General features: G+C 71.2%; 51 protein-coding genes and 1 pseudogene (2 of these 52 running past the window's edge). 22 read left to right on the top strand and 30 right to left on the bottom strand.

Annotated elements, in window-relative coordinates; genetic code table 11:
* Both ACZ4NT_RS28710 and ACZ4NT_RS28705 read left to right on the top strand, forming a co-directional pair.
* A protein-coding gene (locus ACZ4NT_RS28710) for a hypothetical protein (RefSeq protein WP_467728233.1) crosses the window boundary here: on the top strand, nucleotides 1-230 show its 3' portion. 73 nt of this gene lie to the left of the window's left edge; 230 of the gene's 303 nt are visible here — the last part of the coding sequence; the start codon falls outside the window, past its left edge; the stop codon is at nucleotides 228-230.
* A 101-nt stretch (nucleotides 231-331) separates the two neighbouring features.
* Nucleotides 332-499, top strand: coding sequence for a hypothetical protein (locus ACZ4NT_RS28705; RefSeq protein ID WP_183117227.1), 168 nt, complete (start codon nucleotides 332-334; stop codon nucleotides 497-499).
* Between the two features lie 176 nt (nucleotides 500-675).
* On the opposite strand, the gene ACZ4NT_RS28700 is transcribed toward ACZ4NT_RS28705, so the two are convergent.
* The 4 genes from ACZ4NT_RS28700 to ACZ4NT_RS28685 form a co-directional block, all read right to left on the bottom strand.
* A complete protein-coding gene (locus ACZ4NT_RS28700; RefSeq protein ID WP_467728212.1) occupies nucleotides 676-1614 on the bottom strand; it encodes an alpha/beta hydrolase family protein in 939 nt (312 codons plus the stop codon).
* A gap of 205 nt (nucleotides 1615-1819) precedes the next feature.
* On the bottom strand, nucleotides 1820-2521 hold the full coding sequence (locus tag ACZ4NT_RS28695) for an acetoacetate decarboxylase family protein (RefSeq protein ID WP_467728211.1): 702 nt from the start codon (nucleotides 2519-2521) through the stop codon (nucleotides 1820-1822).
* Nucleotides 2518-4230 carry an FAD-dependent oxidoreductase gene (locus ACZ4NT_RS28690; RefSeq protein ID WP_467728210.1) on the bottom strand — a complete coding sequence of 571 codons (1713 nt, stop codon included), beginning with the start codon at nucleotides 4228-4230 and terminating at the stop codon, nucleotides 2518-2520. Before ACZ4NT_RS28690 ends, ACZ4NT_RS28695 begins: the two co-directional genes overlap by 4 nt.
* The gene (locus ACZ4NT_RS28685; RefSeq protein ID WP_467728209.1) at nucleotides 4227-4880 is read right to left on the bottom strand and encodes a TetR/AcrR family transcriptional regulator; all 654 of its coding nucleotides are present in this window, start codon (nucleotides 4878-4880) and stop codon (nucleotides 4227-4229) included. The genes ACZ4NT_RS28690 and ACZ4NT_RS28685 overlap by 4 nt, the downstream gene beginning before the upstream one ends.
* 192 nt (nucleotides 4881-5072) lie before the next feature.
* Here ACZ4NT_RS28685 and ACZ4NT_RS28680 point away from each other — a divergent pair, with 192 nt between their 5' ends.
* Complete coding sequence (locus tag ACZ4NT_RS28680) at nucleotides 5073-6404, top strand: flavin-containing monooxygenase (protein WP_467728208.1); 1332 nt, start codon at nucleotides 5073-5075, stop codon at nucleotides 6402-6404.
* 299 nt (nucleotides 6405-6703) lie between these two features.
* On the opposite strand, the gene ACZ4NT_RS28675 is transcribed toward ACZ4NT_RS28680, so the two are convergent.
* From ACZ4NT_RS28675 to ACZ4NT_RS28650, 6 genes are all read right to left on the bottom strand, one after another.
* Nucleotides 6704-7567 (bottom strand): MurR/RpiR family transcriptional regulator, encoded by an 864-nt coding sequence (locus ACZ4NT_RS28675; protein WP_467728207.1) that lies wholly within the window; start codon nucleotides 7565-7567, stop codon nucleotides 6704-6706.
* Between the two features lie 112 nt (nucleotides 7568-7679).
* Entirely contained in the window at nucleotides 7680-8969 is a 1290-nt protein-coding gene (locus ACZ4NT_RS28670; protein WP_467728206.1) for a cyanophycinase, read from the bottom strand.
* A gap of 368 nt (nucleotides 8970-9337) precedes the next feature.
* Nucleotides 9338-10555, bottom strand: coding sequence for a M20 family metallopeptidase (locus tag ACZ4NT_RS28665; protein WP_121408932.1), 1218 nt, complete (start codon nucleotides 10553-10555; stop codon nucleotides 9338-9340).
* Nucleotides 10552-11316, bottom strand: a complete 765-nt coding sequence (locus tag ACZ4NT_RS28660; protein WP_467728205.1) for an amino acid ABC transporter ATP-binding protein — start codon at nucleotides 11314-11316, stop codon at nucleotides 10552-10554. The genes ACZ4NT_RS28665 and ACZ4NT_RS28660 overlap by 4 nt, the downstream gene beginning before the upstream one ends.
* Nucleotides 11313-12278, bottom strand: a complete 966-nt coding sequence (locus ACZ4NT_RS28655) for an amino acid ABC transporter permease (RefSeq protein ID WP_121408934.1) — start codon at nucleotides 12276-12278, stop codon at nucleotides 11313-11315. Before ACZ4NT_RS28655 ends, ACZ4NT_RS28660 begins: the two co-directional genes overlap by 4 nt.
* Nucleotides 12279-12280: 2 nt before the next feature.
* Complete coding sequence (locus tag ACZ4NT_RS28650) at nucleotides 12281-13228, bottom strand: ABC transporter substrate-binding protein (protein WP_467728204.1); 948 nt, start codon at nucleotides 13226-13228, stop codon at nucleotides 12281-12283.
* 350 nt (nucleotides 13229-13578) lie between these two features.
* Here ACZ4NT_RS28650 and ACZ4NT_RS28645 point away from each other — a divergent pair, with 350 nt between their 5' ends.
* The gene (locus tag ACZ4NT_RS28645) at nucleotides 13579-15009 is read left to right on the top strand and encodes a pre-peptidase C-terminal domain-containing protein (RefSeq protein ID WP_467728203.1); all 1431 of its coding nucleotides are present in this window, start codon (nucleotides 13579-13581) and stop codon (nucleotides 15007-15009) included.
* A gap of 203 nt (nucleotides 15010-15212) precedes the next feature.
* Entirely contained in the window at nucleotides 15213-16391 is a 1179-nt protein-coding gene (locus ACZ4NT_RS28640) for an alkane 1-monooxygenase (RefSeq protein ID WP_467728202.1), read from the top strand.
* Nucleotides 16392-16444: 53 nt separating this feature from the next.
* Here the strand turns inward: ACZ4NT_RS28640 and ACZ4NT_RS28635 are convergent, their stop codons facing one another.
* The 7 genes and pseudogenes from ACZ4NT_RS28635 to ACZ4NT_RS28605 all read right to left on the bottom strand — a co-directional run bounded on the left by ACZ4NT_RS28635 (nucleotide 16445) and on the right by ACZ4NT_RS28605 (nucleotide 25230).
* On the bottom strand, nucleotides 16445-17365 hold the full coding sequence (locus ACZ4NT_RS28635; RefSeq protein ID WP_121408937.1) for a hypothetical protein: 921 nt from the start codon (nucleotides 17363-17365) through the stop codon (nucleotides 16445-16447).
* Nucleotides 17366-18068: 703 nt separating this feature from the next.
* Nucleotides 18069-19064, bottom strand: coding sequence for a LacI family DNA-binding transcriptional regulator (locus ACZ4NT_RS28630; protein ID WP_467728201.1), 996 nt, complete (start codon nucleotides 19062-19064; stop codon nucleotides 18069-18071).
* 191 nt (nucleotides 19065-19255) lie between these two features.
* Nucleotides 19256-19924, bottom strand: a complete 669-nt coding sequence (locus ACZ4NT_RS28625) for a TetR/AcrR family transcriptional regulator (protein WP_467728200.1) — start codon at nucleotides 19922-19924, stop codon at nucleotides 19256-19258.
* Nucleotides 19925-19928: 4 nt separating this feature from the next.
* A pseudogene (locus ACZ4NT_RS28620) lies at nucleotides 19929-21994 on the bottom strand (beta-galactosidase).
* Nucleotides 21991-22890, bottom strand: a complete 900-nt coding sequence (locus ACZ4NT_RS28615; protein ID WP_467728199.1) for a carbohydrate ABC transporter permease — start codon at nucleotides 22888-22890, stop codon at nucleotides 21991-21993. Before ACZ4NT_RS28615 ends, ACZ4NT_RS28620 begins: the two are co-directional and overlap by 4 nt.
* Nucleotides 22887-23795, bottom strand: coding sequence for a carbohydrate ABC transporter permease (locus ACZ4NT_RS28610; protein ID WP_467728198.1), 909 nt, complete (start codon nucleotides 23793-23795; stop codon nucleotides 22887-22889). Before ACZ4NT_RS28610 ends, ACZ4NT_RS28615 begins: the two co-directional genes overlap by 4 nt.
* Before the next feature lie 73 nt (nucleotides 23796-23868).
* Nucleotides 23869-25230, bottom strand: coding sequence for an ABC transporter substrate-binding protein (locus ACZ4NT_RS28605; protein WP_467728197.1), 1362 nt, complete (start codon nucleotides 25228-25230; stop codon nucleotides 23869-23871).
* 557 nt (nucleotides 25231-25787) lie between these two features.
* Here ACZ4NT_RS28605 and ACZ4NT_RS28600 point away from each other — a divergent pair.
* On the top strand, nucleotides 25788-26993 hold the full coding sequence (locus tag ACZ4NT_RS28600) for a bifunctional class I SAM-dependent methyltransferase/NUDIX hydrolase (protein WP_467728196.1): 1206 nt from the start codon (nucleotides 25788-25790) through the stop codon (nucleotides 26991-26993).
* Nucleotides 26994-27201: 208 nt separating this feature from the next.
* Nucleotides 27202-27417: a hypothetical protein gene (locus ACZ4NT_RS28595; RefSeq protein WP_121408945.1), complete on the top strand. Its 216-nt coding sequence runs from the start codon at nucleotides 27202-27204 to the stop codon at nucleotides 27415-27417.
* Nucleotides 27418-27597: 180 nt separating this feature from the next.
* Here ACZ4NT_RS28595 and ACZ4NT_RS28590 read toward each other — a convergent pair whose 3' ends face one another.
* A complete protein-coding gene (locus ACZ4NT_RS28590) occupies nucleotides 27598-28185 on the bottom strand; it encodes a TetR/AcrR family transcriptional regulator (protein ID WP_121408946.1) in 588 nt (195 codons plus the stop codon).
* Nucleotides 28186-28503: 318 nt separating this feature from the next.
* Here ACZ4NT_RS28590 and ACZ4NT_RS28585 point away from each other — a divergent pair, with 318 nt between their 5' ends.
* The 4 genes from ACZ4NT_RS28585 to ACZ4NT_RS28570 are packed head-to-tail and all read left to right on the top strand — an operon-like array spanning nucleotide 28504 to nucleotide 33380.
* Complete coding sequence (locus ACZ4NT_RS28585) at nucleotides 28504-29121, top strand: (2Fe-2S)-binding protein (RefSeq protein ID WP_467728195.1); 618 nt, start codon at nucleotides 28504-28506, stop codon at nucleotides 29119-29121.
* Nucleotides 29118-30110, top strand: coding sequence for an FAD binding domain-containing protein (locus tag ACZ4NT_RS28580; protein ID WP_467728194.1), 993 nt, complete (start codon nucleotides 29118-29120; stop codon nucleotides 30108-30110). The genes ACZ4NT_RS28585 and ACZ4NT_RS28580 overlap by 4 nt, the downstream gene beginning before the upstream one ends.
* The gene (locus ACZ4NT_RS28575; protein WP_121408949.1) at nucleotides 30107-32245 is read left to right on the top strand and encodes a xanthine dehydrogenase family protein molybdopterin-binding subunit; all 2139 of its coding nucleotides are present in this window, start codon (nucleotides 30107-30109) and stop codon (nucleotides 32243-32245) included. Before ACZ4NT_RS28580 ends, ACZ4NT_RS28575 begins: the two co-directional genes overlap by 4 nt.
* On the top strand, nucleotides 32238-33380 hold the full coding sequence (locus tag ACZ4NT_RS28570) for an XdhC family protein (protein ID WP_467728193.1): 1143 nt from the start codon (nucleotides 32238-32240) through the stop codon (nucleotides 33378-33380). The genes ACZ4NT_RS28575 and ACZ4NT_RS28570 overlap by 8 nt, the downstream gene beginning before the upstream one ends.
* Nucleotides 33381-33502: 122 nt before the next feature.
* On the opposite strand, the gene ACZ4NT_RS28565 is transcribed toward ACZ4NT_RS28570, so the two are convergent.
* The 3 genes from ACZ4NT_RS28565 to ACZ4NT_RS28555 form a co-directional block, all read right to left on the bottom strand.
* On the bottom strand, nucleotides 33503-35074 hold the full coding sequence (locus ACZ4NT_RS28565) for a peptidoglycan recognition protein family protein (protein WP_467728192.1): 1572 nt from the start codon (nucleotides 35072-35074) through the stop codon (nucleotides 33503-33505).
* Between the two features lie 210 nt (nucleotides 35075-35284).
* Nucleotides 35285-36034, bottom strand: a complete 750-nt coding sequence (locus ACZ4NT_RS28560) for a M15 family metallopeptidase (protein WP_121408952.1) — start codon at nucleotides 36032-36034, stop codon at nucleotides 35285-35287.
* 50 nt (nucleotides 36035-36084) lie between these two features.
* Nucleotides 36085-36375: a hypothetical protein gene (locus tag ACZ4NT_RS28555; protein WP_467728191.1), complete on the bottom strand. Its 291-nt coding sequence runs from the start codon at nucleotides 36373-36375 to the stop codon at nucleotides 36085-36087.
* Nucleotides 36376-36450: 75 nt separating this feature from the next.
* Here ACZ4NT_RS28555 and ACZ4NT_RS28550 point away from each other — a divergent pair, with 75 nt between their 5' ends.
* Both ACZ4NT_RS28550 and ACZ4NT_RS28545 read left to right on the top strand, forming a co-directional pair.
* Entirely contained in the window at nucleotides 36451-37473 is a 1023-nt protein-coding gene (locus tag ACZ4NT_RS28550; RefSeq protein ID WP_467728190.1) for an ArsR family transcriptional regulator, read from the top strand.
* Between the two features lie 88 nt (nucleotides 37474-37561).
* Nucleotides 37562-37945, top strand: a complete 384-nt coding sequence (locus ACZ4NT_RS28545; protein ID WP_467728189.1) for a VOC family protein — start codon at nucleotides 37562-37564, stop codon at nucleotides 37943-37945.
* A 135-nt stretch (nucleotides 37946-38080) separates the two neighbouring features.
* Here ACZ4NT_RS28545 and ACZ4NT_RS28540 read toward each other — a convergent pair whose 3' ends face one another.
* From ACZ4NT_RS28540 to ACZ4NT_RS28525, 4 genes are all read right to left on the bottom strand, one after another.
* The gene (locus ACZ4NT_RS28540; protein ID WP_467728188.1) at nucleotides 38081-38263 is read right to left on the bottom strand and encodes a hypothetical protein; all 183 of its coding nucleotides are present in this window, start codon (nucleotides 38261-38263) and stop codon (nucleotides 38081-38083) included.
* 148 nt (nucleotides 38264-38411) lie between these two features.
* A complete protein-coding gene (locus ACZ4NT_RS28535) occupies nucleotides 38412-39146 on the bottom strand; it encodes a class I SAM-dependent methyltransferase (RefSeq protein WP_467728187.1) in 735 nt (244 codons plus the stop codon).
* Between the two features lie 18 nt (nucleotides 39147-39164).
* Nucleotides 39165-39884, bottom strand: a complete 720-nt coding sequence (locus tag ACZ4NT_RS28530; RefSeq protein WP_467728186.1) for an AraC family transcriptional regulator — start codon at nucleotides 39882-39884, stop codon at nucleotides 39165-39167.
* 253 nt (nucleotides 39885-40137) lie between these two features.
* Nucleotides 40138-40548 carry a RidA family protein gene (locus ACZ4NT_RS28525; RefSeq protein WP_467728185.1) on the bottom strand — a complete coding sequence of 137 codons (411 nt, stop codon included), beginning with the start codon at nucleotides 40546-40548 and terminating at the stop codon, nucleotides 40138-40140.
* Nucleotides 40549-40818: 270 nt separating this feature from the next.
* Between ACZ4NT_RS28525 and ACZ4NT_RS28520 the strand changes: the two genes are divergently transcribed.
* From ACZ4NT_RS28520 to ACZ4NT_RS28510, 3 genes are all read left to right on the top strand, one after another.
* Nucleotides 40819-41400 (top strand): DUF4383 domain-containing protein, encoded by a 582-nt coding sequence (locus ACZ4NT_RS28520; RefSeq protein ID WP_467728184.1) that lies wholly within the window; start codon nucleotides 40819-40821, stop codon nucleotides 41398-41400.
* A 114-nt stretch (nucleotides 41401-41514) separates the two neighbouring features.
* Nucleotides 41515-41922, top strand: a complete 408-nt coding sequence (locus ACZ4NT_RS28515; protein WP_467728183.1) for a WhiB family transcriptional regulator — start codon at nucleotides 41515-41517, stop codon at nucleotides 41920-41922.
* Nucleotides 41923-42202: 280 nt separating this feature from the next.
* Nucleotides 42203-43021 carry a YqjF family protein gene (locus tag ACZ4NT_RS28510; protein ID WP_121408958.1) on the top strand — a complete coding sequence of 273 codons (819 nt, stop codon included), beginning with the start codon at nucleotides 42203-42205 and terminating at the stop codon, nucleotides 43019-43021.
* A 62-nt stretch (nucleotides 43022-43083) separates the two neighbouring features.
* Here the strand turns inward: ACZ4NT_RS28510 and ACZ4NT_RS28505 are convergent, their stop codons facing one another.
* Nucleotides 43084-44043 carry a hypothetical protein gene (locus tag ACZ4NT_RS28505; RefSeq protein WP_147464446.1) on the bottom strand — a complete coding sequence of 320 codons (960 nt, stop codon included), beginning with the start codon at nucleotides 44041-44043 and terminating at the stop codon, nucleotides 43084-43086.
* 240 nt (nucleotides 44044-44283) lie between these two features.
* A complete protein-coding gene (locus tag ACZ4NT_RS28500; protein ID WP_121408960.1) occupies nucleotides 44284-44556 on the bottom strand; it encodes a DUF3253 domain-containing protein in 273 nt (90 codons plus the stop codon).
* 862 nt (nucleotides 44557-45418) lie between these two features.
* On the opposite strand from ACZ4NT_RS28500, the gene ACZ4NT_RS28495 reads away from it, so the two are divergent.
* The gene (locus tag ACZ4NT_RS28495; protein WP_467728182.1) at nucleotides 45419-47188 is read left to right on the top strand and encodes a cation:proton antiporter; all 1770 of its coding nucleotides are present in this window, start codon (nucleotides 45419-45421) and stop codon (nucleotides 47186-47188) included.
* Nucleotides 47189-47278: 90 nt separating this feature from the next.
* On the opposite strand, the gene ACZ4NT_RS28490 is transcribed toward ACZ4NT_RS28495, so the two are convergent.
* A complete protein-coding gene (locus ACZ4NT_RS28490) occupies nucleotides 47279-48061 on the bottom strand; it encodes an SCO4651 family lipoprotein (RefSeq protein WP_467728181.1) in 783 nt (260 codons plus the stop codon).
* Between the two features lie 266 nt (nucleotides 48062-48327).
* On the opposite strand from ACZ4NT_RS28490, the gene ACZ4NT_RS28485 reads away from it, so the two are divergent.
* From ACZ4NT_RS28485 to ACZ4NT_RS28475, 3 genes are all read left to right on the top strand, one after another.
* Entirely contained in the window at nucleotides 48328-48954 is a 627-nt protein-coding gene (locus ACZ4NT_RS28485) for an ATP-binding protein (RefSeq protein ID WP_467728180.1), read from the top strand.
* A gap of 282 nt (nucleotides 48955-49236) precedes the next feature.
* Entirely contained in the window at nucleotides 49237-49791 is a 555-nt protein-coding gene (locus ACZ4NT_RS28480) for a SigE family RNA polymerase sigma factor (RefSeq protein ID WP_467728179.1), read from the top strand.
* A complete protein-coding gene (locus ACZ4NT_RS28475; RefSeq protein ID WP_467728178.1) occupies nucleotides 49788-51140 on the top strand; it encodes an outer membrane protein assembly factor BamB family protein in 1353 nt (450 codons plus the stop codon). The genes ACZ4NT_RS28480 and ACZ4NT_RS28475 overlap by 4 nt, the downstream gene beginning before the upstream one ends.
* Nucleotides 51141-51269: 129 nt before the next feature.
* Here ACZ4NT_RS28475 and ACZ4NT_RS28470 read toward each other — a convergent pair whose 3' ends face one another.
* A complete protein-coding gene (locus ACZ4NT_RS28470; protein ID WP_121408965.1) occupies nucleotides 51270-53180 on the bottom strand; it encodes a PAS domain S-box protein in 1911 nt (636 codons plus the stop codon).
* 354 nt (nucleotides 53181-53534) lie between these two features.
* Here ACZ4NT_RS28470 and ACZ4NT_RS28465 point away from each other — a divergent pair, with 354 nt between their 5' ends.
* A complete protein-coding gene (locus ACZ4NT_RS28465) occupies nucleotides 53535-54281 on the top strand; it encodes a DUF4142 domain-containing protein (protein ID WP_183117230.1) in 747 nt (248 codons plus the stop codon).
* Between the two features lie 180 nt (nucleotides 54282-54461).
* On the opposite strand, the gene ACZ4NT_RS28460 is transcribed toward ACZ4NT_RS28465, so the two are convergent.
* Nucleotides 54462-54995, bottom strand: a complete 534-nt coding sequence (locus ACZ4NT_RS28460) for a cupin domain-containing protein (RefSeq protein ID WP_467728177.1) — start codon at nucleotides 54993-54995, stop codon at nucleotides 54462-54464.
* A 242-nt stretch (nucleotides 54996-55237) separates the two neighbouring features.
* On the opposite strand from ACZ4NT_RS28460, the gene ACZ4NT_RS28455 reads away from it, so the two are divergent.
* On the top strand, nucleotides 55238-55645 hold the 5' portion of the coding sequence (locus tag ACZ4NT_RS28455) for a hypothetical protein (RefSeq protein ID WP_467728176.1). It continues 1077 nt past the right edge of the window; 408 of the gene's 1485 nt are visible here — the first part of the coding sequence; the start codon lies at nucleotides 55238-55240; its stop codon lies beyond the right edge, outside the window.

The following is a 55645-nucleotide window of genomic DNA, read 5'->3' as shown; positions in this document are numbered from 1 at the left end:
AGATCGAGTTCCAGGGCCCCGCACGGACGCCGATCGCGGCTGCGTCCCTTGACGAGTGGCAGCAGGCCTGCACCGCGGGCCGGCTCGGCGAGTACGACTACAGGTTCGGGATCACATCTGAACTGCCCGTCTCGGAATGGGAAGGCCATGACCCGAAGCAGCTGACCGGCGAGGAGTTCGAGGAACTCTGGGAGACCGCCCGACGGCAGATCACGGCGCGGCTCCGCTGACCTCGCCGCCCCCGCAGGCCCCGGCGTTCGGGCGCGAGCTGATCAGGTGAGTTCAGGGCCCGCCGAACGCGCTTCGCCCCCACGTCGTCGTTCAATCGGGCATGCGAAACATCACGCGCGTCGCCGCGACCCTGGCAAGCTCCGTCGTCGTCCTCGGGACCCTGACCGCTCCCAGCGCCTCGGCAGCGCCTCTTCCCGGCAACGGACTCGGTCAGAGTCTTCCCATGCTCTACGCCATCCTCGCCTTCGTCCGACGGTCCTTCCTCTGACCCGCACGCGGCGCAGAAGGACGTGACCGCGCTGCTCGCCCCGGCGCGGCCACCAAGCCCGCAGCAGCACCCATGGCCCGCACGCCCTCCGCACGCACCGTCCCCCGGGTTCGTCGCCGGCGGTACGAGCGGCGTAGGCATCCCCGACAAGGGGTGCCTACGCCGGTCGGGTCGGGTCAGGGCTTGGCCGAGTAGGTGACGCCGGGCAGGTTCTGGGCCGCGGAACCCCAGACCTGGTCGTACAGGGAGCTGTCACCATCGAGGGTGTAGAGGAGGTAGGCCGTGGTGACCCCCTGGGTCAGCTTCTGCTGGGCGGCCCGGGTGATGGTTCCGCCGTCGCAGCCGAAGCCCGAGCTGTCCTCGAAGCCGCAGTGGAACCCACCGGTGATGACGCGGAGTTGAGCGGGTGCCCGCTTGGCGTCGTACATCTTCTGCTGGTTGTCGGCGACCCCCGCGATCGAGTCGGCGCTGCCGCCGACGAACTGCGCGGGAATGCCGAGCGCCGCGGTGGCCGCGATCGCGGAGGGACTGGTCTCGGCCGCCGCCAGCGTGGAGACGCTCTTGACGGCGCTGTTGCGACCGGCGGCCAGCAGCGAAGCGCCGCCGCCCATCGAGTGGCCGGTGAGACCGAGGTGCGCGGTGTCGACGGCGCCGGAGAACCGGGATCCGCTGGTGGCGTTCTGCGCGGTGAGCCAGCCGAGCGCGGCGTTCAGGTCGTCGGCGAACGCCGCGTGGCTGGGGAACAGGCCCCCTTGGGACTTGGGGACGACGGTGATGAATCCCCACGACGCATAGTGCTTGAGCAGGCTCTGGTACTGCGAGATGTTCTGGAAGAAGCCGTGCCCGAAGGCGAGTCCGGGGTGAACACCCGCCGCGACGGGGGCGTTCGCCCCGGCAGTCGTGCCCGGATACCAGACCCGGGCGCTGAACGAACGGCCGGAGGCCGACACGGTCAGGTCCGTGTAGGCGACGGCGAAGGAGCCGGGCGCCGACGGGTCGACAGCCGCCGGGACGGCGGGGGTGGCGGCGACCGCAGGGGAGGCGGGAGCGGCGGCGAACACGACTGCCGCGATCAGCAGCAGCGCTGGAAGGGGTCGTAGGAGTGCACGGAACACGGTTTCACCTTCTCGGTCCGGGTGGGATGAGGGGGGTGCCGAGCGGTTCTTTAGTTGCGTACATGACAATCAAGGGACTGACTGTTCCCGGTTGGAACATCTGTGGGCCGCACGGGCCGACGGCACGCCGCGGCTGCCGCCCCTCCTGAGCGAGCGGTGCGCCGGGCCCGGGGCAACGGTCTTCCGTGTGAGCGAACGGGGGGTCTCAGCCGCCGAAGCGAAGCCGGAAGTCGCGTAGCCCCAGACTCAGCAGCGGTGCGCGGCGGCCCAGCGCCGCCAGCGGGCCGGCCTCCGGGACGGTCCACCGGCCGCGGGCGAGAGCGAGAGCGGTCCTGGTGCGGACCCGGCTCGTCTTGACCTGCCCGTCCAGCGTCTGCGCGACTCGGTACGTCAAGGGCCAGCGGCCGGGGATGCGCCGGGTTTCCGTGAACCGGCACTGGGCCAGGGACCGGCCCCCGCTCTCGGCGGTGACCCGTATGCCGTCCGTCCGCTCGACGTCGAAGACGGCCATTTCCTTGGGTATGCCCCACAGGGCGCGGCCGCCGGCGCGTGAGGCCTCGCTGTCGACCCAGATGTCGGTGATGCAGACCCTCGGCCGTCCGCCGTCGCGGACCAGGACCGCCCGCAGCACCTCGTTGTAGCGCAGGACGCTGTCGTTCTCGTAGCAGACGCATGCGGCGCCGACGCATCCGCGGCCGCCCACCGTCAGGGGTACGGTGCCGTCGGCGACGGCGGGCAGTTCCGAGCGCGGCACCAGCCACAGCGAGAGGTACATCTGGCCGGCCAGGAGCCAGGGTTCTTCCGGGTAGCCGGGGCGCTCGTCCCCGGACGGCACCGCGGACGGTGGCTGCCGAGGTGTCGTGGCGGAGTGAGCGGTCGGTCCGGGGTGCTCGGAGGGGGAGGTCACCGCGAGCCCTTTCTGGTCGGAGGTGGCAGGCGCAGGGCCCCGGGAGCGTCGGCGGGCACGGCGGGCCGGCGGGGCGGAACGGGGTCGACGCTGCGGTACGGCAGGCCCGGCGCGGGTCGGTGGTCCTGTTCGCCATTGTTGGGCCACAGGGCGGTGGCGCGCTCGGCGAGCGCGGTGATGGTGAGCGAGGGGTTGACTCCCGGGTTGGCGGAGATCGTGGAGCCGTCGACGACGTGCAGCCCCGCGTAGCCGTACAAGCGGTGGTAGGCGTCGATTACGCCGGTGTCCGCGCTGCTGCCGATCGTGCAGCCGCCGATCAGATGGCCGGTGGTCGGGACGTCGAAGAGATCGCCCCACGTGCCGCAGGCCTCTCCCCCGACCAGGGCAGCAGCGGTGCGGGCGGCCCGGTGCCCCTGGGGTATCCAGCTCGGATTGGGGGCGCCTTCTCCGGGGCGGCTGGTGAGGCGGCGCCGCCCGGTCCGGGTGCGCCGAAGGTAGGTGGTGACCGAGTTGTCGACGCTCTGCATCACCAGCAGCACCACCGCCTGCCGGGACCAGTTGCGGGGGCTGTGGACGGCCGGCAGGCGGCGAGCGTTGCGCGCCATCGCGGCGAGACCGACGAGCAGGCGTGGGCGTCCGGCGACGGGGTCGACGAGCATCGCACCGAGCAGTCCGAGCAGGTTGCTGCCACGGCCGTAGCGGACGGGTTCGATGTGCGTGGTGGCGTCGAGGTGCGCCGAGGACGTGATGGCGACCCCGTGGGTGTAGTCCGCTTCGCGTCCCTTCGCGCGGACGGCGAGGATCGCCTCGGAGTTGGTGCGGGTCAGCCGTCCGAGCCGCGGTGAGATCTCGGGCAGGGAGCCGTTCTCGCGGAGCGTGTGCAGCAGCCGCTGGGTGCCCAGTGCGCCGGCCGCGAAGACGACGTGCTCCGCGGTGAGGGTCCGGCGCTGCCGCCGGACCGGGGCACCGGTGCGCACGGAGGTGACGGCCCAGCCATGGCCGCGCTTCGTGAGGCCGGTGACCGTGCGCCGCTCGTGCACGGTGGCACCGGCCCGTTCGGCCAGGCCAAGGTAGTTCTTGGGCAGGGTGTTCTTGGCGTTGTGCCGGCAGCCGGTCATGCACGCACCGCAGTGGTGGCAGGCGTTGCGCGGGGGGCCGGCACCGCCGAAGTACGGATCGGGGATCCGGTCGCCGGGATGCGCACCCGCCGGGCCGAAGTGCACGCCGACCGGTGCGGGCCGGAAGGTGCTCTCGCAGCCGAGTTCCCGTGCGGTGTCCTTCAGCAGCCGGTCGGCCTCGGTGAAGACGGGGTTGTTCGTGACGCCCAGCATGCGCCGGGCCTGTGCGAAGTAGGGGGCCAGTTCCCCTTGCCAGTCGGTGAGGTCGGACCAGGCGGAGCCTTGGTAGAAGGCGGGCGGGGGCTCGTAGAGCGTGTTGGCGTAGCCGAGCGAGCCGCCGCCGACGCCGGCGCCGCTGAGCACGAGGACGTCGCCCAGCAGGTTCATGCGCAGGATCCCGGTGCAACCGAGACGGGGTGCGAAGAGGTAGTCCCGGATGTGCCAGGACGTGCGGGGGAAGTCGGCGTCGGCGAAGCGCCGGCCCGCCTCCAGCACGCCCGCGCGGTACCCCTTCTCGGTGAGCCGCAGCGCCGTGACGCTGCCGCCGAACCCGGAGCCGACGACGAGGACGTCGTAGTCGAAGGCCGTCATCGGTCCGCTCGCACGGTGAAGTCCGCGAGCAGTGGTGCGACCATCCGCGTGAGGTTCTCCCGCCGGACCTGTGCGTGGACGCCGGTGAGGGCGAGCGGCCCGTCCAGCCCGGGAGCGTGCGGGACGAGGGCCAGGTGCGGCAGCAGGACGAGCAGCAGGGAGAGCAGTGCGTCCAAGTCGGCGTTCTTGCACAGGTCGTGGGCGTCGACGGCCTTGTGGAGCAGCGGACGCAGGCCGGCCAGGTACAGCTCGTTCACCGGCCCGCGTACCGCGTCGCGGACGGCGGGGTCCATCTCCATGTTGGTGGCCGCGGTGACGCCGCGCTCCAGCGGGTGCGCCGTGAAGTAGTCGAGCCAGGCTTCCAGTGCGTCGACGAGGTGCGTGGGGAACGGGGTGGTGCCGTCGTAGCCGTCCAGCCAGGGCTGCATGTGGGTGTAGACACGCAGGGAGGTCTGCTCGGCGACGTACGTGAACAGGTCGAGCTTCCCGGCGAAGTACTGGAAGAGCGAGCCCTTGGCGACCCCGGCCTCACGCGCGATGACGTTGAGGCTGCCGGTCGAGTAGCCGTGCGTGCCGAACTCGTCCATCGCGGCGACGAGAACCCGTTCGCGGCGGGCCGGTGAGAGCCGGGTCCAGGTGGATGTGGGCATGGACACTCCTGCGTGTGACCGGACGGTCATGTGACCGCCCGGTCATCGTGGGGTCTTCACCTCCTGGATGTCAACGCGTCCGACAGGCACGACTGTTGGCGAGACAAGTCTGCTCCGTTGACAGGGGGATGCGGAGGGATCAGCCTGTGACCACCCGGTCAGGTGACCGGGCGGTCACAGGGGAGGTCCGCAGTGCCGAAGGTGTGTGTGATCGGGGCGGGGTCCTCCGGGATCGCCGCCTGCCAGGTGCTCGCCGCACGCGGGATTCCCTACGACTGCTATGAACTCGGATCCCAGGTGGGCGGGAACTGGCGGTACCTGAACGACAACGGCCTGTCGTCCGCCTACCGTTCGCTGCACATCAACACATCCCGTCAGATCATGGAGTACGCCAGCTTCCCCATGTCGGAGGACTATCCCGTCTATCCCGGTCATGCCCGCATAGCCGCCTACTTCGACGCCTTCGTGGACCACTTCGGACTGCGCACCTCGATCCGGTTCCGTACGGAGGTGGTGGACGCCACTCCGACGGAGGACGGCCGATGGGCGGTGACCACCCGCCGGCGCGACACCGGGCAGCGGACGCAGACCCGGTACGATGCCGTCCTGGTCGCCAACGGCCATCACTGGAAACCGCGTTGGCCGCAGCCCGCGCTGCCGGGCGCCACCGAGTTCACCGGTGCCCAGACGCACGCTCATCACTACCGCACCCCCGACGCCTTCGCCGATCGCCGCGTCCTCGTGCTGGGCATCGGCAACTCGGCCTGCGACATCGCGGTGGAGACGTCGCGTGTCTCGCGGCGGACCGTCCTCGCGACGCGGCGCGGCGCGCACATCCTGCCGAAGTACCTGTTCGGCATCCCCACGGACCATCTGACGAACTCATGGCTCGCCCGGGCTCCCCTCCCCATGCAGGACCGGGGCCTGCAACTCCTGCTGCGCCTGAGCCGCGGCCGCCTGACGGACTACGGGCTCCCCACTCCGGCCCACCGCGTCCTCGCCGCGCACCCCACGATCTCCGACGACCTGCTGACCCGGCTGGGACACGGCGACATCGTGGTCAAGCCCGCCCCACGCCGCCTGGACGCCACCCGGGTCTTCTTCGACGACGGCAGCGCGGAGGAGATCGACGCGATCGTCTACTGCACGGGCTACGACATCTCCTTTCCGTTCCTCAAGGAGGAGCTGATCGATCCGAGCGACAACGCCCCGGGGCTCTACCGCCGTGTCGTGGCACCCGAGCACCCCGGCCTGTATTTCATCGGCCTCGTCCAGCCGCTCGGCGCGATCATGCCGTTGGCGGAGGCCCAGTCGCACTGGGTGGCCGACCTGCTGCAGGAGCGGTGCGCTCTGCCCCCGGTCCCGGCGATGCTGGATGAGGTCCGCGCCTACCGTGCCCGCCTGGCGCGCCGCTACGTGGCGTCGACGCGGCACACCATCCAGGTGGACTCGGGGGCGTATCTCAGGGAACTGGCGAGGGAACGCAAGCGAGGTGCACGGCGGCGGAAGGCGGCCGCCGCGTGAACGGCGACACGTCGTCTCCGTCCGGCGACCGATTCCCGGACGACAATCCCGCAGCTGCCACGCCGCGGGGCACCGGCCGGATGCCGGACGACCGGTCCCGCAGCTCCGGCCCTCCACCCGCACCGTCACCGCGACCGCGCTCCCCCGCACGGTCGGCCGCCGGCCCGCCGCACAGCCCGCGGGTGCGCCCGTACACCCGCACGGTCGGCCGGACCCGGCGCTTCGTCGGCTCGCCGTCGAGGCCCTCGTGCACACGACGGGACGCGCGCACAGGACGCCGGCTGAGCTGCCCGAGCGCGTCAGACCAGGCCGATGCGGCGGGCGACGTCCTCGCCCCGCTGCATGGTCTGGTGGGCGTCGTCACCGAGTGCGGCGATGAGGCCGGCGACGACGGTCTCGATGACCGCGAGCGTGGGCACGAGGCTGTCGTACGGCGAGGGGGTGGTGACCTGGCTGGGCAGGACGACCTCGGCGTGCGTGGCGGTGGGCGAGAGCCAGGTGTCGGTGAACACGATGACCTTGCCGCCGTGCTCCTGGGTCAGCTGGGCGATGGCGAGCTTGTCGTCCTCGTATCTGCGGTAGTCGAAGATGACGAGCACGTCGCGGCGGGTGAGTGAGGCGAGGACGGCGGTGCGTTCGACATCGCGCTCCGGCAGGAAGCGGACGTCGGCGCGCATCTGCATGAGGTGCAGTCCGAGATACTGCGCCAGCAGGTGGGTGAACCGGCCGCCGACCAGGGTGATCCGGCGCTTGCGGTCGGACAGCAGGGTGATCGCGTGTTCCAGGTCGTGCGGCGGAGTTTCGGCCAGCGTCTGGGAGACGGCGGCGGTGAACAGTTTGCTGCTGCGCGCCATGAGCCCCGCGGCCGAGTCGGCGCCGGCGGTGTCGTCGGCGGTCTCGTACAGGGAAAGCGGTGAGGCGTTGCGCTCGTCGAGCTCGCTGCGCAACGCCGCCTGGAAGTCGGGGTAGCCGGAGTAGCCGAGGCGGCCGACGAACCGCAGGACGGTCGGGGCGCTCACGGCTGCCCGCTCGGCGATCGTCGCGATGGTCTCGAAACCGCTGGAGGGGTAGCCGGACAGCAGCACGCGGGCGACTTTGCGTTCGGCGGGACTCAGGGTGCCCAGCCTGGAGCGGATGTCGTCGGCGAGTGTGCCGGTGGCCATGGCGGTTCCTTTCCGATCATGTGGTGCGCACGGGGCGAGCCTAGTACCCGTGCGGCGGGAGGAGGCCGGCCCACCTTCGTGGACCGGCCGCCTCGGTCTCCGCGTCGTCGGGTTACTGCGGTGCGACGGCGATCCGCAGGCCGATGAGGGTCTGTACGGCGGTGCCGTCGCTGCTCCAGGCGGAGGAGGCCGGCGTCTTGGCGAAGGTGACCGTGAAGCGGGGTCCGGTCTCGTAGGTGGTGGCCGTCGCGGTGCGCTGGGCGCGGGTGGCGGCGAGGGCGCGTGCCGTGGTGCGGAAGGAGTAGGGAGAGCCGTCGGGATTGGCCGCCGAGAAGAAGACGTCCTCGTTGGCGGGCACGGGGTGGTCGGTACGGGCGGTGAACGGCCGCTTGTCCGGAGCGGGCTGGGCCAGTCGGCGCGCGGCGTCGTAGCGGTCGCCGTCGGTGAGGTAGGTGTACTCGGCGTCGCGCAGGGTCCATCCCGCCCGGGTGCTGCGGGCATGGGCGTGGCGCAGGCCGAGGATGCCGACGCCGCCGGGGCCCCGGACCGTCATCGTCTCCCGACGGGTGCCGGGGTGGTCGACCACGAGGGCGGTGTTCTCGTCCAGGGCGTAGACGCGGTCGTGGCCCGTGTCGGCGGCGAGGCGCAGGGCCCGGCCCTCGCGGCCGTAGGCGCCGGTGTGGGTGTCGATGAGGCCGGAGCGCAGGAAGCCGAAACCGCCGTCGGGGAAGTAGCCGAGACGGGTGGGGTCGTCGAAGTAGCCGGGGGCGCTGCCGTCGCGCAGGGCTTCGTAGGAGTCGCCGCCGCTGACCATGTCGGGACCGGAGGCGATCTGGGCGCCGGCGGACGATCCGGAGACGACGGCGCCGTGGGCCAGCTTGGCGCGGATGGCGGCCAGGACCTTGGAGTCGTGGTGGTCGTCGCCGTGCAGCAGGGTGGTCAGGTAGCGCTGCTGGTCGCCGCCGCCGAAGAAGAATCCGGTCATGGAGTTGACCTGGTCGACCACGGCGTCGGAGTCGGCGTTGGCGATGTGGTCGAGGTCGACCGGAATCCACTGGGCGTCCGCCGCGCCGTGCTTCTTGAAGAGCGTGGAGTAATAGGCGCCGTTGCAGGCGGAGTTGCTGCACCGGTCCGGATCGGCCGCGTCGGGGTCCTGGCTCTCGGGCACCGAGGCGGCGGTGAGCACGCCGATACGTGCGTCGGCTCCGCCGGCGCGCGCGATGATCTCCCCGTAGACCTGGGAGTTGTCCTCCTTCAGGCCTCCGCCGATCAGGACGAGCGAGCCGCGGGACGGCTGGGGAGCGGGGTGGGCCGCCGTGGCGGACGGGGCCGTCGTGAGGGCCAGCACGAGGGCGGTGCCCGCGGCGAGGACGACACGTCGGCCGGGGGATGGTGTGCGCATGGTGCCTCCATGAGTAGGTGCGGCTTGATGCCGTGGGGCCTTGCTTGTCCGGGTCCCGCGCGGTGCGGTGCCACGACGACGGGAGGTTCCGTCCCGTCGGCCCCGCTGCGGCCTGTGCCCCCCGGCTCCGGGGCGGCGCTTCCGCCTCGGGACGGGGTGGTGCGGCCGCCTCGGGCCGGGGCGGTGCGGCCGCCTCGGGACGGGGCGGTGCGGCCGCCTCGGCCCCGCGGCGGTGCGACCCCGGGGCGGGTCCCTGTCGGACTTACGGCGGTACGACCCGGGAGGCCGTCCCGTCGGAGTCGCCGCGAGGCGCGGCCTCGGGAGTTCCGTCCCCGTCGGTCCCACCGTGTACCGCCCCGGAAGGCGGGTCAGCGAGGGCGGCTGCCGTCGCCCAGCGACGCGACCAGCGCGGCGAGCAGCGCGACGCGCTCGGAGACGCTGCGGGTGTCGAGCCACTCCTCGGGGGTGTGGTCGGCGCCTCCGACGGGCCCCAGTCCGTCCAGGACCGGGATGCCCATACCGGCGATCAGGTTCGCGTCGCCGACTCCCCCGGTCGCGGCGGCGCCGATCTCCATGCCGAGGGCGGCCGCCGCGTCCTGGGCACGGGCGAGCATGCGTCTCGACGCAGGGGTGTCCTCCATCGGCGGGCACAGGTCGAGCCGCTCGACGGTGACGGTGGTGCCGGGGACTTGGGGGTGTTCGGCGCTCTGCCGGATCGCCTGTTCGACGCGCCGCAGATCCGCGGCCGTGGCGGCGCGGACCTCGACACGGAGCTCGGCCTCGGGGCAGACGATGTTGGCGCGCGTTCCGGCCCGTACGACACCGACGTTGACGGTGACGTCGTCCCAGTGGCCGTTGAGCGCCTGGAGGGCGACGACGAGGTGGGCCGCCGCGAGCGCGGCGTTGGCGCCGCGCTCGGGTTCGATGCCGGCGTGGGCCGCGCGACCGGTAACGGCGAGGCGGAAGTCGGCGACGCCCTTCCTGGCGACGACCAGGTCACCGTTCTCGCGGGCGCACTCCAGGCCGAGGCCGAAGTGCACACCCCGCGCGGCCTCCTCGGTGATGCCGCGGCTGAACGGCGAACCTATCTCCTCGTCCGGAGTCGCCAGGAAGACGAGTTCCCCGTACTCCTCGACTCCGTGTTCGGCGAGGATGTGCAGAGCGCTCAGGCCGGCCAGGAGGCCGCCCTTGTCGTCGCTGACTCCCGGCCCGTGAGCGAGTGAGCCCTCGACGCGGAACGGGCGCTCGGCTGCGGTCCCGTTCTCGAAGACCGTGTCCATGTGTGCGGCCAGCAGGATCTTCCGTCCTCCTTGTGCCGCGTCCAGGCGGCCTTGCTTGCGGGCGACCAGGACGTCACCCGCCCGCCGGCCGCGGAGTTCGGGCGTCGGGACCCGGTCGACGGTGAATCCGAGGCGGTCCAGACGGGCCTGGACCCAGTCGGCGACCTCGTTGACGCCGTCGGGGTGGTACGAACCGGAGTCGATGGCGACCAGGTGGGCCAGGTCGTTCAGGTACCGGGTCTCGTGGGCGCGGGCCAGGGCCAACAGCTCCTTGGTGGGCAGCTGTTGGCACAGAGGGGCGCTCACAGGACCTTGGACAGGAACGCACGGGTACGCTCCTGTTCCGGTTCGACGAGTACCTCGCGGGGGTCGCCCGCCTCGACGACGACCCCTTCGTCCATGAAGACGGCCGTGTCGCCGACCTCACGGGCGAAGCCGATCTCATGGGTGACGACGACCATCGTCATCCCGTCGGCCGCGAGTTGTCGCATCACGTCGAGGACGTCGCCGACCAGCTCGGGGTCCAGGGCCGACGTCGGTTCGTCGAAGAGCATCAGCTTGGGCTTCATCGCCAGGGCGCGGGCGATGGCGACGCGCTGCTGCTGCCCGCCGGAGAGCTGGGCCGGGTAGTGGCCGGCCCGGTCGCCGAGGCCGACTCGTTCCAGCAGGTCCCGTGCGTGGTCGCGGGCCTGGGCCCTGGCGACGCCGAGGACCTTCACCGGCGCTTCGGCCACGTTCTCCAGGGCGGTCATGTGCGGGAAGAGATTGAAGCGCTGGAAGACCATGCCGATGTCGCGGCGCCGTTCGGCGACCTCCCGCTCGCGCAGCTCGTGCAGCTTCGTTCCGAGCCGGCGGTAGCCGACCAGTTCCCCGTCGACGGTGAGCTTGCCGCCGTCGACCCTTTCCAAGTGGTTGATGCACCGCAGGAAGGTGGACTTGCCCGAGCCCGAGGGCCCCAGCAGACAGCACACCTGTCCGTGCTCGACGGTGAGATCGATGCCCTTCAGGACTTCGAGTTTCCCGAAGTGCTTGCGCACGCCTTCGGCACGCACCATGGGGGTGCTCATCGGTCCCTCTCCTTGTTCTCCTTGCGGACCAGGCCCGCGGCTCCGCCGAGCATGCGGCGCACCGGGGAGGCATGTCCGGCGCGGGTGGTGCCGCGCCCGTACCGGCGTTCCAGCCACGCCTGCGGGATGCTGAGCAGCGTCACCAGGGCCAGGTACCAGATGCTGGCGACCACGAGCATGGGGATGACCTGGTAGTTCTGGGCGTAGACGTCCTGGATGTTGGACATCAGGTCGTGGGCGGAGATGACCGACACCAGCGCGGTCATCTTCAGCATGTTGATCGTCTCGTTGCCCATCGGCGGGATGATGACGCGCATCGCCTGGGGCAGCACGATCCGGCGCATGGTCAGCGCCGGGCGCATGCCGAGCGAGTGGGCGGCCTCGGTCTGTCCGGTGTCGACGGACTGGATGCCGGCCCGCACGATCTCCGACGCGTACGCGGCCTCGTTCAGTCCGAGCGCGAGCAGGGCCGCGATCGCGGGGGTCAGCAGCGCGTTCGTCTCGGTCTGGAAGAACGTGATGTCGGTGAAGGGAACGCCTATTTTCACGTACTTGTACAGCGCCGCGGCGTAACCCCAGAAGATGATCTGCACGAGCAGTGGGGTACCGCGGAAGATCCAGACGAAGAAGGTCGCCAGGCCGTACAGCACGGGGCTGGTGGACAGCCGCATCACGGCGATCAGAGTGCCCAGCCCGACGCCGAGGGCCATGGCCGCGGCGGTGAGCCACAGCGTGGTGGTCAGACCGTCGAAGATCAGGTCGGCGAAGAGGTAGGTGCCGATGACGTCCCAGTGCAGATTCTCGTTCCTGGCGAGCGAGCCGATCAGACCGACGAGTGCCGCGATCGAGGCCGCGGCGGCGATCCACCGGCCGTAGTTGCGCACCGGGACGACTTCGAGATCCCGCGCGCTCGCACCACCGGTGCCTGCCGTGGTGTCCGCGGGAGCTTCGGTACCGAGCATGGTCAGTCCACCGCCGCGTTCCTGGTGGCTTCCTTCACCGCGATGGAGGCCACTCCGTACTTCTTGTAGATCGTGGTGAGGGTGCCGTCGTCGATCAGGTCCTGCAGGGCCTTCTGGATCGCGTCGGTCAGCTCGGGCAGTTGCTTGGTGACGGCGATGCCGTTGGGCGAGGCGTTGTAGCCGCCGGGAGCCTTCGCGTCCTCGACGAGGTCGAAGGCCTTGCCCGCGTCGGCCGTCTTGGCCGTCCAGCCGGCCGCCGGCTTGGTGAGGAGCTGGGCGACGACCTTGCCGGAGCGCAGCGCGAGCTGGGCGTCGGAGTCCTTGGGGAAGGTCTGGATGCCGATCTGTCCCTTGCCGGCCTTCTTGCACAGCGCTTGGCGGGACTTCAGGAGCGTGAGCTGGTTGGTCGCGGCCTGCACGGCGACCTTCTGTCCGCACAGGTCGTCGAGGGTGGCGATCTGTGCCGGGTTCCCGTCCGCGACCAGGATCCCGGATCCCGACTGGGAGTAGTCGACGAAGTCGACGACGCGCTGGCGGTCCTTGTTGTCCGTGATGGCCGACATCGCCGCGTCGAACTTGCCTGCCTGGATGGCGGGGACGATGCCGTCGAACTTCTGCGGGGTGAAGACGAACCGCACACCCAGCCTGGCCCCGAGGGCCTGGCCGAGGTCGTAGTCGAGGCCGGTCAGCTCACTTGCGCCCTCTTTCACGTACATCTCGAAGGGCGGGTACGGCACATCGGTCGCGACCCTGACCACACCCGACTTCTTGATCTTGTCGGGGAGAGCGTCATGCAGGGCCTGGTCCTTCTTGATCTGTACGCCGGCGACGGAGACCTTGCCGCTTCCTGCCGGGGCGGTCTCGTTGTCGCTCCCGCAGGCGGAGAGCGTCGCAAGAGCCAGGGCCACCGCTGCGGCACTCGCAGCGCGCGGGGTGAGACGAGCGTTCATCGCGGTCAAACCTCTCGGGGTGTCTGGGCCGACGGAATCGCGCCGTCGACTGCACACCAGGGAAGTTACAGATCGCACCCACATTTGGCTAGATGTATCACCCGTTACTTTCGGTTCCGGCGGGTGAGCGACCGCCGCCGACCCCAGTCATTACCGCTCCCTATCTGGGACTACGTCTCGCTCGTCGCGGCGAGAACCCACACACGCCGTCTTACATCTTCCCGTCGGACAGTCCGTCTTGTAAGTTCCGCTCACACATCACCGGTCGGGACCCACTGCCGTCGTCACACGACGAGCCGGTCCCGGCCGGCTCCTGGTTCGCACCTGCCTGCCCGACTCCCGGAGGACTCGTGTCCGTTGGCTCCCTGCGCAGATCGGCGACACCCGCCGCACTCGCGTTCCTCGCACTCGCCAGTACGCTGATCGCCGCCCAGCCCGCCCACGCCGCGGCCGACCGCGTCCGCCTCGGCAACGCCACCGATGTCAGCCGAGCCGGGTGGAACGGGCCCGCGTTCACCATGAACGGCGACGGCTCCGTGGCGCCCGCCTCCATGACCAGGGCGATCGACGCCATCCGGGGCGGCACCGGCAGTCTCGACGTCGTCGTGCTCGCCGGGTCCGCCCCGACATCCGGAAGCAAGACCCCCGAGTGCGACACCGTCATGGGCCTCTCAGGGGTCAACTCCTGTACCACCTGGACGCTCACGGCGGCCGCGGACGGCAACAACAGCCAGGTCAACACCGACATCCGCAACGCCGAATTCGTGTACTTCGCCGGCGGCGACCAGTGCCGTTATGCCGCCTGGAAGGGGACGGCACTCGAAGCCTCCGTGGAGTCCGTCGTGGCCAAGGGCGGCGGATCCGGCGGAGGGAGCGCCGGCCACCACATCAACAGCCCGATCGTCTACGACGCCTGCCGGGGCAGCGTCACCAGCAACGAGGCCCTGGCCGACCCCTATGACCCCGCCATCAGCTTCACGACCGGCATGTTCAGCTGGCCCGACTACGCGAACGTCGTCAACGACTCGCACTTCGTCGCCCGCGACCGGATGGGGCGGACCATGGCGTTCGTCGCCCGGGCGCTCAAGGACGGCCTGGCCTCCGGCGGCGCGGCCTGGGGGGTCGGAGTCGAGGAGGGCGGGGGCTCACTCTTCGTCGACAAGAACGGCCTGGGCACGCAGTACGGCAAGGACGCGTACGTGGTGCTCGGCGACCACGCCCCGGAGCAGGCGAGCGCGGGACAGCCGTTGACGTACAAGGACTTCAAGATCTGGCGGCTGACCCCGGGCAAGACGTTCGACTTCCGGAACCGTCCCACCTGCGGGTACTACCGCCGGAGCGTCACCGCCGGAGTCGCCGACGCCAACCTCTACACCGGCACCCCCGAGACCGGCTGCGGCACCCCGGGCGGCAGCACCCTGAACGAGGTCGAACCCAACGACTCCCGGGCCGCCGCCAATGACGCAACCGCCCTGGCCTCCCCCGCCTCTCTCACCGGATCCATGAAGTCCTCCTCCGACCGCGACTACTACAAGATCGCCCTCACCTCCGGTCAGCGTGCGGCCGTCCAGTGCGCCGTCCCGTCCGCATACGACGCCGATCTCTACCTCCTCGACGCGCAGGGCAGCACCGTGCAGCGCTCCGTCGACGACGGCGCCGGAACCGACGAATCCCTCGCCTTCACCAGGACAGCGTCCGGCACGGGCACGTACTACATCGACGTGGAGGCATACAGCGGGTCGGGGACCGCCGCCTACAACTGCACCGTGACCAAGAACTGACCGCGACCGACAGGCCCTCGAAGGCCACACGCACACCCCGCCAAGGGTTTCCTGACGAGTAGTCATAACGTTTACACGGGGCTCCCTTTGTCAGCACGGGGCCGGTCTGGCACCGTCTGCGGAAACCCCCGACGCGCTCCCGCCGACCTCGCGACCGGTCGGCGGGAGCGTGCCTTTCCCGAGAGTGTTCGCAGGGAGTCCTGATGGAGTCGGTGCCGAACGAAGCGCGTCCCTGGCGGGACCGCAAACGTCCCCTCTGGCCGCTCGCCCTCGCGGTGCCCACGCTGCCCTTCCAGGCAGGCGGTCTCGCCGCGGTCACCGGCCTCGACGTCTTCTGGTGGTGGGGCCCCTTCTTCGCGTTCGTCCTCATACCGGTCCTCGACCATCTGACCGGCCGGGACAGCACGAATCCCCCGGAGGAGGTGATGCCGCGACTGGAGGCCGACCGCTACTACCGGTGGTGCACCTACCTCTATCTGCCCCTGCAGTTCGGCGCGCTGGTGTGGGCATGCGGGCAGTGGGCGAGCGGCCGACTGTCCGTGGCCGACAGCCTCGGGCTGACGGCCACCACCGGCGTGGTGGCCGGGGTGGCCATCAACACCGCACACGAACTCGGGCACAAGCGCGAGCAGTTGGAGCGGCGGCTCGGCCGGATGGCGCTCGCCCAGAGCTGGTACGGGCACTTCTCCGTCGAGCACAACCACGGACACCACATCCGGGTCGCCACACCGCAGGACCCGGCCAGCAGCCGCCTCGGAGAGAGCTTCTACCAGTTCCTGCCCCGGACCGTGTGGGGCAGCCTCCGCTCCGCCTGGAACCTGGAGAAGCGCCGCCTCGGCCGCCGCGGCCGGCCCGTCCTCAGCCGGCACAACGAAGTCCTGACAGCCTGGGCGATGTCCGTCGCCCTGTTCGCGGGCCTGACCGTGGTCTTCGGACCACGCATCCTGCCCTACGCCGCACTGCAGGCCGTGCTCGGCTTCTGCCTGCTGGAGACGGTCAACTACCTCGAACACTACGGGCTGCTGCGCCGACGCCGGCCCGACGGCCGTTACGAACGGGTGGCACCCCGGCACAGCTGGAACAGCAACAACACGGTCAGCAATCTGCTCCTCTTCCAGCTTCAGCGCCACTCCGACCACCACGCGAACCCGCTGCGCAGATACCAGACGCTGCGCCACTTCGACGAGGCCCCGGAACTGCCCAGTGGATATGCGTCCATGATCGTGCTGGCCTGGTTCCCGCCGCTGTGGCGCAGGGTGATGGACCCACGGCTCGCCGCCCACTACCAGGGCGACCTGTCCCTGGCGAACGTCCGCGCGGGTGGTTCTCGCCGAGAAGGGCCCACCGGGAGCGAGGCGTCGTCCACCCCGATGAGCCCCTGACCCGCCGCTTCACGACGCCCTGGTGCGCATGTTCGGGATGCCCCACAGGCCTCTCAGTCCCGGCTGGTCTGGTAGAACGGCCACCGCCAGCGAGCCGGCGGGTCCGGTGCGCCGGTGCGGGCGCCGCCGGGGCTCGCGGCCGGCGCCCGCCGCTCCGGGTACCGGTCGGTGAACATCGTGCCCGCGTAGCCGAGCAGCGCCGGCCGGAGGAGCGTCCTCGGTGCCAGGTACAGGGCGCGCAGTTCCCGCAGCGCTGCGTCACACCGCGCGCATGCCGAACGATGCCGGTCGAAGTCCGCGTAGGCGCCGGGCGCCGAACGGCGTGCCTGCGCTTCCAGGATCCGGGTGAATCCCCGGCATCCCGGGTCCGGGGACGTCGCACCGTAGCCGTTCAGGTAACCACGGCGCAGGGCCGTCAGGGCGTGGTCGCGGTGGTAGTCGAACTCGGGGACGGCTGTCCCTGCACTCAGGGAGGCGGTCTCCCGGTCACTCCCCTCGACGTCCGCGTACCAGACGATTTCCTGCTCGAACTGCGGCAGGCCCCAAAAGGCGCGCAGCACGGCACTGTCGGCCGTCCGGTGCTCGACGACGTTCCAGGGTTCGCTCCCGCCTTCGGCCAGCCAGTCGGCGAAGGCGGGCTCAAGTCTCTGCGCCCGCGCGTCGCCGCGGCACTCGGCCGCCAGGGCCTGGACGAGCAGCAACAGGCTCTGCCGGACCGCTCGATGCTGGTCGCGGCCTGCCACCGCCGCCTTCGCTGCGGTGGCGAGGGCGTGCCGCGCGAGTTGCTGGGCGAAGCGTTCGTCCGTCACGCAGAGCCGGGCGTAGTGCAGGAGGGCCGGCATGTGACGGGTGCGGAGGAGCTGCAGCGCCTTGCATGCGCGCGGCCCTCCCTCGGCCAGACGTGCCATCAGTTCGGCGTCCGGGGAGGGGGGTTGGTGGCTCGACGCGACATTAAGTTCTGCCGACTCGGACATGTGCGCTCCTGCGGGAAGGGGAGGGCTGCGATCGTGTCGCTCTCGATCAGTCGGTCACGGTCGGTTTCCGGCCCGCGACGATGGGCCACTATGCCAGCAAGACCGCGTCTCTTCCGGGCGAGACGCTCGCTCGGGTTCGCGCATCTCGCCCCCGTACGCGGAGCGAGCGTGCCTGGCACCACGGGCACATCGGCCGTGGAGCCGGACATTCCGCGGTTGGGCCGTGCCGTTCCGAACTCCTGCCACCCCGCACCGCACCGGCTCTGACCAGCCGCTCAGCATGCAGCGGGAGTTGCGATCACTCCGCATGCACCACGCGGCGAACTCGTCGCATCCAGGCGGGAGTTGTCCCCCTCGGGGTTCCATCGCGCACGATGGAATTTCCCTCATAGCGGAATCGATTACGTGCTGGGGAACTCAACCTTGACAGATGGGCGCCCCCATCATTCACACAGGTCAGGCGGCTGCGCGTCACCTCGGCATCCGGCAGCCGTCGTAGGCATATGCCCTCGGCACGTCGACTTCCGGATCGCCTGTTGACTACGGAGCAGAGGAGATCGGGGGTACGTCGGGACCCCGAACGCCCCGCGTACGCAACGGCCGAAAGCCATCCATACGCCGCACCGTGCGGTCGACGCCGTCCGTTCCCCTCACGCCGCCGCCAGGCGGCTGCAACCCGACGGCATGCGGCTGCCGAGGCCCCTCAAACCGTCGCGCGCGCCACGAACTCCGCTTTGACCCGCACCGTCTTGTGCACCAGCCGACCGCGGCCCAGGCGCTCCGTGAGCAGTTGAGCGGCAGCCCGGCCCACCTCGGCCGCCGGATACCGGATGGTGGTCAACTGGGGCCGTACCAGGGAGGCGAAGGAGGCGTCGTCGTGGCCGATCAGGGCCACGTCTCCGGGGATGTCGATGCCCATCTCGCGCGCCTTGTCCATGGCCCCCACGGCGATCACGTCGTTGCCGCAGAACACCGCGTCCGGGCGGTAGCGGCGGCTCATGAGTTCGGCGAACCCGGCGGCTCCGGCCTCCCGGGTGTGCTCACCCCTGACCACGAGCTCGTGAGGCAGCGGCATTCCGTACTGCAGGGCGAGCGCCCTCAGCAGTTCCAGCCGGGGATCACCTCCCGTGGCGTCCCGGGGGCCGGCGATCATCGCGATGCGTCGTCGCTGCGCCGCCGCCACCTTCTCCAGGGCATGCCTGGTCGCCGTCCGCGCGTCGGGGGTCACGAGGTCCAGCGGACCGAAGGACACGTCCGCACTGACGACGACGGGCATGCCCGCGTCGGTGAGGGGCTGGAAGTCGCGGGGCCGGAGCCGGAACGGCGTGATCACGACCCCTGCGAACCGCTGCTGGACCGCCTCCACCAGGAGCGCCTGCTCCTCGTCCCGTCGCGCGCGGGTGCCGCACACGACGACGTGGAGCCCCTGGCTCCGCAGTTCCTCCTGGAGCGTGGCGGCGAGCTGCGCGAAGAAGGGGTTGGCGATGTCCGGCACGATCAGCGCCACGAGGCTCGATCTTCCGGTCCGCAGGCTGCGCGCCGTGGCGTTTATCGTGAAGCCGAGCTCCGCGATGGCGGCTTCGACCGTCGCCCGCGTCTCCGGTGCGACGGCGCGCTTGCCGGAGAGCACATAGGAGACGGTCGCGGTCGACACCCCGGCGGCACGGGCGACATCGGCCATGGTGACCCGCTCTCGCACAGCGCTCCTTCCCTCTGGGACGGTCACCCTACTGCACCGCTGTCACCACGGGGAAAGCGCTCTCAAGCGGTAGGAGGACCGCAGCCGCCCCGATCTCCTCACCGCGGGGGCCGGGGCGCCCGTACCGGCGCCGGCACCGCAACCGGTCGGGCGCTGAGCAACCCCTCGACCGGGGCGCCGTGCCGACCCCCTCACCGCGGACGGCCGGCGTGCCGCGCCGTCGCCGGCACGCCCAGGACCGCACAGGCCGCTCGGGCGATGCGCTCCGGTGCGGCATCGGGATCCGGCGGAGGGAGCAGCATGTGGCTGAGGGTCAGGCGCACGACGATGTCCGCCGCCTCTCCGCGGCGGGCTGCCGTCTGCGTCGGCACCACGTCACCCAGCCACGCCGCCACCAGGTCCCGCGCCTGGGAGAAGACGGGGTCGGGCCGGCTCGTCAGGAACGGCAGCAGGGCATCGGTGTCGCCGCGAGCCGCGGTGACCACGGCACCGATGAACGGATTGCGCGCCGCCTCCGCCAGAGCGTGGCCGACGCCCGCCTCCAGCGCGGCTGGGACGTCGTCCCGGTGTGCTTCCAGCACGTGCGCGACATCCAGGAGGAAGCGTTCCGTCTCACGGTGCACCAGGGCCGTGCCGATTCCGGCCCGGTTGCCGAACTCCGCGTAGACGGACGGCCGGGAGACCTCCGCGCGCACGGCGAGATCGGCCACGCGGACATGATCCCATCCGGCCTCCGAAGCAAGACGCCAGGCCTCCTCCAGGACACGCTCCCGCATCTGCCTGCGCCAGGCGACACGGGGAGGGTCCGGTCGCTCGGGGGCCGTCGGCCGGGTGTGCGGTGAGGGCGGCTCGTGTCGCATGGCGTCAGTGTGACCCGGTGCCACTCGGGACAGCCAGGTCACCCTCCCGGGAGATGTGCTCGCGGACCACCACCACACCACCCGGCGGTACCACGGCTTCGCCGTCCCCCACCGGGGCGCCCGCCAGAACCTCCCCCGCAACGGGCACGGACACGGTCCTCTCCGTGTGGTTGATCAGGAACAGGTACGCATGCCGGTCACCCACCCGCCGCACCGCCTCGAGGCCGGGCGGGGCGGCGACCACGGGGGTGACTCCTGCCTCCTCGCACACGCTCCTCATGACCGACCGCAGGGTTCGCGGGGACAGCCGGGCGGCCGCGTACCAGCTCACGCCACGACCGAAGGCGTGCCGGGTGACAGCGGGTCCGCCGCGTGCCGGGCCTCCGTCGGCCGCATCGGCGTAGCCGAGCACCGTGGTGCAGCCCCGGGGCTCGACCCGTTCCGCCCACTGCCGTACGGGCGAGCCGTCGTCGAGCCGTACCTGCTCGCCGGCTCGCAGGGGCAGGTACTCGTCGACGACGAGGCCGAGGACCTCGCGCAGGGCTCCGGGGTGGCCGCCCGGGTGCACGCGGTCGTATTCGTCGACCACGCCGCTGAAGCAGCCGACGGCGAGGTGCCCTCCCTGTTCGACGTATCGGGAGAGGCTGTCGGAGTCCTCGCGGGAGAGGAGATAGAGGCCCGGAGCGACGACGGCCCGGTAGGGCGTCAGGTCGGACCCCGGCGGTACGAGGTCGCAGGTGATGTTGGACGTCCACAGCGCCTCGTACCAGTCACGCACCGCGTCCAGATAGCGGACGTCGCCCGAAGGCCGGGCCTGAAGCTCCAGGGCCCACCAGCTGTGCCAGTCGAACAGCAGGGCCACATCACCGAGCACGCGGGTGCCCGTCACCTCACGCAGCTCGGCCAGTTCCGCTCCGAGGGCGCTGACCTCCTGCCAGATACGGCCGTCGGTTCCGCTGTGCGGAAGCATGGCCGAGTGCCACTTCTCGGCTCCGGCGCGGGACTGTCGCGCCACTGGAAGAACATCACTCCGTCCGCGCCCCTGGCGAGGTGGGTCAGGCTGTTGCGGCGTGTCTCGCCGGGGAGCTTCGCCACGTTGACCGGCTGCCAGTTCACCGCGGAGGTGGAGTGTTCCATCAGGAGCCAGGGCCGCCCGCCGGCCATTCCACGCGCGAGGTCGGCATTGAGGGCCAGGTCGATGTGCCCCACCGGATCGGCGGCGGGCAGGTAGTGGTCGACCGACACCAGATCGCACTCGGCGGCGAAGGCGTGCCCGTCGATCTTCTTCTCCAGCGTCCCCATGACATTGGTGGTGAGCGGTATGTGCGGGGCGATCCTGCGCAGCACGGCCGCCTCGGCGCGGTGCCGGGCCAGGAGGGCGTCGGAGGAGAAGCGGCGGTAGTCCAGCTGCTGACCCGGATTGCCGAAGGCCGTGGTGTCCCGGGGCGGGTCGATCTCCTCCCACTCGCCGTAGCGCTGGCTCCAGAAGTCGGTGCCCCACGCCTCGTTGAGTGTGCCGAGGGTCTTGTACCGCTCCCGCAGCCAGGAGCGGAAGGCGTTCGCGCTGGTGTCGCAGTAGCACAGGGCGTTGTGGTTGCCCCATTCGTTGTGGACGTGCCACAACGCCACGGCGGGGTGGTCGGCATACCGGGACGCCAGTTCGGTGACGAGGGCGTCGGCGGCCTCGGCGTAGGCCGGGCTGCTGGGGCAGAAGACCTGTCGGCTGCCGTGCACCAGACGCGTGCCGGAGGCGGTGACCGGCCGGGCGTCCGGGTGCCGGCGGGTGAACCAGGGCGGCGGGGCCGCGGTGGGGGTGGCCAGGTCCACGGCGATGCCGTGGTCGTGCAGCAGGCCGAGCACCTCGTCGAGCAGGGTCCAGTCGTAGACGCCGTGCCGTGGCTGGATGCGGGACCAGGAGAACACGCCCACGGTGACCAGGTTGACCCCGGCCTCGCGCATGAGGCGCACGTCCTCCTGCCAGATCTCGCTCGGCCACTGCTCCGGGTTGTAGTCACCGCCGTAGGCGACACCGCCCAGTCGGCTGGTGAGTCCGGTGAGTCGAGAGGTCATGACTTCACGGCTCCGGCGGCGAGTCCGGCACGCCAGTAGCGCTGCAGGAGGAGGAAGGTCAGCACGATGGGAACGACCGAGACCAGGGCTCCCACGATGGTGAGGGTCTGCAGTTCGGGGAGCCGGCTGGTCTGCGACTGCCAGGTGAACAGGCCGAGGGTGACCGGGTAGAGGCGGTCGTCCTGCAGCATCACCAGGGGCAGCAGGAAGTTGTTCCAGATCACCACGAACTGGAACAGGAAGATGGTGACCAGGGCCGGAGCCATCAGGCGCAGCGCGATGGTGCGGAAGATGCGGAACTCGCCGGCTCCGTCCATCCGGGCGGCCTCGACGACCTCGTCCGGCACGGACGCGGCGGCGAAGATGCGGGAGAGGTACACACCGAACGGGCTGACGATGCTCGGCAGGAACACCGACCAGAAGGTGTTGGTCGCGTCCGCCTCGGCGAACAGCAGGAACAGCGGAAGGGCGAGCGCGGTCGCCGGAACGAGGACGCCGCCCAGCACGAGGGAGAAGACCGCCTCGCGGCCCCGGAAGGCGTACTTGGCGAAGGCGTACCCCGCCGCTGCGGCCAGCACGGTGGCGACGGCCGCACCGAGGCCCGCGTAGAGGAGGCTGTTGACGAGCCAGCGGGCGTAGACGCCGTCCTCCTGGTCGAACAGGGCGGCCAGGTTGTCGCCCAAGTGCCAGTGGGACGGCAGGAGTCCGGGGGTGGTGACGAGATCGCTCTGGCTCTTGGTCGAGGACACGAGCAGCCAGTAGACGGGCAGCAGCATGTAGCCGGCCACCAGGATCATGAACACCGTCGTGGCCGCGGACACGGCCCGGGATCCGGGCTGTCGCCGGGTCCGGTCCGCGGTGGCGTGCGCGCCGTCGGTGCGCGTCAGGACGCTCATGCCTGCCTCCTCGTGGCGAAGCGCAGGAATGCGAAGGACAGGAGGAACGTGACCACCGCGAGCAGGACGGACAGGGCGGCCGCTCCGCTGTAGTCGTCGCCGGAGGCCAGCGAGTAGGCGGCGAGGTTGGGCGTGTAGGTGCTGGTGACGCTGGTGGAGATGGCGCGGAACACCTGAGGCTCGGTGAAGAGCTGGAAGGAGCCGATGATGGAGAAGACGCCGGTGAGGACGAGGGCCGGACGGATGATGGGGACTTTGATGCGCAGGGCGATGGCCCAGCCGCTCGCCCCGTCCACCCGGGCGGCCTCGCCGATGTCGGCGGGAACCGCCTGGAGCGCGGCGTAGAGGATCAGCATGTTGTAGCCGGTGTACGTCCACGTCACCACGTTGCCGATCGACCACAGGATCGCGCCGGGCCCGAGGAGGTCGGCGTGCACTCCGGCGGAGTGCAGCAGGTCCACGACGGGTGACAGCCGGGGGTCGTACAGGAAGGCCCACATGAGGGCGGCGACGACTCCGGGGATGCCGTACGGCACGAAGTAGACGAGCCGGAAGAACCGCTTGGCGCGTGCCACCGCCGAGTCCAGCAGCAGGGCGAGTGTCAGGGCCAGGGCCAGCATCACCGGTATCTGTACGAGGGCGAAGCCTGCCACGCGCAGCACGCTGTCGGCGAAGAAGGGCTCGCTGACGACCTGGGTGTACTGCTCGAACCCGGCGAACACCGAGTGGGTGCGGCCGAAAGTGCCGCCGGTGCGCTCGGTCTTGTGCAGGCTCTGCCAGAACGCGTACCCGACGGGAACGAGGGTGAAGAGGACGAACGGGACGAGGAAGGGAGTGAGGAAGGCGTAGGGGGCGATGTTGCGGCGCGGACGGTGGGGCGACCGGTTCGGTTCGGTGGGTTTCACGGGTGACGGCCTTTGCGGGTGCTGTCCCCCGCCGCCCTGATGGGCGGCGGGGCGTGGCAGGGAGGGCGACCGGTCAGTCGGTCACGTCGAGCGACTGCTTGCGCAGGGAGTCGGCGCTCTGTGAGCCGGTCTCCTTCAGCACGTCACCGAGGGTGCTCTTGCCGCCGATGACCCCGGCCGTGCCGTCGCTGAGGTAGCGATAGGTGTCGGTCATCGTGGGGCCCCAGGTGAAGTCGGTGTCCACGTGGGCGGAGGCCTGCGCGAAGACGTCGAAGATCTTCTGCTTGCCGTAGAAGTCGACGGGCTGCTCGAGTGCCGGGAGGGTGAGACCGCTCTTCGCCGCCGGGTAGAGGCCGCCCTCGCGGTTGAGGATCTCCAGCGCCTCGGGGTCGCTGTTGAGCCACAGCGCGAAGGCGGCCGCTTCGGCGGGATGCTTGCTTCCGGCCAGCACCGCGGTGGTGGAGCCGCCCCAGTTGCCCGCCTGCTGGTCGCCGGGCTGCCACTGCGGCATCGGGGCGACCGCCCACTTGCCGGCCGTGGACTTGGCGTTGTCGCGGATGGTGCTGTAGCCCCAGGCGGCGCTCACCCACGTGACCACCTCGCCGGAGTTCCACGACTTGTACAGCGCCGGGGAGAAGCCCTGGAGGTCGGTGGCGACGAGCTTGTCGTCGATCATCTTCTGCCAGTAGTCGGCGACCTGTCTGCTCTCGGGCCGGTCGACGGTGACCTTCCAGGCGTCGCCCTTGCGCTCGAACATGGGCGCCTTGTTCTGCCACAGCAGACCGGTGAACCAGTTCGGATCGGTCTGCGAGAAGTGGGTGATGTACTTCCCCGCCTTCTTGAGCTTGCGGGCATCCGCCGCGTACTCGTCCCAGGTGGTGGGGGCCTTCATCCCGAGCTTGTCGAAGATGTCCTTGCGGTAGAAGAGCGCCATGGGGCCGGTGTCCTGGGGGACGGCCCAGACGCCGTCCTTGCCGCCGGCTCCGAACTCCACCTGCGACCAGGTCCAGTCGACGAACTTCTTCCCCGCATCGTCCACCCCGGGGCAGGCGGCGATGTCCCGCAGCCCGTCCTTGAGCCGGAAGCTCGCCAGTGAGTCGTACTCGATCTGACCGAGGTCCGGCGCCTTTCCGGCCTTCAGGGCATTGGCGAGGTTCTGGTACGTGCCGCCGTTCCCCGCGGGGGTCGTCTTCAACTTGACCTGGACCTGGGGGTTCTGACGGTTCCACAGGTCCACGGCCTTCTGCATCCCCGGAACCCAGGACCAGTAGTCCAGGGTCACGTCGCCGGAGGCCGGCTTGCAGGACGCGGCGTCGCTTCCGCCGTCCTTGCCGTCGCCACCGTCTCCGCCGCAACCGGTGACCACCGTGAGCGCCAGGACCGCGCCGGCGATCATGCAGCGTCTGGCCGTTGAAGTGCGTGCGCGCATCGTCATGAGTTGCTCCTTGCACCCGAGAGACCGCTCCGACGAAGCGGTGGGCGCAACCTTCACGACATGAATCGACACAAGTCAACAGGTCGGCGCAGATTTACTTGCTCCGAGTCTCCTTCGTGATGCGCCCGAGGCGCTACTTTGCGCAACTTTACCGCTCTGAACTGCAGCTTCTTGCACTCCTTGGTCGATCGACGTCAAGCAGGTCGTCATGCGGAATCGATTACGTTACGGTGGCCGGGCGCACTCCGCACCGGGCGGTGGGATGCGCACCCGAGGGTGGAGTTCCCTCGGCGGACAGGCTTCCCCCGAGCTCGTCTCCGAGCAGGAACTCCGCCCTCACCACGTCTGCTTGATCGCGTGCGCTGCCGTAGTCGGCGGACGACGGGAGCGAGGTCACTCCAGGCTTCGACGGGCGCCGAGCCGGGCAGCTCACCGGCGGGGCCCACGCCACCGGGCCGGCCCCGACGGAGCGGGCGAGGCGCATGCACGGCCGAAGCCCGCGGCCACCACGTCACCGCACCCGTCCGGAGCCCGCCCACACCGCCCTCGGGAGTCTCATGTCCGTCGAGGACATCAACACGGAAGCCTGGATCGTCTACGGGGAAAGGCAGTTGGCTCGTGCGTTCGTGCCGCCGGTTCCCCGCCACCTGAACTGGTCCCCCTGGGACGGCGTCGGCCCCGGGGCCGAGGTCCTGGGCGACCTCGTCGGCCGACGGGTCCTCGACATCGGCTCGGGGGCCGGTCACCACGCCGTGCACCTGGCCCGGGAACACGGGGCGCATGTGACCGGCGTCGAGATGTCGCCCAGCCAGCACGAACGGGCCGTTTCCACCCACGCGGGCGTTCCGCACGTGGAGTTCGTGCGGGACGACGTCGTCGACCATCTCGCGACGGCCGAGCCCTTCGACGCCGCGTACGCCATCGGCACGCTGGCCTTCCTCGACCCGCACCGCGTCCTGCCGGCCCTGCGTGACGGCCTGCGGCCCGGGGCGCCGCTGATTCTCTCCCTGTTGCACACCGACCTGCACGGCCGGGGTCCGTCGGCGACGGTCGAACCGCGCGAGCAGATGATCCTGCTCGGGGACGACCCGCCCCTGCCCACCCGGATGTGGGTCCTGACGCCGCAGGTGTGGGAGGACCTGCTCGCCGCGTACGAGTTCCGCGTGGAAGGGGTCGACCTGCTGCGGGGGCCCTGCGAAAGCACGCCCGTCGTGCAGCAGTTGATCCGTGCCCGCCGCCACGTGGAGCGGCCCACGCGCGTCTCCAGTCGCCCGCGCACGTCGCGGCCCCCCGTTCCGCACGCGGCCGTAGGCGTCGGCGCCGTCGTCCTCGGCGAGCACGGCGTGCTGCTCGGCCGCCACCGTCACGGCACCCTCGAACTGCCCGGCGGAACAGTGGAACCGGGTGAGTCCTTCGAGGAGACCGTCGTCCGGGAACTCGCCGAGGAGACCGGGCTGCTCGCCCGCACCGAGGACGTCACACTCCTCGGCACCCTTCTCGACAGGGTCGGTGACGTCGTACGCGTCACCGTAGGCGCGCTCGTCGCCGCCTGGCAGGGGGAGCCCGCGACGCAGCCGGACGAGAGCGTCGGCGACTGGGCCTGGTACCCCCTGGAGCGACTCCCCGACGGGCTGTTCGTCTGCAGCGCCCAGATCCTCGCGGCGTGGCGTCCGGACCTCGCCATCGCGCACACGCCCGCGTATTTCACGGCGTTCTCCCCCGGGCCGGCCCCGGCGCGGACGCCACCGGACGGCGTCATATGACGTGCGGGACGGAGGCGCCCTGAGCCACGACCGCAGCGCGCGGCCGCCGCGGTTGCGCAAGTGCCGCATCTGACAACCAGGTTGGCCGTTGTGCCGACTCTTGGGCACGCAGGTTCTGGTTCTGGCCGAACCGAGCGGATGACCACCACGTCGCAGTGGCAGCCGTACAGTTGTCGCCAGGCACCTATTCCGAGGAGAAGCACCACTCGTGCACGAAGCACCGATCTATGCGCAGCTGATCTCCGAACGCGGCGACATACCCCTGCAGGTCCGCAACGAAGCCCGCCGCATCCAGCGCGAACTCGACTGGGTCCTCAACTCGCAGCCCGCACCCGACGGCCTCCTGCCCGTGCGGCCCGCTGCCTCGCCCTCGAACCATCCTCCTCGCCAACTCGGGTCCGGCTCCCCCGACTGGTTCGCCTGATCCCTCGGACCGCCCGGGAGTGACCCGCGGTGCCACCGGCATGGTCGGGACCTGCCGGTTTCGGCACGCCCCGGGCCGGGGTGCGTCGACGTGGCCGACGGGGCGTTCCGGCCCGCCGGACATCGGGCGGAACCGGAGTCCTGCGGGGCTGCCGGTCAGGCGTAGCCCTCGCGGTCCGTCTCAGCGCACCGGGTGGCCGGCGGCTCCCGCGCTCAGCCCGTCCATGACCAGATCGAGCAGGCGAGTGGCACGCGGTTGCCAGTCTCCGTGCGGGTCGATCTGCCACAGGCCGGCGATGGCGAGGAGGAAGTCGTCCCCGGTGACTCCCGGGCGGATGGTGCCGGCCTCCTCGTTGGTGCGGAGCAGCAGCTCCGCCGCGGAGGTCACCGGGGTGTGCCCCGGTTTCGCCGGGCTGTTCGGCGCGCTGGTGGCCTGGCGGATGGCGTCGGCCAGGCCGGCCTTGGTCATCGCGAACCGGGCCAGGTGGTCCATCCACTCCCGCAGGGCCCGCTCGGGCTCATGGGTCGCCAGCAACTCGGTGGCGGCGTCGGCGACCTGCTGCATCTCGTGCCGGTAGATCTCCAGGACGAGGGCTTCGCGGTTGGGGAAGTTGCGGTAGAACGTGCCCTGTCCGACGCCGGCCTTCTTGGCGATCACGCTGAGGGGTGCGTCCGCACAGCGGGTGAGCTCGGCGACGGCCACGGCCAGGATGCGCTCGCGGTTCCGCTGCGCGTCCGAGCGCAGGGGTGCGTCCTTCTTCTGCTGCACTCGTCCTCCTCGCGGGCTCGTGGCCGAATCCCGTCCTTGCTAAGCGGACAACTGTCCACTACGTTTTTCCGACGAGCGGACAACTGTCCGGTTAGCCACCTTAGCGAGTGCGCGGCCGGAGTGGACAGCCGGCGACGGTCGGCACCGGCCTTCCTTCCCTGCATCCTCCCCGATTCCGGCCCGCCGCCGCCATACGCGGCGCCGGCTCCCCCGCCCCCGACACCCCTCCGGCTCCCGACACGTCTTCGCGTATTCCGTTACCTCTTGCTGCCGGGCCGTCCTCACGAGCCGGCCCGGGCCTGCGAAAGAAGGCTGATCATGGCCCCAGCACCTTCGTCGACGTACAGCGCCGTCACCTTGAACATCAACGGCGAGAAGCACACGCTGACCGTCGACCACCGCACCACCCTGCTCGACGCCCTGCGCGAGCGGCTCGATCTGACCGGCACCAAGAAGGGCTGCGACCAGGGCCAATGCGGGGCCTGCACCGTCCTTGTCGACAACCGGCGAACGGTCGCCTGCCTGCAGCTGGCCGTGGCGGCCGAAGGCCGGGAGATCACCACCATCGAAGGCCTCGCCGAGGGCGACCGACTCCACCCCGTGCAGCAGGCGTTCCTCGATCTGGACGGCTATCAGTGCGGGTACTGCACGCCCGGCCAGATCTGTTCGGCCGTCGCCGTCATCGAGGAGCACGCCGCCGGCTGGCCGAGCGCGGTCACCGACGACCTACGCCCCGCAGCGGGACCACCGCCGCTGAGCGCCGAGGAAATACGGGAACGGATGAGCGGCAACCTGTGCCGATGCGGCGCCTACGTGTCGATCGTGCAGGCAATCGCCCGCGCCGCCGAGTCCGACGCGCGGAACGCCGCCGCGGCGGACGGTCACGAGGCCTCGAACGACACGCGGTCCGCGCGGCAGGAAGGGGCGTCGGCGTGAAGGAGTTCGGATATCAGCGCGCCGTCGACGTCTCCGGCGCCCTCGCCCTGCTCGACGCCGACCCGGACGCCCGGTACCTCGGCGGCGGCACCAATCTCGTCGATCTGATGAAGACCGGCGTGGAGCGGCCCGGCCGACTCGTCGACATACGCGAACTCCCCCTGGACGCGATCGAGTCGACCGGGGACGGCGGGCTGCGCATCGGCGCGACCGTCACCAACAGCGACCTCGCGGCCCACCCCGCCGTACGCGCCGGCTACCCCGCTCTGGCCCAGGCGGTCCTGGCCGGTGCCTCCGGGCAGCTGCGCAACATGGCCACGGTCGGTGGCAATCTGCTGCAGCGCACTCGCTGCGGCTACTTCACCGACGTGACCAAGCCCTGCAACAAGCGCATCCCCGGGAGCGGTTGCCCAGCGGTCGAGGGCGAGCACCACAACCACGCGATCCTGGGCGCCTCCGAGCACTGCGTGGCCACCCACCCCTCCGACCTCGGGGTGGCCCTGACCGCCTTCGACGCCGTCGTCACCTATGAAACGGCGGACGGTCCGGGGCAGGTGCCCCTGTCCGACTTCTACCTCCCGGTGGGCGACACCCCGCACCGGGAGACCGCGCTCCCTCCGGGGGCGCTGATCACCGGCGTCACCCTGCCGCCCGCCCCGGAGGGTGCGAACTCCCGCTATCGCAAGGTGCGCGAGCGGGCCTCGTACGCGTTCGCGATCGGATCGGTGGCAGCCGCGCTCCACGTCCGGGACGGCGTCGTACAGGACGTGCGCCTCGCGTTCGGAGCAGTGGCCTCCCGGCCCTGGCGGGCCCGTGCTGCCGAACAGGCCCTGACCGGCCGGCCCGTCGACGCCGCGGCCTTCGCTGCCGCCGCGGACGCCGAACTCGCGGCCGCGCGACCGCTGCCGGACAACGGATACAAGGTGACGCTGATGCGCAATCTCGTCGTCGCCGTGCTGAGCGAACTCGCCGAGGAGGCCGCCCGATGACCACCACCACGACGGGGACCACGGCGACGGGCACGGCCGTCGGAAGCCCGCACACCCGTGTGGAGGGCCGCGACAAGGTCACCGGGGCGGCCCGCTACGCGGGAGAGATCCCCTTCACCGAACTGGCCTACGGCTGGCTGGTGTTGTCCACGGCCGCCCGCGGCCGCATCCGCTCGGTGGAGACCGCGCCGGTGCTGGCGATGCCGGGCGTCCTCACCGTTCTCCACCACGGCAACGCCCCGCGCGTCGACATCGACTACGTCGGCATGCTCGGCATGCCGCCGGACCCGACCGCGGCCGTGTTCCAGCACGACCGCGTGCCGCACGCGGCCTGGCCGGTGGCGCTGGTCGTCGCCGAGACCGGTGAGCAGGCGAGGGAGGCCGCCGAGGCACTGGTGGTCCGCTACGAGGAGGAACCGCACGACGTCGGCTTCTCCGGCGGACGTGAACATCCGGACGCGTACACGATGCCCGGGCCGGGTGGGCCGGGCGTGACGGAGAAGGGTGACCTGGAGGCCGAGCTGGCCGCGTCCGCGGTCGTCCTGGACGCCGAGTACACCACGCCCGAGGAACACCACAACCCCATGGAGCCTCACGCGGCGACAGCCCGGTGGGACGGCGGCCGGCTCGAAGTCGTGGACTCCAATCAGGGCACGGTCTGGGTCGCGGACGAACTGGCGAAGATGTTCTCCCTCGACCCCTCCTCGGTGCGGGTGCGGTCCGAGCACGTCGGCGGCGGCTTCGGAAGCAAGGGGGTCCGCGCGCACCAGGTGGCCGCGGTGATGGCGGCCACCGTGCTGTCACGCCCCGTCCGCGTTGTCATGACGCGCCGTCAGATGTTTTCGCTCGCCGGCTACCGCAGCCCCACCTCCCAGCGCATCCGGCTGGGCGCCGACGGCGAGGGGCGGCTGCGCGCGCTGGAGCACAGCTCTCTGAGCCAGACCTCGACCGTGCACGAGTTCATCGAGTCGGGCGCGGGCGTGTCCCGCGTCATGTACGACGCCCCCGCGCACCACACCGCCAACCGGGTCGTACGGCTCGACGTCCCCACTCCGACGTTCATGCGTGCCCCCGGCGAGGCACCCGGCTCGTTCGCCCTGGAGTCGGCGCTCGACGAGCTGGCCGAGAAGTGCGGCATCGACCCGATCGAACTGCGTCTGCGGAACGAGCCCGCCGCCGGGCCCGTGTCCGGGCTGCCGTTCAGCACCCGCAACCTGCCGGCCTGTTTCCGGGAGGGAGCCGCGCGGTTCGGCTGGGCGGACCGTGATCCGCGTCCGGGCCTGCGTCGGGACGGCCGCTGGCTGCTCGGCACCGGCACGGCCGCAGCCTCCTTCTTCGCCGGGGCCGCGCCCTCCACCGCGGCCGCGACCGCCGAGGCCGACGGCACCTTCACCGTCCGGATCAGCGCCGCGGACATCGGAACCGGCGCCCGGACCGCGCTCACCCTGATCGCCGCCGACGCCCTGCGGGTGCCGACCGACCGGGTGCGTGTGCGGATCGGCGACAGCGACTTCGGTCCGGCCATGATCGCCGGCGGTTCGATGGGCACCCGGTCGTGGGCCTGGGCCGTCACGGCCGCGGCGGACGAGCTGCGGGAGCGGCTCGCCCTCGGCGACGGCATCCCGCCGGAGGGCATCACCGTGCGGTCGGACACCACGGCGGCCATCGGAGCCCTCGCCCAGAAGGAACGGCACTCCTTCGGTGCGCAGTTCGCCGAGGTCGCGGTGGACGTGACCACCGGCGAGGTGCGGGTCCGCCGCATGCTCGGCATCTTCGCGGCCGGCCGCATCGTCAATCCGCTCACGGCCCGCGGCCAGTTCGTCGGCGGCATGATCTGGGGCATCTCGATGGCCCTGCACGAGGAGGCCGTCAGGGACCGGGCCACAGGCGCCCACTACGGTGCGGACCTCGCGGGCTATCACGTCGCCACGCACGCCGACGTGCCGCTCGTCGAGGCGGACTGGGTGGACGACCCGGACCCGGACGACCCGGTCGGCATCAAGGGCATCGGCGAGATCGGCATCGTGGGCGCCGCCGCGGCGATCGCCAACGCCGTCTGGCACGCGACGGGCGTACGCCATCGCAGCCTGCCCATCCGACCGGATCGTGTCCTGGGAGCGGCCGCCCATGCTTGACATCGCCGACGAGCTGGCTCGCTGGGTCGAGGAGGGCAGGGAGTTCGCCGTCGCCACGGTCGTGGCCGTCGGTGGGAGCGCACCGCGCGGTCCGGGCGCCGCCCTCGCCGTCGACAGCTCGGGAACGGCCGTCGGCTCGGTCTCCGGCGGCTGCGTGGAAGGCGCGGTGTACGACCTGTGCGTCCAGGCGCTCCAGGACGGCGGGACCGTCCTGGAGCGGTTCGGCTACAGCGACGAGGACGCCTTCGCGGTGGGACTGACCTGCGGCGGGATCCTCGACGTCATGGTCAGTCCGGTCGCCGCGAGCGGCCCGGCCCGCGAGGTTCTCCGGTCTGCGCTCAAGGCGGCCGCATCGGGTGAGCCCCGGGCCCTCGCACGAATCGTCCGGGGCCCGGCCGAACTGCTCGGCCGGGCACTGCTGGTGGGCGCCGACGGGTCGTACGAGGGGTCCTACGGCAGTGGTGCCCCGGACCTGGACCGGGCGGCGGCGGCCGAGGCGCGGGCGATGCTGGATGCCGGACGCACCGGCACCTTCGATCTCGCGGAGGACGGGACGCACTGCCCCGGCGGGCTCACCCTGCTCGTGGAGTCGAACACGCCGCCGCCCCGCATGATCGTGTTCGGCGCGATCGACTTCGCCGCGGCGCTCGTCCGGGCCGGTAAGTTCCTCGGCCACCACGTCACGGTGTGCGACGCCCGCCCCGTCTTCGCCACCCGGGCCCGCTTCCCCGAGGCGGACGAGGTCGTGGTCGACTGGCCGCATCGCTATCTGCGGCGCACCGTGACCGATGGACGGACGGTGCTGTGCGTGCTCACCCACGACGCCAAGTTCGACATCCCCCTGCTGAAGCAGGCCCTGCGGATGCCGGTCGCGTTCGTCGGAGCGATGGGCTCGCGCAGGACCCACGCGGACCGGGAGCGGCGCTTGCGCGAAGTCGGTGTGACCTCTGCGGAGTTGGCCCGGCTCCGGTCACCGATCGGCCTCGACCTCGGCGCCCGCACCCCGGAGGAGACCGCCCTGTCCATCGCTGCGGAGATCATCGCCACCCGCAGCGGAGGAACGGGCCGGCCGCTCACGGGTTCGGGAACGCCGATCCACCGCGACGGGGAACGGAAGGCGACGGAGGCTGCCTAGGAGGTCTCGGCCGGGTCCTGCGCCGTGCGGGGCCCGGCGCAAATGAAGGACGGGTGGGCCGGGCCGGGCGCGGCGGTGGTCGGTGCGGTGCCGCGCCCGGGTCGGGCCGTTCGGGCCGTGCGTCAGCGGCCGGCTTGCAGGGCGGTCCACGTGGCGGGGCCGACCGTGCCGTCGACGCTCAGTGAGCGGCTGCGCTGGTAGTCCCGGACCGCCTGGTCGGTGCCCGGTCCGAAGTCGCCGTCCGCGGAGACGGTACGTCCGAGAGCGGCCGTCAGGGACCGCTGGAGACGCTGTATGGCCGAGCCCGTGCTGCCCTGGCTCACCACCGGCACGGTGCCGGCCGACAGGAGCGCGGTCCAGGTGTGCGCGCCGACAACGCCATCGGCGCCGAGTCCGCGTGCCCGCTGGAAGGCGGTGACGGCCGCGGTGGTCTTCGAGCCGTAGCTGCCGTCCACGGTGCCCGCGTCGAAGCCCTGCTGGTTGAGGAGTGACTGTGCCGCGGACACCTGGGGTCCGGAGGAACCGGAGCGGAGCGTGTCGTAGGACGGGAAGGACAACGGGACGTCGCCTCCGCCTCCCGTACTGCCGCCCACCAGTTGCATGTAGTACGTCCAGTTCCAGTTCGGCCCCGGATCGGTGTGGTCGTTGCCCGGCACCTCGGAGTGTCCGACGATGTGGGCGCGGTCCTTGGGGATGCCGTAGCGGTTGCAGAGGGACGCCGTCAGTGCCGCGGAGGAGCGGTACATCGCGTCGGTGAACCAGCTCGGGTTGTCGACGTATCCCTCGTGCTCGATGCCGATGCCGGTGGAGTTGCCCGAACGGGCGTGCCAGGCCGTGTCCTTGTCGCGCACCATCTGGGTGATCTGACCGTCCGAGGACCTCACCACGTAGTGGGCGCTGACCTCGGCCGACGGATTCTGGAACCAGCTGATCGTCCCGGCGTACGAGCCCTGCGTGACGTGGATGACGACCTTGCTGATCGGCGCGGTGCGACCGACCGCGTAGTTGGCGGTGCTGGCGGCGACCCAGAGGGCCGACGGGTAGTCCGGACTCTGCGTCGACTGCGGCGTGACGTCGTCGTACCGGCCGCGTTCGGGTGCGACGGGCCGGGCGGGGAGCGTCAGTTCCTCACCCTCGGGCGTGCGGGCCGTCACGCCGTCGGCGAGGAAGGTGTACACGGTCTCGGCGTAGCGGCGCGCCCCGGAGGGATCGATGGCGCCGCTGTACCGGGCGACCAGCGGATACCACGCGTCGGTGTCGTGCCGGTCGGCCGGGCCGAGGCCGGCTTCGTCGGCGTAGGCGCGCAGTACGGCCGCTCCCCCGCGGACGTTGGCCGCCGTGTCCGTGCGGAGTTCGCGGGGTGTCTCGCCGGTGAGTCGGGACGCCAGCTCCAGGGTGTGCTGGTCGGGGTTGCTCACCAGGTGCATCACCCCGTAACCGCCGGCCTGACTCGGCAGGCCCGCGTGGTCGTCGAGGTGGGTTTCGCCGTAGCCGAGGGCGATCAGGACGTCGCGTGGCACGTCGAACTCGGTCGCCGCCCGGGTGAAGGCGCGACCGACCGGGCCGGGTGTGCCGGGGCCCTGCCCTGCGGGCGCGGCTCCGGCCGGCTGGACGGTGACGGAGAGCACGGTCAGGGTGCCGAGGGCGGCGAGGGTGGCGCGGCGCAGTGGTGGGCGGGGCGGTCTGCGGTACATGGGGGGGTGCCTCCGGAGGGGAGTGGATTACGGGTGCGTCGCGTGGGGCCGGTCGACCGGAGGGGCGGGTGGCCTGCCGGGGTCGGACGGTGGCACGGGGCGCCGGCGCGCGTCCGGGGGCCGGGAACACGTCGGGGTGTCCCGGGCCCCCGGGTCCCGGCTCGGCTCAGGTCGGGCCCGGCCGGGCGGCGGGATGCCGGACGGGCCGGGTCATATGGTGCCGCTCTCCCACCACCAGGCCCGGCCGAGGTCCGCACGGCTGTCGACGTGCTGGTGGTCGACGGTGTACCGCTCCAGCCCGGAGAACCCGCAGGTCTCCGCCTTCTGGTAGACCGTCCGGTTGCTCACGCCGGGTACCGTGAGGTCGGCCGCCGTGCCGTACAGGTGCATGCTGTCGCTGGCTCCGCCGATCTCGGCGTTGTGCGCGATGCTGCGGAAACCCGAGTTGACCGTGATGGCCGTGTTCCCGAGCTTCTTGCGCAGGGCCTCCAGCTTGTACATGGCGCGGCGGGCGTTCTCCCGGACGGCCGCCGCGCTCACCTTGCCGCCGTTGAAGGTGCCGCTCGACCGGTCGGTGAACTCACTCCAGTTGAAGTGGGCCGTCGAACCGTCCGACTGCTCCAGGGCGTTGAGCTGGGCCTGGGTGGCCGGCCCGGCGCTGCCGTCGACGGCCAGGCCGTACGCCGCCTGGAACCTGCGTACCGCTGCGGCCGTGCCCGGCCCGAAGTCGCCGTCGATGCTCACGCGCGAGTGGCTCGCGGAGTCCGCGGCCCAGCCGGCGACACGGATCTGGAGTTCGGTGACGTCTGCTCCGCTCGCCCCCTGGTTCAGGGTGCGGGACCAGCCGTAGGCCCGTGCGGTGCCCGACAGGAGCAAGGGACCGGCGAGGGCACCCACGGTCGCGGCGAGGCTTCCGCGCAGGAGCGCACGGCGGTTCGGGGAGCGCAGAGGAGAGGTCATCCTGATTCCTTGGGGGGAGTGAGGGGTTTCCGGCCGGAAGTACAGGTGTGTCAGTACGCGAGCAGGAACGGCACCGCTTGGGCGTCGGTGTCGTAGGCGTGCACACGCAACGTGAAGCGGGTGCCGTCCTTGACGTCGGGGGCGACGGTGGCCCACTGGGGTCCGAAGGTCGAGTAGGCGTTGTCGTGGTTGCACAGCGAAGTGTGGTCGACGAAGACCACGCAGGCGTCCAGGAACACCCCGGGATCCGACGTGTTGAGCTTGATGTTGATGTCGGCGCACCGCGAACGGGTTGGGCGGCGGCCGTGGTTCGTGGGGCCTGTGCGACGGAGCGAGTTCATGGTCCGGCTTCCGCCTCGAACTGTCATGCTCATTCGAAGGTGCTGAAATATCGCAGACGGAAAGGGTGATGGCCGTTGCTCCGCTTCCATTTCTCTGCTGAGGATCTGGCCAGGACCCGGGTCGCCGCCGCTCCGCACCCGCTGTGGGAGATCGCCGCCAGCCTGCACCGCTTCCAGACCCCCGCGGGGCGATGGGCGTATGCGCAGTGGTACCGGCTCGCACGGGAACGGCTGCGGGCGGCGGGGCTGGAGGACGCGGTGCGGCGGGTTTTGTTGCCGCTCTTCCCCCGCGCGGCCTATTTCCCCGACTTCCTCACCCCGTTGGAGGGCACCGCCGGGCTGGAGGCCGGGCTGGAGGCGATCCTCAGCACCCCGCCGGACCAGGTCGCGGCCGAACTCGCCACCCTCGCCCGGGTCACCCGGGTGCCGTCCTGGCTGGGCCGGCTGCCGGAGAGGGAGATGCGCGGCGAGCTGGTGGACGTGCTCCGCGCCTACCACCGGGCCGTGATCGCACCCCACGAGGAGTGGATGCACGAGAGCCTGCACACCGAGCGGATCCGGCTGGCACGTCACCTGCTGGACGGCGGCACCCAGGGTCTGCTCGAAGGGCTGGGGCCGGCGGTGCGGTGGAGTCACCCCCGACTGGAGATCAGCACCTACCCCACGGAGCACGACATCCGGCTGGAGGGCCGTGGGCTGCTGCTCATTCCGTCGTACTTCTGCTGGAAGGGACCGATCTCTCTCGCGGATCCGGAGTTACCCCCGGTGCTCATGTACTCCCTGCACCACGAGGTTCCCGCCGTCGGCGGCAAGTCAGCGGGCGGCGGCCCCGGTTCACCGCCGCTGCAGGTACTGCTGGGCCGGGCCCGAGCCGCCGTGCTGCAAGCCGCGGCCGCCGGAGCGACCACGACCGAAGCCGCCCAGCGGGCCGGAGTCACTCCGGCCACGGCCACGCACCACACCACCGCACTGCGCGACGCCGGCCTCATCACCAGCCGCCGCCAGGGAAACTCCGTGATCCACACCCTGACTCTGCTGGGAGCGACCATGCTGAGCACGAACCTGCGGGAGCCCCTGGAGGAACGAACGCCCCGCTGACCCGCACCGGAGGCGTCCGCCGAGGAGAGCGGCGAGCGACGAACACAATCGGTGGCGTTCCGCGTCAAGATCAGGAAGGCTCGCACGCATGGTCTCAGTTGTGCAGAACGTGGCGATCGACTGTGCGGATGCCTACGAGCTCGCCCGGTTCTGGAGCGGGGTGACCGGAGGCCCGCTGCATCCCGAGGACGGACCGGGCGCCCAGGAGACCCAGGTGATGCCGGCAAAGGGTCCGGTGCTGTACTTCCATCAGGTGCCCGAGGGCAAGACGGTCAAGAACCGGATCCACCTGTGCCTGCGCCCCGAGACCTCGCGCGATCAGGAGGTGGACCGGCTCCTGCGCCTCGGTGCCACCTCTGTCGCCGATCACCGGAATGCGGATGGTTCGGGCTGGGCGGTCCTCGCTGATCCGGAGGGCAACGAGTTCTGCGTTCTGCGCAGTGATTCCGACCGAGCCGCCATGAGTTCCTGACGGTCACGCGCCGTCCTGGCCGGTGCGGGCACGGCGGACCTCGCCTTCCCCGCACCGGCCACCGCTCAACCGTCGGACCCGGACGCCTGACCGATCGGCCCCGTCACGCCTCCGGATCCGTTCGCGATCGACGCTCTAGAACGGGCCCGCGTTCTGCCGCGCGGCGTTCGTCGTGACCACACCCCGGGCGAGCCCTTGGTCCGCCGCAACGCGCTGCTCGGCCCCGGGCTCTCCCGAGCCGCCCCTGCGCCGCAGCACGACCAGACACGCACCCACGGCGCCCACGAGCGCGACGACCGCGCATGCCATGAAGATCATGATTCCCCCCGCTCATCCCGGTGGAATCGACTGCCGAATCCTCCGTTGACCTGCATTGTCCTCCACCACCGCATCCGCGCAAGAGCCTGGCGGAGCGTACGCCGCGCAGGCACCGCCGCCGGACGAATGCCAGGACCGTGCGCCCTCCTCAACACTCCTTCACAGCGTGCAGAAACGTGACGCCGAGCCACGGGCCGCTGTACCAGTAACCGGGGCCGAGCCCGCGCAGTGTGCCCTGACCGAGGTGTGCGGCGTACTTCCTGGCCATGGGCCAGAAGTCGGCGATGAGCAGCTGCCCACCGGGGCGCAGCACCCGCATGGCCTCGTCCACCGCACGGAGCCGTGCCTCGGACGACGGGATGTTGTGGATCGCCAACGCGCTGGTCACGACGTCGAAGGAGTGGTCCGCGAACGGCAGCTCGGTCATGTCCGCCGTACGCACGTCCACCCGGTCGGCGACCCCTGCCGCGGCGGCGTTGGCGAGCGTGACGTCCGGCCGGTTCCCGCTCTGGTCCACTCCGGACCACAGGTCCACGCCGACGGCATGCCCCTTCGGCAGTCGCCGGGCCGCCTCGATCAGCACCGCGCCTCGCCCGCAGCCCAGGTCCGGCAGCTGCTCGTCCCCCTTCAAGCCGGCCCGCTCCAGCTCCCGGTTCCAGATGCGCAGCTTGCCGTGCAAGGTGGTGTGCAGGTAGATGCCGGTGCCGGCGAGCAGGACCGCGCCCGCGGTCGCCGTCGCGTTCCGTCCGCGCGGCCATCGGCCGGCAGCCGCGCAGCAGGCCGCGCCCATCGCGCCGAGCACCGCCGGGAAGGCCGGGGCATCGACGCCGTACCGCGGCCGAGCAGTTCGTGCCGGTGGGAAGTCACCCTGAGTCTTGGACATGCCCACAGCGTCGCAAGGTCAACTGCCGGGGGTCTTGTAGAAATGTTTCCCGGACAGGTAGGCGGGAGCGGCCCAGGCGACGTCGTCGACCGCGAGCCACGGCTCCATCGCGACGGCCGCGGGCGTCATCCCGGCGAAGGCCCTGACGTCCCGGTGGAGGTGGGACTGGTCGACGTAGCCGATCTCCGCCGCCACCCGTGCGGCACTGTGCCCCGCCGCGAGGCGGTGCGCCGCGTGGTCGAAACGGACGAGTTGAGCGGCACGCTTCGGAGTGATCCCGACCCGGGCTCGGAACCGGGACCACAGGCGCTTGCGGCTCCATCCGGTCTCCGCCGCCAGCCGCTCGATGCGAAGCCCTCCCCGGCTTCTCACCATCCGCCCCCAGGCAAAGGCGATCTCAGGCTCGACCGCCGGTCCCTCCCCGAGTCGTCGAACCAGCGCGGTCTCGGCAACGGCGAACCGGTCGTCCCATGACCGGGCAGCGCGTAGCTGCTCGTACATGCGCGCAGCGTCACGGTTCCAGAGGTCGTCGAGGCGGACGACCGCCCCTTCCCACTCCGAAGAGACGCCAAGTACCGCGTGGGCCACCACCGGTGACAACCGCACCTGCAGACATTCGATCTCGCGCCCGCGCCCGCGAACGCCGCTGGGAGCGAGCCCGATGACGACACTGCTCTCCTGTCGAAGACCACCGACGTCATCGACGGTGAAGGGCCCGTCACTCAGGTTGATGGCCATCGTGACCGCCGGATACGGGACAACACCCAGGTCCACGGGGTCGGTCGTACGAGCGCGGAAGCCGGCCATGCTGATCCCGGGCAACCGTCCGGGACGCGACGGAGTGGCGATGTCCCACACCGCTGCGGCATCGTCAGCCGACTCGGACCCTCGCATGCCGCCAGGCTAGGCGACATGCGTCCAAGGCGCGATGCCCGGCGCCCGGCAACACCGACGGCTCGTGCAACCGCCCCGGACCGGGAAGGACGGAGCCTCAGTCGGGCAGGGCCACCGTCAGGTCCACCTCGACGAGTTGTCCGGGAAAGCCCAGCTGGGCAACCCCCAGCAGGGTGCTGGCGGTGGTGAACGCCGGGCCGAGGGCGGAGTCGTTGAGCCGGCGCCACGCGGCTGCGAGTACCTCCCTGTCCTCGCTCCGTACGTAGATCACCGACCGCACCACGTGCTGCGGCAGGGCGCTCACCGCGGCCAGGGCCGTGAGCGCGTTCGCGACCACCTGGTCGACCTGTGGTGCGAGGGAACCGGGACCGGCCAGGTCGCCGTTCGGATGGAGCGGGCACTGTCCCGCCAGGTAGGCCGTACGGCCCGCCTCCACCACGGTGACGTGGTGGTAGCCGGGTGTGCGGTGCAGCGACTCGGGGTTGATGCGGGTGATGTTGTCCGTCACGTCCGTGAGTCTGACCCGCGTTCGTCCCGGATGCACGGGAGTTTTCCCGGAGTCGGCTCACGGTTGCGGTCGAGGGAGACCGGAGAAGGTCCCGGATGCCGACCGGTGGTGAGGCGCGCATCCTGCGGGCCGGCCGACCCGCGCGTCCGGGAGTCACCCGGATGGAGTGCAACCGTCCGCGGCGCCGGGGGCGAATACCGGACATGGCGCCCGTTGATGCGGCGCAGCCACGGCGGGACGACGAGGTCCCGGCCTCCGGAAGGGATGCACATGAAACTCAGCGACGAGTTGCCCGTCGATCACACCCTGGCCTCGGTCTACCGCTACGGCGCCGCCTTCTGCGGCCTGGTCCTGCTCGTCTTCGGCGTCCTCGGGTTCGCCGACCGGCTGAGCCCGTTCACCACGGACGGACAGCGTGTCGCGGGCATGTCGACCAACGGCGTCCTCAGCCTCGTCTCCGTGGTCGTCGCGCTGGCCCTCATCGGCGGTGCGGTCGTCGGCGGCAACTTCGCGTCGACGCTCAACATGGTCGTCGGCACGCTGTTCCTGCTGAGCGGGTTCGCGCACATCTTCATCCTCGACAAGGCGCCCAACGTGCTCGACTTCGGGATGACCAACGTGATGTTCAGCTTCGTCATGGGACTCGTCATCCTCACCTTCGGGATGTACGGCCGGGTCTCCAGCAAGCTCTCGCACGACAACCCCTACTGGCGGCGTCGTCACGCACGGGAGGCGGCGAAGGAATCCCTGGCCCGCCGACGGGCGGAGCAGGCCCCCGCCGGACTCCCCGCGGAGGCTGAACGCCCCGCGGTCACCTCCGCGGCCAGGGCGGCGGACCAACCCCCGGCCTGAGCGTCCGGGCCGGGCTGACCCACGCCGGCCGCCCACGTGCCGACCCTGCGAGGCACATATGGCTCATCCAGGAGAAATTGCTTATATTTCTGTCTACCTCTGCCGGGTCACGCGGTGCTGCGAGCGCCGCGGTACTGGGCGCTGCCCGTGAACGGGCGGCACATGATCGGCGGAGGCCCCGATGCGTTCTTCGATGCCACCTTCCCCCTGCGGCTGCTGCCCGTCCGTGCCCGGCGACGGCACCGGTCGCACGACGGACCGGAGGGGGGTCCAGACGTGAACTGGCGCGATGCGGCGGCTTGCCGCTTCGAGGATCCCGAACTCTTCTTCCCGATCGGCGAGGACGGCCTGTCGCGCCGGCAGGCCGAGCAGGCCCGCGCCGTCTGCCACCGATGTCCCGTGATGACGGCCTGCCGCGCCTGGGCTCTGCGCAACGGTGAACGAGACGGTGTCTGGGGCGCGATGACCGCGGACGAACGCCGGAGGCGACGCCTCGGGCGTCTGGCCGGGAGCGAGCCCTAGCCGGACACGTCCCGGGAGCGAGCCCTAGCCGGACACGTCCCGGGAGCGATCAGGCCGGTCGCTGCATCCGGCACCCACCCACGGCCCGAATAGGCGGTGGGCAACGTCGAGGGTCCGCATCCGTCGGGCCCTGCGCGGCAAGCGTGCAGGTCAGAGGCCCGTGACCGGACTCCGGTGCCGCCCGTCGGGCGGCGCCGTGCCGTCCGGACGCCGGGACTTCCGGGCCCGCCGGCGCCGGATCGCTCGACCGGGGTACGTCAATGGAGGCCGAGGAAGCGTCATGCACCACACCCCGCGCACCCGCCACGGTGCCGCAGCGTCCCGCCGGGCCGAGGAGATCACCGCTCTCGCGCCCAGGCCGCTGCGGCACGTCCTGTTCCGGCAGCAATGGCGGGACCTGGTGTTCCTGCACTGGCCCGCCGACCCCTTCGAGATCGCACGGCTTCTTCCGCCGGGCACGGTGCCCGACCTGCACAACGGCCGCACCTACGTGGGCCTGGTGTTCTTCCGCATGCGGGACCTCGCCCTGGGCCGGACGCGCGCGCTGCCGTACCTGGGCAGCTTCGGTGAGGTCAACGTACGTCTCTACAGCCGGGATGCGCTGGGGCGGCGCGGTGTGGTGTTCCGGTCGCTCGACTGCGACCGGCTGCTTCCGGTGCTCGCGGCCGAGGCGGCGTTCCGGCTGCCGTACCGGTGGTCCCGGATCCGCTCGCAATGGTTCGACAGCCGCCTGATGTACCGGACACGCCGCCGGGGGCCCTCGGGCGCGGGGGCATCGGTATGGGTCGACGTCCACGACGAGCCGGTGTCGCCGAGCCCCCTCGAGGAGTTCCTGACCTACCGCTGGGGCCTGCACGGGCGGGCGTTCGGGCGGTCGTACTACCTGCCCAACGCGCATCCCACCTGGAACTTCCATGCCTGCACCCTGCTCGACCGGGACGACTCACTGATCGCGGCGGCCGGGCTCAGCACCCCGGCGCAGGAACCCGTCAGCCTGCTGTACTCCCCCGGCCTACCGGTCCGGTTCGGCACGCCGGAATTCCTTCCCGTGCCCGGGGCCGATCCGCGCCCGGTACCCGGTTTGGGTCCGCGCCACTGAGCCCGTACGCCCGCACGGCAACCGTACGACGGGCCCCTGTGAGGCCGACCTTCACCGGCCGGTCACGAGCGCAGGAGCGTGATCGCGCCCGTCGCGGCGACGCCACCGCCGGTCGTCACGAGGAAGCGCATCCCCGTCGGCTCCGGCGCCACCTCGACCTCGGCGCCGCACGCGGGCACCGGCGCGAGCAGGTCCACGCGCAGACCGATGACAGCCGCAGCCGTCAAGCCACAGCTCAGCAGCGCGGCCTGCCGCCCGGCTTCCATCACCGCGGGGGCCGCCATCCTGCCGGGTCGGCTGCCGAGCAGGACCGGGTGCCCGGGATCGCGCGGCGCGATCACCAGCCGCCCTTGTGGCGCACGGGCGAGCAGCACGTCGGCGTCGGTCGCGGCCCCCATCCCGGCAGCCGCGGGGTAGAGCAGGGTCGCGGAAGGCGCCTCGTCCCCGACCCGCGCATCCCCTGATTCCTGACGCGCGAATCGCATGCTGCACGAACCGAAGGGCCTGCCCTCGTGCAGGTACTCGGCCGTGACCCGATAGGCGGCGACCGCACCGCCTTCCGACGCGAGATCGCTCACGACGACCCGGACGGAGACATCGGTGGCACTGCCCGTCTCCCTGGGCCGCGTGTGCGGGTCGAAACCCAGGCTGACGGAGACAGGCTCCAGCGGTGCGCTGTCAGATCGCCTCGGATCCGCTCCGGCCAGGGCCACGGCGAGCTGACGCGTGGACTCGACCATGATCAGCGGGTGGTGGGGCACGGCGGTCAGGGAACGTTCGTTGAGCGGGTGCAGGCGTGGCCACTGGCAGTGGGCCGCGAAGCAGTGGCTTCCCAGCCGGCGCAGGGAGACGACCAGCATCGACGCCATGGTCTCCAGGCCGATCGTGCGCCAGGTGAGCGCCACCTGGGCCTCGGGCAGCTCCGCCCGCGGGGCCCTGGCCTCCTGGAACGGATCGCGCCCGCGAGTCTCGTCCGTCCGGTCACCGGGCTCGGACCGCCAGTCCACCGCCACAGCATGCATCCGGGTCTCCTGCCCGTGAGAGACAACGGCCGTCGGCCGCGTCGGCGTCCCCACGACCACTTCGCGCGACGTGGCGTGACCGGATGCACGACTCGTGCGGAAGAGTCCGTTCTGTCGATGCGGGCACACCTGGCGCGCACCCCGGGATCGCGCCGGGGCGAGGTCGGCGACAGCTGTGCGTACGGCGGGCAGCGGCGTGGCACCCGGCCCGACCCCGGACCCGCCTGCCTCCGCCGTGTGTCAGCGGGCGCGGCGGATACGGATCGGGCCGCGGGCCCGGGCCGGCTCGACGGGGTGGCCGCCCTGCGTGATCTCCACCTCGCCGGCCTCCACCAGCCGCTCGGCCGCGCTGCGGGCCGGGTCCATGAGCTCGCGCCAGCCGTCGTCGTCCCCGTCGTACACCGCCCGCGCGGCGTCGGAGGGACAGATCGTCGAGGTCGGTGCACGACGTTCCAGCAGATCCAGGATGGCCCGTTCCAGGCGCCGGCCCGTCTCCCGTTCGTTGTCCGTCACCCCACCAGTGTCGCAACAACGGCGGCGGGAGCCGAGTCCACCGGAGCAGGTGAGGGCGCGTGGCGGGGAGAGTCCGGCCCCGGAGCGGGGGTGGGCCCCGGCGGGCCGGGAGCAGCCGCCCCGGGGTGACCGGCTCGGCGGCCGGCGGCGGCACGCCGGTGTCCGATGCCGTGGGCGTCCGGCACGTGAGGCTCGATGCCCGGCCCGCTGAGCTGATCCCCGGTCTGCCGGGCCGACGCCCGGCGCGCTGGGCCCGACCGCCGGCCCGCTGGGCCGACCGAGCGAAAAGTCCCGCCGGACAGCTCAGTGGCGCCTCACCCGACCGCCCGCCCCGCTGCGCCCGGTGGTTCCTTGGCCCCAGGGCCGAAACCGGGGCCGGCAGACACGAGGACACGGCCGGCGAGGGGACAGGTGATCGTCGAATGCAGCGCGGAGGAGCCGCCGAGCGACGTTCCCGGACGCTCATGGCCTGCCCCCCGACCGCCCTCGTCCGCGCGGCTCCCGGACGCCGGCCCCGCCGCACGGTTCCTCCTGGCGGTAATTCATCGCGCCGTACGGCTTCAGCGGTGCGACCGGCATCGGCGACGCCGCCGCCTCGGTGGACGGCCGACCGGGACGGGCCCCGGCATCACGGTCCTGCCGCCGCCTGCGGGGGCCGCGTGGGTCTGCCGTTCCCGGGGGGCCGCATCGGGTGTCCGCCGGATCGGCCCTCCCGATCGGTGATCCCGTCGGCCACGACCCGAATCCCCTCGGCACGGGCCGGACTGCGCGGTGCCCGGACGGGCGAGCACGCGAAGGCCTCCGGTGCTGACCGGTGCGCGGGTGCCTCCCCCGCTCTGCAGACTCGACGCGCGGAGGCGCCATGACGGACGACCAGATCCTTCTCGGACTCGCCCTGACCGTGGTGCTGGCCACCGGTTCGCAGATCCTGGCGACCAAGCTGCGTGTCCCCGCACTGATCCTGCTCCTGCCCGCCGGCTTCGCTGCCGGCGCCCTCACCGACGTCATCCACCCCGACGAGCTCATGGGGCCGAATTTCTCGGCCCTGGTGTCCCTCGCCGTCGCGGTGATCCTCTATGACGCCGGTCTGGGACTCAACCTGCGCAATCTCACCGGGCGGACACGCTGGATCGTCGGCAGACTCCTGCTGTTCGGCGTGCTGGTGACCTTTCTCGTCGTCGCGGCCGTGTCACCTGCGCTGCTCGGCATGCCCCTGCGCGTGGCCGCGATGCTCGGGGTCATCCTGGTCGTGTCCGGACCGACCGTCGTGGGCCCGCTGCTCGACTACGTACGCCCGAACGACAAAGTGCGACGCATCCTGATCTGGGAAGGCACGCTGACCGACCCGATCGGCGGCATCCTCGGCGCGCTCGTCTTCCATGCCATCGCCTCGACGCACCGGGTCGACATCGGCCGGGGTTACCAGCTCGGCCAGTTCGCCATCAGCATGGTCGTCGGGCTCGTCGGCGGGGCGGTGGGGGTGGCGCTGCTGTGGTGGACGCTGCGGGTCATGCGGCTCGGCGAGACGCTCGGCACCCTGGCGCAACTCGCCACGGTGATCGCCGTCTCGGCCGGCTGTGACATCGTCCGGGACGACACGGGCCTGATCGCGGCGATCGTCCTGGGACTGGCCGTCACCAACATCCGCGGCTTCGACATGCCCGCGCGCCGGCCGTTCTTCGTGACCCTCGTGCAGCTCATCATCGGGCTGCTGTTCGTCTCCATCTCGTCCACCGTCACGCCGTCGTCGCTGACACCGGTCCTGCTGCCCTCTCTCGCGCTGATCGCCATCCTCGTCCTGGTGGTACGTCCTCTGGTCGCCTTCGCCGCGAGCTACGGTTCGGGGCTGACCAGAGGGGAGCGGGCCTTCATCGGGTGGATGGACCCACGCGGAATCGTCGCCGCCGCCACGGCGTCGGCGTTCTCCGCGAGCCTCGTCGACCGGGGCGTGGGCGGCGCCGCCAAAATCCTCCCGGTGACGTTCCTGGTGATCGTGGGGACGGTTCTGCTGTACTCACTGACGGCTGCCCCGGTGGCCCGGCGGCTGGGGGTCGTCAAACCCACGGGTACGCGCGTCCTTCTCGTGGGCGGCGAACCCTGGGTCATCGGCATGGGAGAGGCTCTGCAGTCGGCCGGTCTCGACCTGCTCATGTGGGCCGGCGCCGATGAGGAGCGCGAGCGCATCAGGGACGCCGGCATCCCCCTCGCCAAGGGTGATCTGCTGGCCACGGCCACCAACCCGGGCGCACGGCTCGAGGGCGTCACGGCGGTGTTTCTGGCCACGAACGACGACGATTTCAACGCACTCGCCTCCGTGGTCATGAAGGGGAACGTCGAGGGGCCCGTCTACCGGGTCGGTCCTCCGCACGAGAGCCACGGGGTGGTGGCCCCCTACACCGGCGGCGACATCCTCTTCGGCCGCTCCCTCGTCCGCCACGCCCTGGCAGCGCGCTACGAAGAGGGGGCCCGGTTCGTGGTGCAGCCCGCTTCCGCTCCCCAGCCGCCCGGCCACGAGACCCTGTTCGTGGTGAGGGGGGACCAGCGCCTCGACCCGGTCACCGAACACCGCCCGGTCACACCGCAGGGCGGCGACACCCTCGTGCTGCTCGCCCCGGGACGATCCCCGCTGTGAGCGGCGCCGTCGCCGGGGTCCCGTCGTCCTCCACCGGGCCGGGGTGGCGTACGGGGAGAGCCCGGTGGCGCATCCGGCCTCACCTGGGGGTCAGCCGTTCAGAGCGCCCGTGGCACTGCGCACCGGGAAGGTCTCGACGGCCTCGGGGACCGTCATGCGCACCGGCTTGCCGAAATCCGAGAGCCCCATCGTCACGGTCACGCTCGTACCCGACAGGTTCAGGGTCATCCGGGCCTGCACCAGACGGTTGGCGCTGCCGACCCACGCGTCCACGAAGACCGGCAGGTCGCTGCCGAGGCTGTCCCGGGCCCGGTCGGTCTTCTTCCGGACGTCCTGGGCCATCCGCTTCGTGAGGGCGCGGTGGCCGAGCATGCCCCGGTAGTGCGTCGCGCGCTCACCCCGGACGCTCTCCTCGCCCTCCTTGGAGACTTCGCGCATCGAGGACACCTGGTCCAGCACGTGCTCGGGATCGTTGAGCGGAGCGCGCAGCAGGTAGTGGGCCTCGGCCTCGTCGCGGGTCATGACGCCCCACGCGTCCTCGCCCTTCCCCTTCCGGCCGACGTAGACCTTGTCGCCCGCGAATATCTCGTCGCTGTGGCTGACGGCACCGCCGGGCAGGTCCACCGCGAGACTTCCCCGGTCCCGCGCCAGGTCGAAGCCGCCCTTGACGGTGAGGACGTACTCCTCGCTCCCGTCGGCGATCGTGATCGTCTCGTCGATCCGCGCCGTGTCCTCGGTGACGGCCGCGACGGCTGCCCGGACCGTCTTGCGGTGGTCGGCGGCCGGCGAAGCGGTGTCCTCGCTCTCGGCACCGGCCGAGGAACAGCCGGCGCACAGCAGCACGACCGCCACGGGCAACAGAGGACGACGCATCGGATTCTCCATGAGTCAGGGGGGCGAGTACTCGCTCGGACCGCCGCCGACATGACGGGTCCTGCATGCCTCGAAACGGTGCGCATCGGCGCGCAGTTGAGACTGCGACTTCGTCCGCAAGTGGATCGTATAAGGAGCGAGTGCCCGTCCACGAGCCGCATGCGCGGGGGCCGGACCCCCACCGTGAGGAGCCCGGCCCATACGGTCGGGACGCCTCCCTCGACGCCGCCGTCCTCCCTCCGGCGCGCGGCGCGCATACTGCCGTGATGAGCCCGAACGGACCTGCCTGGCGCAACACCACGCACGACTGGGCACGCACCGTCGACGTCGACCACCTGCGGCACATCCGCCGGCACGCCGACGCGTACGCGCCCGGCGGTACGGCGCACCTGATCCTCGAAGTCATGGCCTATGCGGCCGACGAGGCCGAGTCACTGCACGGCGGCCGCTGTCGCGTCACTGTGCACCGCGACGGGTCCGTCTCCGTCACCGACACCGGACGGGGCACCGACACCCGCTTCGACGAACACGGACAGCCCGTGAGGAAGCCGGTCATGGCGACGAAGGACCTCCGCTTCTTCGACCGTCCCGCCCCTCCCCTCCTGCCCGACGGCCACCCGCGCCGGGGCATGTCGGTCGTCGCCGCACTCAGCACCTGGCTCGTCCACACCAACCGCCGCGGGAACGGCTCCTGGACCCAGCACTACACACACGGCATCCCCACGACGGATCTGGTCCCGATCGCGTCCGGCACCGTCTCCGGGACGACCGTCCGGTTCCGGCCCGACCCCTCCCTTTCCGGCCTGGGCGGCACCTTCGTCGAAGAGTTGACGCACGTCACGGAGCACTGGCCTCGCTTGACCGTCGAAGTCGGCGACGACCGCCCGACTTGACGCCGGAACGCTCGGCCTCCTCGTCCACGAGGGAGTGCGGGGCATCGGGGTGGGGCGCGACCGCAAGGAGGCGCTCGGCAGGGGCTTGCGGTGGCGGGCCGCGCCGCGCCCGGGAGACGGCACGCAAGTCCGCGGCGCTCGCGGGCCCGCGTCACCGACGCCGGCTCCGGACCAACCGGCTCCGGCGCGGCGGCAGTCCGGGTCGATGAGCGGTGCTCGACCACAGGCATAGATCCGCGATGGTCCGCGCGTCCTTGGGAGCGTCAGGAAACGGGAGGGCATATGGACCCGCAGGACCACGAGAGATTCCGGGACTTCGTCGACACCCGGTGGGGCGCACTGCTGTGCCTGGCGAACCTGCTCACGGGCGGCGACCGGCACGAGGCGGAGGATCTCGTGCAGATCGCCCTCATGAAGGCGCTGGGCCGGTGGCGGCACATCGACGACCCGGAGGGCTATGTACGCAAGGTGATGTACCGGCATCAGATCAGCCGCTGGCGGCTGCGTCGCCCGCACCGCGAGGCGACGTTCGCCGCGGTACCGCACGACCTCGGCGTCGCGGACGCCACGTCCGCCGCAGATCTGCGGATCACGGTGGCCCAGGCGCTCACCCGGCTGACCCCGCGACAGCGCACGATGCTCGTGCTGCGCTACTTCGAGGATCTGTCCGAGTCGGAGGTGGCTGGGGTCCTGGGCTGCTCCGTGGGCACGGTGCGCAGTACCACCTACCGGTCGTTGGCCCGGCTGCGCGGCCTGGCGCCGGAGTTGGACGGCATGACGCAGCAGACGACCGCAGCAGTCCCCAGCACCAACGTGGCGAAGGGAGCCCACACATGAACGCCGACCAGCTGGACCGCGCGATCCGTGACGTGCTGCACGAGTGGACCCCCGGCGATTCCAGTGCCCCCGTGCACATCGTCGACCGCCTGGTACGGCGTCGGCGGCGGCGCATCCTGGTGCGCGTCGCCGGCACGACCCTCGGCCTGACCGGCATCGCCTTCGGTGCCGTCCTCGCCACGGGCACCGGCGGCGACGGCTCGCAGCCGCCGGCCCACCGGGTCAGCACGCAGAGCAAGCTGCTGTGGCAGACCACGCTGCCGGTCGCGTCCTGGGATGCCTGCACCACGGATTCCGGCACCGTCTACTGCCGGGGGCCGGCGTATGACGGCATCGGCGTGGACGCCGGCACCGGAAAGGTAGCGTGGAAGCAGAAGTCCGAGGGCCACGACAGCGGGGGCTCTCCGGCAGGTTCGCTGCCCGGGGTCCGCGACGGGGTGCTGTACACCTACGCCGATCACTCCCCCGGGGCCGGCACAGCCGGGACCGACCTCGTCGCCCTCGACATCGACAGCCGTCAGGTGCTGTGGAGGCACAAGCTGGCCGACGACAGTCGCAACGCGTCCTCCGCCGTGCTGTTCGACGGCGGAGTCCTCGCCAACACACCGACGTTCAAGAAGGTGGCCGCGCTGGACGACACCACGGGCCGGACGCTCTGGACGCACGCGTGGAAGCAGGCCGACTGCGAGCGGACGGCCATCGGCGGCGTCCCGTATCTGATGTGCTCGCCGGACAGCGAGAAGGCCCCGCAGAACAGCAGTGTGGTCCGGCTGGACCCGGCGACCGGTGAGCCGCGGACGGTCGCCACCGTCCCGGGCCCCAGCGCGTACATCGGCACGGACGGGGACGCCGTGCTGCTGGCCGGCCGGTCCGACGGCCCGGGCGGACCCGCCACGCTGACCCGGGTGAATCTCGGTTCGGGCAAGGTGTCGCAGCATCGCGTCGACGGGGCGCCGGGGGGCGTGGTCGCCGACGGCATGCTTCTGTCGCCCGGCAGGAACGGCAAGGCCGTGGCGTACTCGGCCGTCGACGGCAAGCTGCTGTGGTCGCGCGATCTGGGGCTGGAACTGCGCAAGGACCCGAACGACCCCATGATGCGGGAGTTGCCGTCCGCCGCCGCGGTGGATCCCGGCAGCCGGGTGGCGTACTACCTCGATCCGTCCGGGCATCTCGTGGGGCTCGACCTCGACAGCGGTGCGGTGCGCTGGCGCGGCCGGGTGCAGGTGCCGGATGCCCCCGTGGAGGCCGGCATCGCGCCGGAGCTGATGGTCGACGGCCACAGCCTCATCGGCCAGGTCGGCGGAGAGCTCTTCCGCATCAAGCCCGTACTGCCCGAGGACGGTTCGTAGCCGGGGCGGGCGGAGCGCGCGCGGGTCCCGGCCGGAAGGCCGGGGCCCGCGTCGGCGAGGGGTACGAGCGAGCACCTTCGAGCAAGCCGACCGGGCGAAGCGTCCTCACGCAGGGTCCGGCTGTCCGAATCAGGGACCGAGGTCCGGCAACTGGAGCGAGAACCAGACGGCTTTGCCCTCCTGGGTGGGCAATGTGCCCCATGCGGTGGCCAGTTGGTCGAGCAGGGCCAGTCCGCGGCCGGATTCCTCGTCGAGTGCCGCCGTTCTCGCCTGCGGCAGGACCGGACTGCCGTCGCAGACCTCGACGTTGAGTTCGTCCCGGGTCCGCCGCAGTCGCAGCCTCAGGGGGTCGCAGGCGTGACGCACCGAATTGGCGAGCAGCTCGGAGGCCAGCAGACAGGCCGTGTCGGTGAGATCGTCGCAGCCCCAGTCCTGCAGCGTACGGCGGAGAAAACGGCGCCCCTCCCCCACGCTGACCGGTTGCGCCGGGAGCAGTGCGGACACCGCGGTCAGTGGCGCGGGAGGGATGCGGGCGAGGAGCAGGGTCACGTCGTCGGCATAGTCCTGGGGGTCGGGCAGCAGGGCGGCGAGGACCGCGTCGGCGGCCTGTTCCAGACAGGCGGTGCCCACGATGGCCTTCTCCAGGGCGACGGCCAGGGCGCCGAGCTGCTCCTCGATGTCACTGGTGGGGGTCTCCACCAGCCCGTCGGTGTACAGGGCGAGTACCGAGCCCGGAGGTACCGTCAGCCTGGTCTCCTGGTGGGGTACCTCGCCCACTCCGAGCGGCACGCTGACCGTGACCGGGAGCCTGCGGGCCTGTCCGGTGCGATCGACGTGCAGCACGGGCAGGTGTCCGGCGCTGCACACGGTCAGCGCGCTCTCGTCCGGATCCAGGATCAGGTAGCAGCAGGTGACGAGCTGGTCGGGCATCTCGCTGACGACGGCGTCCAGGGCCCGCATCAGCTGCCAGGGCGGCATCCCGGTCTTGGCCAGGGCGTGGGAGGCCGAACGCAGCTGCCCCATGACGGCGGCCGCCTCCAGGCCGCGGCCCATGACGTCACCGATCAGCACGCCTACGCGACCGCCGCCCAGAGCGATCAGATCGAACCAGTCGCCACCCACGCCCGCGCCCTGGCGGGCCGGAAAGTAGCGGCTGGAGGTGTCCATCCCGGGAAGCGGGGCGGGTGAGCCCATCAGGCTGCGCTGCAGGGTCAGCGCCACATGGCGCTGCTGCTCGTAGAGTTCGGCGAGTTGGGCCTCGGCGGCCTTGCGCTCGCTGACGTCGCGGATGGCGGCGGAGACCAGGGTGCCGTCCGGCGTCTCCAGGGGGCTGAGGCTGATCTCGACCGGGAACTCGATGCCGTCCTTGCGCAGTCCGTGCAGGTCGAGACCGGCGCCCATGGGGCGCACGCGGCGGTTGTCGACGTAGCCGTGGCGGTGGGCGGGGTGGAACTGGTGGAAGCGCTCGGGGACCAGGACTTCCACCTGGCGTCCGAGGAGTTCCTCCCGTCGGTAGCCGAAGAGGGTCTCGGTCTGGGCGTTGACCAGTTGGATGACACCGGCGTCGTCCACGATGACGATGGCGTCGGGAGCCGCTTCCAGCAGGGCGCGGAACCGCGCCTCGGCGGCCTGCCGTTCGCTGACGTCCCGTACCGCGGCCGAGATGAGGAGCCCGTCAGGGGTCTGCAGCGGGCTGATGCTGATCTCGACCGGGAACTCGTCGCCGTCCCGGCGCAGCCCGTACAGTTCGAGGTTGGCGCCCATGGGGCGGACCTGCTGATTGTCGGAGTAGCCGTGCCGGTGGGCCGGATGCTGGGCGCGGAAGCGCTGCGGCACCAGCATCTCCACGGGACGGCCGAGCAGTTCGCTCCGGGGATATCCGAACAGGGTCTCGGTCTGGGCGTTGACCAGACGGATCACCCCGGCGTCGTCCACGATCACCATCGCGTCCGGAGCGGCCTCCAGCAGCGCGCGGAACGGTTCTTCAGTTACGGGGATCGTGCGGGATCTCGCAGGTGACTTACGGTGGCCCGGTTCCATGGCACATCTCAGCATCAACCGGACCCCGCACAGGCGGCTTGTCACCAAACGACCACTTGTGACGCCCGCTTGCCCGACTCGTGCCCTCATCGATCGACGCCCTGAGGGCTTCTTGGTGCGGATTCAGGGGTTCGCACACCATTCCTGCGAGCGTCCATGCGACCCTGTGGCCACCTCGCCGAAGGGCCTCGTCGGGCCGCGCTCGCACCCGGCCCCTGCCCGAGGCGCCGGTGAAGCCTCTGCCGGTGTGACGGACAACACAAAGCACAGTGCAAAATTTACCCGGGGCAATGATGAAAACGCCCCTGGCATTCGTATCCCCTGACACACAGCCAGTTCACATCAGGAGGCACGATGCCCATCTCCCGCAACGCCGCCGGGACCGTGTTCGTGATGGGTGCGCTCGGCCTGACCGTTGCCGCTCTTGCCTACCCCGCCATGCTCGGCATGCAGAACACGTCGTCGGACACCTCGCGCATCATCGCCAACACCCGGTACGGCCCCCTGACCGAGGCCGACCGTGACTTCGTGGTCAAGGTGCGCGCGGCGGGGCTCTGGGAGTACCCCTTGGGCGAGATCGTGATGCAGCGCGGCACGACGAAGGCGATGAAGGAGGCCGGCGCGCACCTGATCGTGGGCCACGCCGGGCTCGACGAGCTGTGCCGCAAGATCGCACCGGAGCTGAACATCACCCTGCCGAACCAGGCCAGTCCGCAGCAGCAGCAGTTCGTGGCGACCGTCGACTCCAGGAACGGCAAGGAATTCGATTCCACGGCGGTGAACATCATGCGCATCACGCACGGCCAGATCTTCCCGGTGGTCAGCAAGATCCGCGCCAACACGCAGAACACCCTGGTACGCCAGCTCGCCGACCTGGCCAACGACACGGTGCTGGACCACATGACCGTGCTGGAGAAGACGGGCATGGTGAACTACGACCAGGTCAACTTCCAGCAGACCAGTCCGCCCAAGCTGCCCGCGGACCAGGTCACTCCGCCCCCGCCCCAGCCCGGGTCGCCGGTGCTCGTCCTCAAGCCGCGCAAGGACCTGAACGTCCAGACGAGTACGCCCTCGCCCGCTCCCACCCCGACCGTCGGATGACGGGAGCCGGGCCCCTCTCCCGCCGTCGTCCGGCGGAGCACCACCCCCGATGAATCAGGTGTCGGGCGCGACCGGGAGGTCCGCCGCCCACCCGGGGGGTGCGGCTCCGCCTCGTCCATGCGCACGAGGGGCTCGGCCCCGATGGGTGGCCCCCGCGCGGACAGGACGCGGGGGCCCACGTCAGGTGCTGCGCCCCTCGGGTCCGGGCACCGCCGCGGACGCCGGGAGCGGTTCCGTCGGAGCCGCGAAGGAACGCGTGCGGTAGCGACCGCGGAATTCCTCCAGCAAGGCGTCGGTCACCTCGGCTCCCGCCCCCACGGCCGCGTGGACGTCGCGGAAGTAGTCCTCGTATCCGGCGGGGGTGTACAGGCACAGGGCCCTGGCCGTCGACGCACCCCTGTTGCGGAAGCCGTGCGGAGTGCCGCGCGTGGCGGCGAGCAGGTGCCCGGGCCCGGCCGTCGTCTCACCGTCCCCGGTGTGCAGCGTCAACTCGCCTTCCAGCACGTAGAAGTACTCGTCGTGGCCGTCGTGCACGTGCGGTCTGGCGCCGATGGTGCCGGGTGCGAGGCTGAACTCCTCGAAGGCGAAGTGCCCTCCCGTGTGCTCGCCGGTGAGCCGGAAGAAGTGGGCGACACCGGCGACGTCGATGAGTTCCCCGTCCGCGGGACGGCGCAGCAGCGGACGGTCCGGACGAGATGCTTCCTGATCGCTCATCGGGTCATTGTGGGTGACGACCGGCGACCGGTGCCCGGCCCGTCGGGGGCCCGCCTCATCGGGCCGGTGGGTGCCGTTCGTGGCCCGCCGATCCACCGGATGCGCGCCGTGGGACGTCCACCGCCGGGTCCGGGCAGCGGAATTGGCGCATGACAGATCTTCATCGGCGTGGTTACGATGCGCGGGATGAAGAACTTCTCCTCTCGCGGATTGGGGGAATCATTCGCGCAAGGTGAGTGCTGATGGCACATCACTTCGCGAATGGGATTCCGCCCCACCTGTCCATGTGGCAGCGCGTACGCGAGTACGCCGTGCCACCGTCCATGATCGAGAAGGCGGCCGCGCGACGAGCGGTCGGCGACTGGGCGGGGGCCTGCGCCGCAGCCCGTGTCTACGTGGATCTCGATCTGCGCGCCGTGCGCGACCGCCACGGCACCGATCTCACCAGACGCCTCCGTGGTGACCTGCGTCGGCTGGCGCCGGATCTGCTCCGGTGGCACATGCCCCGCATCGCTCCCGACGGACGGCTCCGCCCCGGCCTCACCATCTCGCTTGCCCGCTACGTGAGTTGCTCCGGCACACCGCTGCACCTGGTGGTGCGGACGCCTCCGGCCCGGGCGGACGGCGGACAGTGCATGTCGCTCGCCGTG

It is taken from the genome of Streptomyces sp. NPDC026417, assembly GCF_055567695.1.
This window is presented reverse-complemented; position numbering and strand designations above follow the sequence as displayed.

Bases quoted from the DNA above. Each gene is read 5' to 3' on its own strand.
- ACZ4NT_RS28530 (WP_467728186.1), bottom strand. From the start codon at position 39,884: ATGGCCATCAACCTGAGTGACGGGCCCTTCACCGTCGATGACGTCGGT.
- ACZ4NT_RS28460 (WP_467728177.1), bottom strand. From the start codon at position 54,995: ATGAGCGATCAGGAAGCATCTCGTCCGGACCGTCCGCTGCTGCGCCGT.
- ACZ4NT_RS28670 (WP_467728206.1), bottom strand. From the start codon at position 8,969: ATGCGCACACCATCCCCCGGCCGACGTGTCGTCCTCGCCGCGGGCACC.
- ACZ4NT_RS28605 (WP_467728197.1), bottom strand. From the start codon at position 25,230: ATGACGATGCGCGCACGCACTTCAACGGCCAGACGCTGCATGATCGCC.
- ACZ4NT_RS28585 (WP_467728195.1), top strand. From the start codon at position 28,504: ATGGCCCCAGCACCTTCGTCGACGTACAGCGCCGTCACCTTGAACATC.
- ACZ4NT_RS28565 (WP_467728192.1), bottom strand. From the start codon at position 35,074: ATGTACCGCAGACCGCCCCGCCCACCACTGCGCCGCGCCACCCTCGCC.
- ACZ4NT_RS28640 (WP_467728202.1), top strand. From the start codon at position 15,213: ATGGAGTCGGTGCCGAACGAAGCGCGTCCCTGGCGGGACCGCAAACGT.
- ACZ4NT_RS28635 (WP_121408937.1), bottom strand. From the start codon at position 17,365: ATGTCCGAGTCGGCAGAACTTAATGTCGCGTCGAGCCACCAACCCCCC.
- ACZ4NT_RS28545 (WP_467728189.1), top strand. From the start codon at position 37,562: ATGGTCTCAGTTGTGCAGAACGTGGCGATCGACTGTGCGGATGCCTAC.
- ACZ4NT_RS28705 (WP_183117227.1), top strand. From the start codon at position 332: ATGCGAAACATCACGCGCGTCGCCGCGACCCTGGCAAGCTCCGTCGTC.
- ACZ4NT_RS28625 (WP_467728200.1), bottom strand. From the start codon at position 19,924: ATGCGACACGAGCCGCCCTCACCGCACACCCGGCCGACGGCCCCCGAG.
- ACZ4NT_RS28560 (WP_121408952.1), bottom strand. From the start codon at position 36,034: ATGACCTCTCCTCTGCGCTCCCCGAACCGCCGTGCGCTCCTGCGCGGA.
- ACZ4NT_RS28535 (WP_467728187.1), bottom strand. From the start codon at position 39,146: ATGTCCAAGACTCAGGGTGACTTCCCACCGGCACGAACTGCTCGGCCG.
- ACZ4NT_RS28675 (WP_467728207.1), bottom strand. From the start codon at position 7,567: ATGGCCACCGGCACACTCGCCGACGACATCCGCTCCAGGCTGGGCACC.
- ACZ4NT_RS28485 (WP_467728180.1), top strand. From the start codon at position 48,328: ATGAGCCCGAACGGACCTGCCTGGCGCAACACCACGCACGACTGGGCA.
- ACZ4NT_RS28655 (WP_121408934.1), bottom strand. From the start codon at position 12,278: ATGCTCGGTACCGAAGCTCCCGCGGACACCACGGCAGGCACCGGTGGT.
- ACZ4NT_RS28495 (WP_467728182.1), top strand. From the start codon at position 45,419: ATGACGGACGACCAGATCCTTCTCGGACTCGCCCTGACCGTGGTGCTG.
- ACZ4NT_RS28575 (WP_121408949.1), top strand. From the start codon at position 30,107: ATGACCACCACCACGACGGGGACCACGGCGACGGGCACGGCCGTCGGA.
- ACZ4NT_RS28470 (WP_121408965.1), bottom strand. From the start codon at position 53,180: ATGGAACCGGGCCACCGTAAGTCACCTGCGAGATCCCGCACGATCCCC.
- ACZ4NT_RS28600 (WP_467728196.1), top strand. From the start codon at position 25,788: ATGTCCGTCGAGGACATCAACACGGAAGCCTGGATCGTCTACGGGGAA.
- ACZ4NT_RS28660 (WP_467728205.1), bottom strand. From the start codon at position 11,316: ATGAGCACCCCCATGGTGCGTGCCGAAGGCGTGCGCAAGCACTTCGGG.
- ACZ4NT_RS28570 (WP_467728193.1), top strand. From the start codon at position 32,238: ATGCTTGACATCGCCGACGAGCTGGCTCGCTGGGTCGAGGAGGGCAGG.
- ACZ4NT_RS28520 (WP_467728184.1), top strand. From the start codon at position 40,819: ATGAAACTCAGCGACGAGTTGCCCGTCGATCACACCCTGGCCTCGGTC.
- ACZ4NT_RS28480 (WP_467728179.1), top strand. From the start codon at position 49,237: ATGGACCCGCAGGACCACGAGAGATTCCGGGACTTCGTCGACACCCGG.
- ACZ4NT_RS28490 (WP_467728181.1), bottom strand. From the start codon at position 48,061: ATGCGTCGTCCTCTGTTGCCCGTGGCGGTCGTGCTGCTGTGCGCCGGC.
- ACZ4NT_RS28475 (WP_467728178.1), top strand. From the start codon at position 49,788: ATGAACGCCGACCAGCTGGACCGCGCGATCCGTGACGTGCTGCACGAG.
- ACZ4NT_RS28650 (WP_467728204.1), bottom strand. From the start codon at position 13,228: ATGAACGCTCGTCTCACCCCGCGCGCTGCGAGTGCCGCAGCGGTGGCC.
- ACZ4NT_RS28690 (WP_467728210.1), bottom strand. From the start codon at position 4,230: ATGACGGCCTTCGACTACGACGTCCTCGTCGTCGGCTCCGGGTTCGGC.
- ACZ4NT_RS28465 (WP_183117230.1), top strand. From the start codon at position 53,535: ATGCCCATCTCCCGCAACGCCGCCGGGACCGTGTTCGTGATGGGTGCG.
- ACZ4NT_RS28505 (WP_147464446.1), bottom strand. From the start codon at position 44,043: ATGCATGCTGTGGCGGTGGACTGGCGGTCCGAGCCCGGTGACCGGACG.
- ACZ4NT_RS28510 (WP_121408958.1), top strand. From the start codon at position 42,203: ATGCACCACACCCCGCGCACCCGCCACGGTGCCGCAGCGTCCCGCCGG.
- ACZ4NT_RS28555 (WP_467728191.1), bottom strand. From the start codon at position 36,375: ATGAACTCGCTCCGTCGCACAGGCCCCACGAACCACGGCCGCCGCCCA.
- ACZ4NT_RS28615 (WP_467728199.1), bottom strand. From the start codon at position 22,890: ATGAGCGTCCTGACGCGCACCGACGGCGCGCACGCCACCGCGGACCGG.
- ACZ4NT_RS28685 (WP_467728209.1), bottom strand. From the start codon at position 4,880: ATGCCCACATCCACCTGGACCCGGCTCTCACCGGCCCGCCGCGAACGG.
- ACZ4NT_RS28540 (WP_467728188.1), bottom strand. From the start codon at position 38,263: ATGATCTTCATGGCATGCGCGGTCGTCGCGCTCGTGGGCGCCGTGGGT.